The organism is Sediminibacillus terrae, from assembly GCF_009602435.1.
In the GTDB taxonomy this organism is placed as follows: Bacteria; Bacillota; Bacilli; order Bacillales; family Amphibacillaceae; genus Sediminibacillus; species Sediminibacillus terrae.
Window position 1 is genome coordinate 115,343 of the sequence record NZ_VZDQ01000011.1, and the last position, 56,915, is coordinate 172,257.

General features: G+C 43.8%; 59 protein-coding genes, 1 pseudogene and 2 riboswitches (2 of these 62 running past the window's edge). Of the genes and pseudogenes, 16 read left to right on the forward strand and 44 right to left on the reverse strand.

The window, feature by feature from the left end; all coding sequences use genetic code 11:
- The 4 genes from F6X55_RS03120 to F6X55_RS03135 all read right to left on the reverse strand — a co-directional run.
- Positions 1 to 638: the 5' end (the start) of a PTS fructose transporter subunit IIC gene (locus F6X55_RS03120; protein ID WP_026771496.1), read on the reverse strand. Its footprint begins 811 nt before the window's first position; only the first 638 of its 1,449 coding nucleotides appear in the window; it begins with the start codon at positions 636 to 638; the stop codon falls past the left edge of the window.
- Positions 631 to 1,569: a 1-phosphofructokinase gene (gene pfkB / locus F6X55_RS03125; protein ID WP_026570646.1), complete on the reverse strand. Its 939-nt coding sequence runs from the start codon at positions 1,567 to 1,569 to the stop codon at positions 631 to 633. Before pfkB ends, F6X55_RS03120 begins: the two co-directional genes overlap by 8 nt.
- A gap of 255 nt (positions 1,570 to 1,824) precedes the next feature.
- Positions 1,825 to 2,601, reverse strand: coding sequence for a MurR/RpiR family transcriptional regulator (locus tag F6X55_RS03130; protein WP_026570647.1), 777 nt, complete (start codon positions 2,599 to 2,601; stop codon positions 1,825 to 1,827).
- 271 nt (positions 2,602 to 2,872) lie between these two features.
- Positions 2,873 to 3,037, reverse strand: a complete 165-nt coding sequence (locus tag F6X55_RS03135; protein WP_153461910.1) for a hypothetical protein — start codon at positions 3,035 to 3,037, stop codon at positions 2,873 to 2,875.
- A 93-nt stretch (positions 3,038 to 3,130) separates the two neighbouring features.
- On the opposite strand from F6X55_RS03135, the gene F6X55_RS03140 reads away from it, so the two are divergent.
- Both F6X55_RS03140 and F6X55_RS03145 read left to right on the forward strand, forming a co-directional pair.
- Complete coding sequence (locus tag F6X55_RS03140) at positions 3,131 to 4,111, forward strand: LacI family DNA-binding transcriptional regulator (protein WP_153461911.1); 981 nt, start codon at positions 3,131 to 3,133, stop codon at positions 4,109 to 4,111.
- Positions 4,112 to 4,298: 187 nt separating this feature from the next.
- A complete protein-coding gene (locus tag F6X55_RS03145) occupies positions 4,299 to 4,508 on the forward strand; it encodes a hypothetical protein (RefSeq protein ID WP_153461913.1) in 210 nt (69 codons plus the stop codon).
- Positions 4,509 to 4,553: 45 nt separating this feature from the next.
- On the opposite strand, the gene F6X55_RS03150 is transcribed toward F6X55_RS03145, so the two are convergent.
- From F6X55_RS03150 to F6X55_RS03170, 5 genes are all read right to left on the reverse strand, one after another.
- Positions 4,554 to 4,643, reverse strand: coding sequence for a putative holin-like toxin (locus F6X55_RS03150; RefSeq protein ID WP_162832890.1), 90 nt, complete (start codon positions 4,641 to 4,643; stop codon positions 4,554 to 4,556).
- A 289-nt stretch (positions 4,644 to 4,932) separates the two neighbouring features.
- Entirely contained in the window at positions 4,933 to 5,022 is a 90-nt protein-coding gene (locus F6X55_RS03155; protein ID WP_235162471.1) for a putative holin-like toxin, read from the reverse strand.
- A gap of 164 nt (positions 5,023 to 5,186) precedes the next feature.
- On the reverse strand, positions 5,187 to 6,860 hold the full coding sequence (nagZ, locus tag F6X55_RS03160; RefSeq protein WP_237648587.1) for a beta-N-acetylhexosaminidase: 1,674 nt from the start codon (positions 6,858 to 6,860) through the stop codon (positions 5,187 to 5,189).
- A 378-nt stretch (positions 6,861 to 7,238) separates the two neighbouring features.
- The gene (locus F6X55_RS03165; RefSeq protein ID WP_026771499.1) at positions 7,239 to 8,564 is read right to left on the reverse strand and encodes a Na+/H+ antiporter NhaC family protein; all 1,326 of its coding nucleotides are present in this window, start codon (positions 8,562 to 8,564) and stop codon (positions 7,239 to 7,241) included.
- Positions 8,565 to 8,951: 387 nt separating this feature from the next.
- Positions 8,952 to 9,704, reverse strand: a complete 753-nt coding sequence (locus F6X55_RS03170; RefSeq protein WP_026570651.1) for an SDR family NAD(P)-dependent oxidoreductase — start codon at positions 9,702 to 9,704, stop codon at positions 8,952 to 8,954.
- Between the two features lie 80 nt (positions 9,705 to 9,784).
- Positions 9,785 to 9,881, reverse strand: a riboswitch (SAM riboswitch).
- Positions 9,882 to 10,034: 153 nt separating this feature from the next.
- Between F6X55_RS03170 and F6X55_RS03175 the strand changes: the two genes are divergently transcribed.
- Both F6X55_RS03175 and F6X55_RS03180 read left to right on the forward strand, forming a co-directional pair.
- Positions 10,035 to 11,450, forward strand: coding sequence for a Na+/H+ antiporter NhaC family protein (locus tag F6X55_RS03175; RefSeq protein WP_026570652.1), 1,416 nt, complete (start codon positions 10,035 to 10,037; stop codon positions 11,448 to 11,450).
- 166 nt (positions 11,451 to 11,616) lie between these two features.
- A complete protein-coding gene (locus F6X55_RS03180; protein ID WP_026570653.1) occupies positions 11,617 to 12,000 on the forward strand; it encodes an SET domain-containing protein in 384 nt (127 codons plus the stop codon).
- 7 nt (positions 12,001 to 12,007) lie between these two features.
- On the opposite strand, the gene F6X55_RS03185 is transcribed toward F6X55_RS03180, so the two are convergent.
- From F6X55_RS03185 to F6X55_RS03195, 3 genes are all read right to left on the reverse strand, one after another.
- On the reverse strand, positions 12,008 to 12,535 hold the full coding sequence (locus tag F6X55_RS03185) for a GrpB family protein (protein WP_026771501.1): 528 nt from the start codon (positions 12,533 to 12,535) through the stop codon (positions 12,008 to 12,010).
- Positions 12,536 to 12,574: 39 nt separating this feature from the next.
- Positions 12,575 to 12,769: a DUF2197 domain-containing protein gene (locus tag F6X55_RS20380; protein ID WP_026570655.1), complete on the reverse strand. Its 195-nt coding sequence runs from the start codon at positions 12,767 to 12,769 to the stop codon at positions 12,575 to 12,577.
- Between the two features lie 216 nt (positions 12,770 to 12,985).
- Positions 12,986 to 16,168 (reverse strand): DEAD/DEAH box helicase, encoded by a 3,183-nt coding sequence (locus F6X55_RS03195; RefSeq protein WP_153461917.1) that lies wholly within the window; start codon positions 16,166 to 16,168, stop codon positions 12,986 to 12,988.
- A 166-nt stretch (positions 16,169 to 16,334) separates the two neighbouring features.
- Here F6X55_RS03195 and F6X55_RS03200 point away from each other — a divergent pair, with 166 nt between their 5' ends.
- The 3 genes from F6X55_RS03200 (at position 16,335) to F6X55_RS03210 (ending at position 19,167) form a co-directional block, all read left to right on the forward strand.
- Complete coding sequence (locus F6X55_RS03200) at positions 16,335 to 17,891, forward strand: ABC-F family ATP-binding cassette domain-containing protein (protein ID WP_153461919.1); 1,557 nt, start codon at positions 16,335 to 16,337, stop codon at positions 17,889 to 17,891.
- Entirely contained in the window at positions 17,855 to 18,049 is a 195-nt protein-coding gene (locus F6X55_RS03205) for a hypothetical protein (RefSeq protein ID WP_026570658.1), read from the forward strand. Before F6X55_RS03200 ends, F6X55_RS03205 begins: the two co-directional genes overlap by 37 nt.
- A gap of 83 nt (positions 18,050 to 18,132) precedes the next feature.
- Complete coding sequence (locus F6X55_RS03210; RefSeq protein ID WP_153461921.1) at positions 18,133 to 19,167, forward strand: serine hydrolase domain-containing protein; 1,035 nt, start codon at positions 18,133 to 18,135, stop codon at positions 19,165 to 19,167.
- Positions 19,168 to 19,368: 201 nt separating this feature from the next.
- On the opposite strand, the gene F6X55_RS03215 is transcribed toward F6X55_RS03210, so the two are convergent.
- The 3 genes from F6X55_RS03215 to thiT form a co-directional block, all read right to left on the reverse strand.
- Positions 19,369 to 20,529, reverse strand: coding sequence for an endo-1,4-beta-xylanase (locus F6X55_RS03215; RefSeq protein WP_153461923.1), 1,161 nt, complete (start codon positions 20,527 to 20,529; stop codon positions 19,369 to 19,371).
- Positions 20,530 to 20,813: 284 nt separating this feature from the next.
- Entirely contained in the window at positions 20,814 to 22,028 is a 1,215-nt protein-coding gene (locus F6X55_RS03220) for an EAL domain-containing protein (protein ID WP_153461924.1), read from the reverse strand.
- A 41-nt stretch (positions 22,029 to 22,069) separates the two neighbouring features.
- Positions 22,070 to 22,678, reverse strand: a complete 609-nt coding sequence (gene thiT, locus F6X55_RS03225; protein ID WP_153462381.1) for an energy-coupled thiamine transporter ThiT — start codon at positions 22,676 to 22,678, stop codon at positions 22,070 to 22,072.
- Positions 22,679 to 22,748: 70 nt separating this feature from the next.
- Positions 22,749 to 22,849, reverse strand: a riboswitch (TPP riboswitch).
- A gap of 213 nt (positions 22,850 to 23,062) precedes the next feature.
- Here thiT and F6X55_RS03230 point away from each other — a divergent pair.
- Positions 23,063 to 23,791, forward strand: coding sequence for an ABC transporter ATP-binding protein (locus F6X55_RS03230; RefSeq protein ID WP_026570663.1), 729 nt, complete (start codon positions 23,063 to 23,065; stop codon positions 23,789 to 23,791).
- Positions 23,792 to 24,553, forward strand: a complete 762-nt coding sequence (locus tag F6X55_RS03235; RefSeq protein WP_026570664.1) for an ABC transporter permease — start codon at positions 23,792 to 23,794, stop codon at positions 24,551 to 24,553.
- Between the two features lie 224 nt (positions 24,554 to 24,777).
- On the opposite strand, the gene F6X55_RS03240 is transcribed toward F6X55_RS03235, so the two are convergent.
- The 4 genes from F6X55_RS03240 to F6X55_RS03255 all read right to left on the reverse strand — a co-directional run bounded on the left by F6X55_RS03240 (position 24,778) and on the right by F6X55_RS03255 (position 27,550).
- Entirely contained in the window at positions 24,778 to 25,542 is a 765-nt protein-coding gene (locus tag F6X55_RS03240) for a YkgJ family cysteine cluster protein (protein WP_153461926.1), read from the reverse strand.
- A gap of 170 nt (positions 25,543 to 25,712) precedes the next feature.
- Positions 25,713 to 26,021: a PTS sugar transporter subunit IIB gene (locus tag F6X55_RS03245; protein ID WP_026570666.1), complete on the reverse strand. Its 309-nt coding sequence runs from the start codon at positions 26,019 to 26,021 to the stop codon at positions 25,713 to 25,715.
- The gene (locus F6X55_RS03250; RefSeq protein ID WP_153461928.1) at positions 26,018 to 26,260 is read right to left on the reverse strand and encodes a hypothetical protein; all 243 of its coding nucleotides are present in this window, start codon (positions 26,258 to 26,260) and stop codon (positions 26,018 to 26,020) included. Before F6X55_RS03250 ends, F6X55_RS03245 begins: the two co-directional genes overlap by 4 nt.
- On the reverse strand, positions 26,261 to 27,550 hold the full coding sequence (locus F6X55_RS03255) for a PTS sugar transporter subunit IIC (RefSeq protein ID WP_026570667.1): 1,290 nt from the start codon (positions 27,548 to 27,550) through the stop codon (positions 26,261 to 26,263).
- A 366-nt stretch (positions 27,551 to 27,916) separates the two neighbouring features.
- Here F6X55_RS03255 and F6X55_RS03260 point away from each other — a divergent pair, with 366 nt between their 5' ends.
- Positions 27,917 to 28,645: a GntR family transcriptional regulator gene (locus F6X55_RS03260; protein ID WP_026570668.1), complete on the forward strand. Its 729-nt coding sequence runs from the start codon at positions 27,917 to 27,919 to the stop codon at positions 28,643 to 28,645.
- 21 nt (positions 28,646 to 28,666) lie between these two features.
- Positions 28,667 to 29,365 (forward strand): ChbG/HpnK family deacetylase, encoded by a 699-nt coding sequence (locus F6X55_RS03265; RefSeq protein WP_153461929.1) that lies wholly within the window; start codon positions 28,667 to 28,669, stop codon positions 29,363 to 29,365.
- A gap of 278 nt (positions 29,366 to 29,643) precedes the next feature.
- Here the strand turns inward: F6X55_RS03265 and F6X55_RS03270 are convergent, their stop codons facing one another.
- From F6X55_RS03270 to F6X55_RS03290, 5 genes are all read right to left on the reverse strand, one after another.
- Positions 29,644 to 30,354: an ABC transporter ATP-binding protein gene (locus F6X55_RS03270; RefSeq protein WP_026570670.1), complete on the reverse strand. Its 711-nt coding sequence runs from the start codon at positions 30,352 to 30,354 to the stop codon at positions 29,644 to 29,646.
- Positions 30,354 to 31,418: an ABC transporter permease gene (locus F6X55_RS03275; RefSeq protein WP_153461931.1), complete on the reverse strand. Its 1,065-nt coding sequence runs from the start codon at positions 31,416 to 31,418 to the stop codon at positions 30,354 to 30,356. Before F6X55_RS03275 ends, F6X55_RS03270 begins: the two co-directional genes overlap by 1 nt.
- 12 nt (positions 31,419 to 31,430) lie before the next feature.
- Positions 31,431 to 32,093, reverse strand: a complete 663-nt coding sequence (locus F6X55_RS03280; RefSeq protein ID WP_026570672.1) for a permease prefix domain 1-containing protein — start codon at positions 32,091 to 32,093, stop codon at positions 31,431 to 31,433.
- Positions 32,068 to 32,433 (reverse strand): PadR family transcriptional regulator, encoded by a 366-nt coding sequence (locus F6X55_RS03285; RefSeq protein ID WP_026570673.1) that lies wholly within the window; start codon positions 32,431 to 32,433, stop codon positions 32,068 to 32,070. The genes F6X55_RS03280 and F6X55_RS03285 overlap by 26 nt, the downstream gene beginning before the upstream one ends.
- A gap of 166 nt (positions 32,434 to 32,599) precedes the next feature.
- Entirely contained in the window at positions 32,600 to 33,247 is a 648-nt protein-coding gene (locus tag F6X55_RS03290; protein ID WP_153461933.1) for a ribonuclease H family protein, read from the reverse strand.
- Between the two features lie 316 nt (positions 33,248 to 33,563).
- On the opposite strand from F6X55_RS03290, the gene guaC reads away from it, so the two are divergent.
- A complete protein-coding gene (gene guaC / locus F6X55_RS03295) occupies positions 33,564 to 34,547 on the forward strand; it encodes a GMP reductase (protein ID WP_153461935.1) in 984 nt (327 codons plus the stop codon).
- Between the two features lie 41 nt (positions 34,548 to 34,588).
- On the opposite strand, the gene F6X55_RS03300 is transcribed toward guaC, so the two are convergent.
- Both F6X55_RS03300 and F6X55_RS03305 read right to left on the reverse strand, forming a co-directional pair.
- On the reverse strand, positions 34,589 to 35,758 hold the full coding sequence (locus F6X55_RS03300) for an amidohydrolase family protein (RefSeq protein WP_153461937.1): 1,170 nt from the start codon (positions 35,756 to 35,758) through the stop codon (positions 34,589 to 34,591).
- Positions 35,727 to 36,137 carry a hypothetical protein gene (locus tag F6X55_RS03305; protein WP_026570675.1) on the reverse strand — a complete coding sequence of 137 codons (411 nt, stop codon included), beginning with the start codon at positions 36,135 to 36,137 and terminating at the stop codon, positions 35,727 to 35,729. The genes F6X55_RS03300 and F6X55_RS03305 overlap by 32 nt, the downstream gene beginning before the upstream one ends.
- 272 nt (positions 36,138 to 36,409) lie before the next feature.
- Between F6X55_RS03305 and F6X55_RS03310 the strand changes: the two genes are divergently transcribed.
- On the forward strand, positions 36,410 to 37,303 hold the full coding sequence (locus F6X55_RS03310) for a fructose bisphosphate aldolase (protein ID WP_026570676.1): 894 nt from the start codon (positions 36,410 to 36,412) through the stop codon (positions 37,301 to 37,303).
- 30 nt (positions 37,304 to 37,333) lie between these two features.
- On the opposite strand, the gene F6X55_RS03315 is transcribed toward F6X55_RS03310, so the two are convergent.
- The 5 genes from F6X55_RS03315 to F6X55_RS03335 all read right to left on the reverse strand — a co-directional run bounded on the left by F6X55_RS03315 (position 37,334) and on the right by F6X55_RS03335 (position 42,635).
- The gene (locus F6X55_RS03315) at positions 37,334 to 37,840 is read right to left on the reverse strand and encodes a GNAT family N-acetyltransferase (protein ID WP_153461939.1); all 507 of its coding nucleotides are present in this window, start codon (positions 37,838 to 37,840) and stop codon (positions 37,334 to 37,336) included.
- A gap of 23 nt (positions 37,841 to 37,863) precedes the next feature.
- Complete coding sequence (locus F6X55_RS03320; RefSeq protein ID WP_153461941.1) at positions 37,864 to 38,097, reverse strand: hypothetical protein; 234 nt, start codon at positions 38,095 to 38,097, stop codon at positions 37,864 to 37,866.
- 787 nt (positions 38,098 to 38,884) lie between these two features.
- Positions 38,885 to 40,804 (reverse strand): threonine--tRNA ligase, encoded by a 1,920-nt coding sequence (thrS, locus tag F6X55_RS03325; protein WP_153461943.1) that lies wholly within the window; start codon positions 40,802 to 40,804, stop codon positions 38,885 to 38,887.
- Positions 40,805 to 41,483: 679 nt separating this feature from the next.
- Positions 41,484 to 42,140, reverse strand: a complete 657-nt coding sequence (locus F6X55_RS03330) for an alpha/beta family hydrolase (protein ID WP_153461945.1) — start codon at positions 42,138 to 42,140, stop codon at positions 41,484 to 41,486.
- A 315-nt stretch (positions 42,141 to 42,455) separates the two neighbouring features.
- Positions 42,456 to 42,635, reverse strand: coding sequence for a hypothetical protein (locus F6X55_RS03335; RefSeq protein WP_153461947.1), 180 nt, complete (start codon positions 42,633 to 42,635; stop codon positions 42,456 to 42,458).
- A gap of 141 nt (positions 42,636 to 42,776) precedes the next feature.
- Between F6X55_RS03335 and F6X55_RS03340 the strand changes: the two genes are divergently transcribed.
- On the forward strand, positions 42,777 to 43,073 hold the full coding sequence (locus tag F6X55_RS03340) for a hypothetical protein (protein ID WP_026570681.1): 297 nt from the start codon (positions 42,777 to 42,779) through the stop codon (positions 43,071 to 43,073).
- Between the two features lie 148 nt (positions 43,074 to 43,221).
- Here the strand turns inward: F6X55_RS03340 and F6X55_RS03345 are convergent, their stop codons facing one another.
- Entirely contained in the window at positions 43,222 to 44,301 is a 1,080-nt protein-coding gene (locus F6X55_RS03345) for a threonine aldolase family protein (protein WP_153461949.1), read from the reverse strand.
- A 24-nt stretch (positions 44,302 to 44,325) separates the two neighbouring features.
- Positions 44,326 to 45,522 carry a formate-dependent phosphoribosylglycinamide formyltransferase gene (gene purT / locus F6X55_RS03350; RefSeq protein ID WP_153461951.1) on the reverse strand — a complete coding sequence of 399 codons (1,197 nt, stop codon included), beginning with the start codon at positions 45,520 to 45,522 and terminating at the stop codon, positions 44,326 to 44,328.
- Between the two features lie 345 nt (positions 45,523 to 45,867).
- Between purT and F6X55_RS20015 the strand changes: the two genes are divergently transcribed.
- Entirely contained in the window at positions 45,868 to 46,008 is a 141-nt protein-coding gene (locus F6X55_RS20015) for a hypothetical protein (RefSeq protein ID WP_162832883.1), read from the forward strand.
- Between the two features lie 282 nt (positions 46,009 to 46,290).
- Here F6X55_RS20015 and F6X55_RS03355 read toward each other — a convergent pair whose 3' ends face one another.
- The 10 genes from F6X55_RS03355 to F6X55_RS03400 all read right to left on the reverse strand — a co-directional run bounded on the left by F6X55_RS03355 (position 46,291) and on the right by F6X55_RS03400 (position 55,116).
- Entirely contained in the window at positions 46,291 to 46,758 is a 468-nt protein-coding gene (locus F6X55_RS03355) for a DinB family protein (RefSeq protein WP_026570684.1), read from the reverse strand.
- A gap of 159 nt (positions 46,759 to 46,917) precedes the next feature.
- Positions 46,918 to 48,018, reverse strand: coding sequence for an ABC transporter permease (locus tag F6X55_RS03360; RefSeq protein WP_153461953.1), 1,101 nt, complete (start codon positions 48,016 to 48,018; stop codon positions 46,918 to 46,920).
- Position 48,019: 1 nt separating this feature from the next.
- Positions 48,020 to 49,300 carry an ABC transporter permease gene (locus tag F6X55_RS03365; RefSeq protein ID WP_026771516.1) on the reverse strand — a complete coding sequence of 427 codons (1,281 nt, stop codon included), beginning with the start codon at positions 49,298 to 49,300 and terminating at the stop codon, positions 48,020 to 48,022.
- Between the two features lie 11 nt (positions 49,301 to 49,311).
- Positions 49,312 to 50,244: an ABC transporter ATP-binding protein gene (locus tag F6X55_RS03370; protein WP_026570687.1), complete on the reverse strand. Its 933-nt coding sequence runs from the start codon at positions 50,242 to 50,244 to the stop codon at positions 49,312 to 49,314.
- A gap of 133 nt (positions 50,245 to 50,377) precedes the next feature.
- Positions 50,378 to 51,013, reverse strand: coding sequence for a response regulator transcription factor (locus tag F6X55_RS03375; protein ID WP_153461955.1), 636 nt, complete (start codon positions 51,011 to 51,013; stop codon positions 50,378 to 50,380).
- Complete coding sequence (locus tag F6X55_RS03380) at positions 50,991 to 52,160, reverse strand: sensor histidine kinase (protein ID WP_153461956.1); 1,170 nt, start codon at positions 52,158 to 52,160, stop codon at positions 50,991 to 50,993. The genes F6X55_RS03375 and F6X55_RS03380 overlap by 23 nt, the downstream gene beginning before the upstream one ends.
- A gap of 327 nt (positions 52,161 to 52,487) precedes the next feature.
- A complete protein-coding gene (locus F6X55_RS20385; RefSeq protein ID WP_419866459.1) occupies positions 52,488 to 52,769 on the reverse strand; it encodes a P-loop NTPase family protein in 282 nt (93 codons plus the stop codon).
- Between the two features lie 301 nt (positions 52,770 to 53,070).
- Positions 53,071 to 53,664, reverse strand: a complete 594-nt coding sequence (clpP, locus tag F6X55_RS03390) for an ATP-dependent Clp endopeptidase proteolytic subunit ClpP (protein ID WP_026771520.1) — start codon at positions 53,662 to 53,664, stop codon at positions 53,071 to 53,073.
- Positions 53,665 to 53,682: 18 nt separating this feature from the next.
- Positions 53,683 to 54,483 carry an RNA polymerase sigma factor gene (locus F6X55_RS03395; RefSeq protein WP_153461959.1) on the reverse strand — a complete coding sequence of 267 codons (801 nt, stop codon included), beginning with the start codon at positions 54,481 to 54,483 and terminating at the stop codon, positions 53,683 to 53,685.
- A gap of 195 nt (positions 54,484 to 54,678) precedes the next feature.
- Complete coding sequence (locus F6X55_RS03400; protein ID WP_026570696.1) at positions 54,679 to 55,116, reverse strand: VOC family protein; 438 nt, start codon at positions 55,114 to 55,116, stop codon at positions 54,679 to 54,681.
- Positions 55,117 to 55,344: 228 nt separating this feature from the next.
- Here F6X55_RS03400 and F6X55_RS03405 point away from each other — a divergent pair.
- Positions 55,345 to 55,862 (forward strand): annotated as a pseudogene (locus F6X55_RS03405) (DUF6141 family protein).
- Between the two features lie 191 nt (positions 55,863 to 56,053).
- Here the strand turns inward: F6X55_RS03405 and F6X55_RS03410 are convergent.
- On the reverse strand, positions 56,054 to 56,915 hold the 3' portion of the coding sequence (locus tag F6X55_RS03410; RefSeq protein WP_153461960.1) for a protein adenylyltransferase SelO. 602 nt of this gene lie beyond the right edge of the window; the window shows 862 of its 1,464 coding nt (coding positions 603–1,464); its start codon lies off the right edge, out of view — the gene reads right to left on this strand; its stop codon occupies positions 56,054 to 56,056.

Below are 56,915 nucleotides of genomic sequence, written 5' to 3' on the forward strand. Positions count from 1 at the left end.
ACGACTAAACCAGGGCGCTTTGCAATTGATTCCGCTATAAATGCAGCAAGAATCGGCACCATCAATTGAAAGGCTAGCCCCCCTGTACTGTTTAAAAAGGCAGCAATGGAGTTATATGATTCGTGTTCGGGATCTGCTGAATGAATTCCGAACAAAAACGACAATGCAATCAATACACCTCCCCCAACCACGAAAGGCAGCATATAGGAAACTCCATTCATTAAATCCTTATAAATCGAATGTAAAATGGCTCTTTTTCCACTTGAACGTTTTCCAGAATCCTCTTTAGATTGTTGTGGGAAATCTTTTTTCGCTTTGTAAACGGTTGCTTTTCCATCAATAATAGTCTGAATCAGTTGTTCTGGTTCGTGTATCCCTTTTGCTACGGGGACTTCTACAACTGGCTTGCCATGGAAACGACCAACATCGACATCTTTATCAGCAGCGATGATGACTCCATCGGCTTCCGCAATTTCCTGTTTTGTCAGCCCATTCTCTATACCGGACTGGCCATGTGTCTCTATTTTGATTTCCACTCCCAGTTTCTGGGCTGCTTGCTTTAACGCCTCCTCTGCCATAAAAGTGTGGGCTATTCCCGTTGGACAACCGGTTGCTGCAACAATTTTCACTTCAGCCATTGATAAATTCCTCCTTTATTTGATTGATTTTCACCTCATGGATATGTGTATCTATATCAGAAAGGCTGCAAAGACCTTTACTAAACGCTGTTGCAGAACCGCCCGCCGAAGCATATCGCAAAGCTTCCTCCAAAGAGGCACCCTGCTCCAGCTTTCCAATAAACAGAGCCAACAACGTGTCTCCCGAACAAGCTGTGTTGATCACTTTCCCTTTAGGAGCGGTCACTTTTAAAATCTGATGTGGAGAAACATAAATCGCTCCAGCTTCTCCCCGAGACACGAGTACTTGTCGGGCACCGTTTTCCAACATTTTTCTGGAGCAGTTGATGATAGTCGGTTCATCCATTTTTTCTTTGCTTAATCCAAAGAATGCCCCCAGTTCTTCATCGTTTGGTTTGATTAAATAAGGCTGGTAAGGCAAGCACCGGAGAACCTCTTTGGAACTTATATCCAAAACCAGCTTAAGATGGTTCCGCCGGCAAATACTTGCTATCTCTGAATAAAAATGATCATTCACCCCTCCGGGCAAACTTCCTGAAACAAAAAGCATGCTGTTTTCCGGAATCGAGGAAACTTTTCTCAACATTTCTCTTGTTCTCTCTTCAGCTATAGTAGGTCCTTTGTTGACAATCTTGTATTCTTCATCGGCATTGGCAAAAATATTGATTCTTGTGATCCCTTCTACTCTTACAAATTCAGTAGCAATCTGTAACTTATTCAGTTCGTTTTCTATGAAACTCCCTGAAAAGCCAGCGATAAATCCTAACGCAATACTGTCGATCCCCAACCTCTTTAACATAATCGAAATGTTTATCGCTTTCCCATTCGGCTGATAATCTTCTTCATAGGTACGATTAACCTTATTCGGCCGTAACTCATCCAATCCGACATACAGATCAATCGCCGGATTAGGTGTCAGGGTGTATATCATAGGAGCACCTTCTTTCATCAATTTCTTAACTACATTGTGGCACACTATTTCTTGTAAATGTTTTCGGTTTGTGTAAACGTTTTCTAAAACTGAAAAATATGCAGCGAGGAATGCTTTTGTAAATGATCAACAAAATTTTCAAGTGACTGGTCAAGCCACAGTTAACAACCCCATCGTCAGGTAAAAGGAGAGGACTTTAGGGGAGATGATAAGTTTTATACGTTCGTTGAAAAATATAAAAAACGCCCTGAATAATCAGAGCATTCTTATTGCGTAAGCATCAAGCAGTATTCTGGACAACACACTTAGCGGAAGCCTGGAACGTACTTCATAATCCGGAAAATAAGACTGACTTCCTTTGTAACCAATGAAGGCCATCTCTGACATCATTCCCAAGCTTGATTCCATCCTCGTTGTCAGTGTAATGGTCGTAATCTGGCGGATATTCAAATTCTTGCAGGCTTCTACCAATTCACTAGTTTCACCGTTTAACGAAACAAAAATAGCCAGCTCCCGCTCTCTTATCTCTCTGGATTTCAGGCGGATAATGTTGGGATCGTCATGCACTTCGCAGTTTTTCCCCATCAATTGTAGCTTGATAGTCATTTCATGGGCGATCATCTCCGAGAATCCTCGCGCAAAGATGTAAATTTTTTCTGCATCATGTATTTTTTGTACTGCATCCTCTATTTGGCCAATACTTTGTAATTGTATCGTTTTTACTACCTCTAATTCATTCTTTTTAATAGCGTGTTTTATTTTTGTATCGATGTTTTCCATTTCATCATTTTCATCTGGGATTTGCACTTTCTCTTTTAAACTGTATTTAAAAGAAGTGTATCCGTCATACCCTATCTTTTTCATCAGGCGGACAATCGTTGCTGTAGAAACACTCGCGTTTTCGCTCAATTTCACAATCGACATCGTAGAAATCTTTTCAAGATGGTTGTTTATGTATTCAAGCAAATATCTTTCTGATTCACTTAGCGTTTTAAATATATCGGCAGGTATGTCAAATAAAATATTGTTCATTTTCTTCATCCTTTCTATGTTGCTCACCGTGAATTTTTCTCATTATCTCATTTTTTTCATTACATTTGCACTAGTATTATGACAAGTCTGAATTATATTTGGCCGAAAAGCGCAAGCGTCTGTTCTAGGGATTACACGGTTGCAACAGAGAGGATGATTTAAGACTTCGAGGGGGAGATGCTGGAGAAGGATATTCCTGATGGAATCCCTCCTTTTCAATCTTTAAAAAACCATTTTGCCAAAGTGCAGCAAAATGGTTTCATCCTTCCTCTTATTCTTTGTTTTTCGTTTTATTATCACTCTCCATAAAAGTATCCGGCCAATCAAAAAATGTTTGAAAATCCATGAGAAAAGCATTTTTGTCTTTGACCACCAGTTTTGCTATGATAATTTCACACAAACATAAACACATCAAAACCAATAATCCACTTATCATCCTGCCATCACCCTTTCTTATGTTTAAACAAAAGGTAATGTATGAAACGCGTTTCAGGTCAAGATGAAATTTTCAGGAAAGGAAGACCCTAATATGGCCAACATTCGGGAAATTGCCAATCTTGCCGGTGTTTCGGTCTCGACTGTCTCACGCGTATTGAACAACCATCCCTATGTCAGGGAAGAAAAAAGGCAAGTCGTGCACCAGGCAATGGAAAAACTTGATTATCATCGGAATCTTACTGCTTTTCATTTATCGAAAGGGACAACCAACTTGCTGGGTGTCGTCCTCCCTTCCATTGAAATTCCCTATTTCAGTAACATTGTAGAAGGGATAGCGGAGGAAGGTTTGAAACACGACATGCAGCTTGTCCTGATTCAAACAAACTATCATGTCGACAAAGAATTGGAAGCTTTAGAGCTTCTTCGAGGAAATTTAATCGACGGGCTGATTTTCACTTCACGAGCCGCGTCTCTGAAAATTGTAAAAGAATATACATCCCATGGTCCCATCATTCTTTGTGAAGATTCCGATCAAACAGAGCTTCCTTCCGTCAGTATCCCTCATGAGAAGGCCTTCCAGGATGGTTTGGATTACCTGTTGGCAAGAGGACATACCGACATAGCCTACACGTTGGGGAGAAGACATGGGACTAACAGTCACAAGCGTATTAAAGCCTATCAAGCCACGATGGATAAAATCAATCAACCAGTAAGGGAGGAATGGATATTTGATAAATGTTTGTCCATCGAGGACGGTGCGCGTGTAATGGAGAGTTGGTGCCAGATGATAGAGAGACCGACTGCCTTTCTCGTGACCAATGATCAGGTGGCTGCCGGAATGGTCCTGACGGCACGAGAAAAGGGGATACGCATCCCCGAAGACCTTTCCATTCTGAGTTTTGACAATCAGCAAATCGCAAAAGCTCTGCATATTTCCACAATCGACATACCGATCAAGCAAATGGGGAAAAAAGCAGTCCAGTTTATTCAAAAAACAGAGAAAAAAAGCAAAGTTTCATTGCCTTTTCAATTAATCGGGCGTGCAACTGTTTCAAACATGTTTTCTGCGTAACGTACCAGCGTGTTTCCTTCCTGCTTTTCAGGGAACATTTCATTTTGCAAGTGCAGTGTTTAAATGGGAGGGATTGTGAAGCCTGACAAGTTTCATCGAGCTGGGTATAACGGGATGCAATATGGCGGCAAATTTGCAGCAGTGGAGAAGCATCTTATCGTTTATAAGGACTGAAGGAAAATAGCCCATGCGCAAAAAGATCTTAGTCATTCTAACCAAGCTTGATGCTGTGGAATGTGGTTACAAATTGTCAGGCGTTCTCCCTGACAATGAACAGCTTTTCAACCGGATGAAAATCGGGTATAATAAAAGTGGAAATGGAAAAAAACTAAACAGACCACAGCGGGCACTGTGGTCTGCAGATAAGCGGTTCCCCCAGAGGGATCGGCTATCATAGTGGTGATAGGCCTCTCCTAGTTACTTAACGGGCAAATAGGGAGGTCTATTTTTTATTGATCATCGAAACGATCAAACCGAGCAAGGCAATCAAGAAGGTACCAAAACCAATCAGCACCATGAAACTTTCATACATGCTCAACAGGCATCACCCCCTTTCACGGGGCTAGCCGACCCACCCTAAAAGAACATTATCTGTTTTCATTATAGCATAGACAGGCTGGCAGCCGAATAAACGCAAGGACCCATTTTTTATACAGGAAGGTTTGCTTCCTTTTCTAAACCGGTTTATTGGGGTATAATATGGATAGAAAACAGACCACAGCGAATGCCATGGTCTGGATAGATAAGCGGTTCCCCCAGAGGGATCGGCTATCATCAAGAGATAGGCCTCTCCTAGTCACTTGAAGGGCAAATAGGGAGGTCTATTTTTTATTGATCAGGTTTATGATCAAAGCGAGCAATGCAATCAAAAAAGAACCAAAGCCAATCAGGACCATGAATACTTGATACATGCTCACGGCATCACCCCCTTTCGCGGGGCTAGCCGACCCACCCTAAAAAGAACTTTATCTATATTTATTATATCATGTCGCATAGTTTCAACGAACGGACATCCGGATTATTTCTTGTCCTTTCTATGCCCAAGATAGAGTAGCTGCAAAGAAAGATTGAATAGTTACTGGCCATATTTATTTAACAACGTATCAATCGATTTGTTCAATGCCTCCACATCCACGTTTTCGACCGGTTCGTCCTTCAATTGATAGTGTTGCTTTAACCGGATAATTCTTTCTACACTGTCATTAATGCGTTTCTCTGTTATTTCCCCTTTTTCCACTGCTTTGGTCAACGCTTCGATGACACGGACCGCTTTCTGATAATCGTGCGCCACCAGAATGACGTCGCTCCCGGCTAGCACAGAATCGACAGAGGCTTCACCTATCTCGAAGTTATCGACTATAGCTTCCATTGTCATATCATCGGTCATGACAAGCCCATTGTAGTCGAACTGATCCCTAAGCAAATCTGTGATGACCTTTTTTGAAATGGATGCCGGATAACTCTTATCCAGCTGCGGAAGCAATATGTGAGCAATCATGACTGCTTCCGCCCCTTGATCGATTGCCCGACGAAAAGGAATCAGTTCAAGTTTTTCCAATTGCTCCGATGTTTTGTTCACTTTCGGCAGCTGATAGTGCGAGTCTACAGAAGTGTCCCCGTGCCCCGGAAAGTGCTTGATGACCGGAATAATCTGCTTCGATTGGATTCCTTTCATTGTTTGTATTCCAAGTTCACTGACAATTTCCGGGTTATCACCAAACGAACGGTCGCCAATCACCGGATTATCCGGATTGCTGTTGACATCCAAGACAGGCGCAAAATTCATATTAAATCCAAATTCAGTTAGCTCTTCACCCAATATTTCTCCTGCTCGATAGGAAAAATCAGGGTTATCCAATTCTCCAATCCACTCGTTGGCGGGGAGCTTCGAAATATTTCCCGGAAGTCGGGAAATTCTGCCCCCTTCCTGATCGACACTCAACAAAAGCGGCAATTTGTTTTGCTTGTTCGCCGCTTTCAGATTATTCAAGAACTTGCTTGTTTGTTTCGGGGATTCCAAGTTAGCGGCATAAAATATAAACCCGCCAATATGATAGTCATCGATCAAGCTTTGTTCCTGTTCTCCCATGCCTGTGCCCGAAATGCCGCCAATCACCATTTGGCCGATCTTCTCCGTGAGACTCATTTGCTCAACCAAGGTCGAAATGGAAGGATCGTCTACCTGCAATCTTCCTGTTTGTGCGATAAGGGATATATGATCCACCCTTGGGTTTTCAAGTGTCTCATCTGGTTTAGGCAGTACCCACTTAAGTTGAAAATCATCATTTACCTGGTAATGGAGGATCTCCTGGTTGTGGGTTTCATCCTCATAATAAGTGGTATCATCCGGATCACCGAGCACAGCGATGATATCCTCGTAGTGTAGCTGCTGTATGTTGTCGGAAAAGGAGCGTATGTCAAAGACAAAATCGCCCGCATAACCTAAAGTCACTTTTTCATCTTGATAATCTTCATAGATCCCGAGGTCTGTTTCCGTTGTATGACCAGCTTCTCCCCACTGGTCCACAACCGTTTGTCTTTCCGTAACACCAACGGTAAAAGACACATCCTGCAACTTACCTTCTTTTGCATGATCAAGAATTTCATCTATTTGTTTTTCTGCGTTTTGAGTGAAATCAGGAACCTCTTTTATTGGTGACCGTGGCGGCAGGAAAGAAACATGATCTCTGGCCGAGCCGACTACAGGATGCTTCTGAAAATAAAGCGCCGCGGCACCTGCCAATGCCAAAAGGAAGACAACGATGAATAACCTTTTAAATTATTTGTTCTTCATACCTCTCATCCTCCTTTTCCCTATATAGTATTTTGTTTTGCCACTTAGCTACACTTAACATTCTAATAGTATTTCTCAGGTTTTCCAAACGACGATTGGATATCCAATGCAGACAAGGTAACAGAACCAACGAAACCTGCAGCCAACGACGATTTTGAGCCAGCCGTACGGAACGTTTTCAACCCAACCTTATAGTCTAACCGGCCATCGCAAACGTCAACGAGCAAATAATCCAGTGATTGAAAAAACCGAACGAATTCAAATCACTTAAGATTTCGAATCATCGTTCGGTTTTTTCTACAAAAAGTATGGGATTTGCTGGATAACCAGCTATTACTGAACTTGTTGTTCTGTTACAGCTTCATTGGCTAAGTCATTGTCTTTCCGATACAAAATCAGGATGGCAATAATGCCACTGATCCCGATCAATATCGGATAAAAGACAAAGGGAACGATGGAAACAGGCGAAATGGAAGCCAATCCTGCCGCCGCCAGCATTTGGCCGCCGTATGGAATTATTCCTTGGAAGCAACAAGAGAATAAATCCAGAATACTTGCAGATCGCTTAGGCTCTATTCCGTATTTCGTGGAAATATCTTTTGCCAACGGACCGGACATTAAAATGGAAACCGTATTGTTACCGGTTGAAACATCGACTGCACTAACCAGACCCGCAATGCCGAACGCCGCTCCTCTTCTCGTTTTGATTTTGCTGACAATGAAATTAAGCAAAAACGTAATGCCACCATTATATTTGATGATCTCCACCATACCACTGATCAGGATAGCGATGATTGCCAGGTTTTCCATTCCGACTATCCCGTCCCCGATGACACCCAGCAATCCATAGAAGTCAAAGGAACCATTTGCCAGGCCGACTATCCCGGAAAAGATGATGCCGCCGACAAGGACGAGCAATACATTCACTCCCAGCAAGGCGATGACAAGAACAGCCAGGTATGGCAGAATCGTGATTAGTTGATAGTTTTGCTCCGGGCTGACAGCTGCTTCACCTACCGGGATAAACGCCAGGATCAAAGCAGTCACTAAAGCAGCCGGCAGGACGATAAAGAAATTCGACTTGAATTTGTCTTTCATGTTGGTCTCCTGTGTTCTCACTGCTGCAATCGTGGTATCCGATATCATCGATAAATTATCCCCAAACATGGCTCCGCCTATTACCGCTCCGACGGCCAAAGCTGTGTCGATTCCGGTTTGTTGCGCAACCCCGACCGCTATCGGCACGATGGCAACGGTTGTCCCTGTAGAGGTTCCCATTGATATAGAGATAAAACAACTTACCACGAACAATCCGACCATGAGCAAATTCGCCGGTAAAATCGAGGTCCCCAAACTGACTATAGAGTCCACTCCGCCTGTAGCTTCTGCAACGGAAGCGAAAGCGCCGGCCAATATAAATATAAGTGCCATCAAAATGATATTATGGTCGCCCCCACCCTTGCAAAACACTTCCACTTTTTTGGCAAAACTTTCTTTTCGGTTCATCGCCAGTGAAAACAAGCCGGCAATCAAAATCGCCACCACTACTGGCATACTGCTGAAATCCTTCGTAATCAATGCTGTGCCGAGGAATAATAAGACAAATACGAGAAATGGCAGCAATGCATAAGGATTTCCCTCTATTTTTTCTTTTTTCACTTTTCTCGTCCTCCCTTTTAAAACAACTATTTTTATGGACCGCTGCACCTTACCCACATGGATGAGCAGTGGATAGAAACTGCGACATAGGTAATTTTTCTTCCTTACTTCTTACATTGGTTGAGTGGGAGTTTAGCGCTGCGGAAATACCTTCCGCTTTCCGCGGGCGGCTGGTGAGCTTCCTCGAGCTGACGCTCTGCGGGAACAGCACGAGCTGAAGATCCACTTGGTAAAGCGGTTTTCTTAACCAAGTTAGCTGAAGCCGTGCCCGCGGAAAGCGAAGTATGCTACCGAAGCGGTGGTTGACACTTTTTTTAATAGGCAATGGAATTCCCCATTACAAATACTGCGCAGTATATATCTTTTTTCTTAGACAACATAGCGTTCTTAATTCATGGTCATTCCACCGGTTACATTTATACTTTCGCCTGTTATATAGTCTGCTGCTTTGGATGCCAGGAATAACACGGTATCTGCAACATCCTCCGGGCTACCTGTTCTTCCCAAAGGAACTTGGGAATGATCCTCTGCTTCGATGGCTGCAGCGTCCACGCCGCGCAGTTTTCCTCCCCAAACCCTTTCTGTCTGTTTCATCCCCGTTTCAATGATACCTGGGCAAACAGCATTCACCAGAATATTGTCAGCTGCCAGTTCCAAAGCCATAACTTTCGTCAATCCAAGAACGGCATGTTTAGATGCGACATAACTTCCCATGTATTTATATCCGTTTTTTCCTGCCTGGGATGAAATATTGATAATTTTGCCGCCTTTCCCTGCTTTTTTCATCTGTCTTGCAGCAAATTTACTGGCAAGGAATACCCCTTTTGCATTTACATCCATTACAGAATCCCAGTCTTCTTCTTGCATCTCTATAACTTCCGCCATTCTCGAAATGCCTGCATTATTCACAAGAATATCGATCACACCATAACGAGTAGCGATTGATTCGAAAAACTGCTCCACAGCTTTCTCTTCTGTGACGTCCAAAGCAAATTGATGCTTCCGAATGTTGTCAGGGTTACTTCCTTTATCCGCCACAATGACCGTTGCTCCTGCTTCCTCCAGTTTTTTGGCTATCTCTTTACCAATTCCTCTCGCGCCGCCGGTCACAACAGCGATTTTTCCATGCAAATGACTCATCCACTTTCCTCCCTCCGTGTTGCCGATCTTCTTCTTATCACACAAAAAAACCTTCCGAGAAAGATGGAAGGTTCTGCTAACTCTTATCTCTCAAGCATGCTGGATGTAGCACCTTTCTGCGAACAGAGGTTGCTGAAGTGTCATCGGGCCAGTTCCCTAAACTTCTCTTGATAAGATTATACAATTGTATTAAATATCATAATTGCTACTATTCCTAGTTGTCAAGTATGAATTAACCTTTTTAAAAACTACACAGCTCGAACATCTCAATCATAGGTATTGGTCATTTCATTATGGGAATCCTAAGACCCACATAAGGAGGAGATCCTATTGTCTGTCGAATGGCTTTCCATTGTACCGTTTATTATCGTCATCGGTTTTTCCATTTGGTTGAAAAGAATTTTGCCTGGCCTGGTTCTTGGTGTCCTGACAGGTTCTATCCTTTTAAAATCTGGATGGCTGAGCGGATCCGATCAAGCCGTCACTTATATGGTCGAAACTTTGTCAGACGAAACAAATATAAAAATCATCGGATTTTTATATTTGTTCGGTGGACTTGTCGGAATGATGACGATAGCTGGAGGAATCAAAGGGTTCTCAGAATGGGCAGGAGGAAAAATCCATTCTCAGCGGGGACTTCTGACTCTTATCTGGCTGACCCTGCCATTCACTTTTATGATGCCGATGTTCCGGATCATGATGATTGGTCCTGTCGTTAAGTCGTTGTTGGGTAAATGGAACATTTCCAGACAAAAGGTCGGATTTACCATGGATGTTTCTACTTCATCCGTTATTGTCCTCTTGCCTGTTGCAACCGCTTTTGTCGGTTTTATGGTATCCCTTGTCGAGAACGGAATTCATAAAAATGCCTTGGAATGGAGTGCTTATAGTGTGTTTCTGATGAGTATTCCCTTTAATTTTTTTGCCATTATCATGCTTATTTTCGGCCTTGCTCGTACGTTTTGGCCTTCCGAAGAAAATAAGAAAAAACAATACAAAGCGGAGGGTGATGAAGCACATCCTTTTCACCGTTCCAGCATAAATAAGGAATTATCATTGGTGAAAGCCCAGCCTTGGAATCTTATTATCCCGCTATTTCTGCTTTTAGGCTTGTCTCTCTTTTTACTTTGGCAAGATGGCCGCGCAAAAGGTGCAAAGTCGGTATTCGATGCCTTTACCCAAGCAGATGCAACGTTTGTCATGCTGCTGGCAGTATTTTTGACCTTGACGGTTACGTTCCTATTCTATGCCATCCGCAAATTGCCTTTACATGAATTGCTTTTTCATTTTATTGATGGCGGCAATCAAATGATGCAGGCAATCATTCTGCTTATCCTTGTTTGGGCATTATCACTGAATGCCGAAGACTTAGGTTTTTCCCAGTTCGTCAGTTCAACACTGGGCGGATTTCTACCTGCATTTACGGTTCCCGCTATTTTATTTGTTCTTGGATCGCTCGTCGGTTACTTTATCGGTTCTTCGTGGGGTACATGGGGGCTGTTTATGCCTTTAGGATTCTCCCTTGCCGCAGCTACCGATGCACCGATCGTAATGACGGTAGGCGCTGTTTTCGCCAGCGGTTCATTCGGAGCCATGACTTCCCCTCTTGGGGATACAACGATTACTACCGCTTCGATAATGGAACTGTCACTAGTTGAGTATGCCTATTATAAATTGAAATTTTGCGCTGTCGGAGCTGGAGCGGCCGCTCTGCTTTATCTTGCCGCCGGGTTATTCCTCACTTGAAGGAATCGAAAAAACAGGAGGAAATTCCCTTGCAGATTTATTGCCATTCACATGCTCCTTCCTCTCAAGAATAGGGGGTGTTTCGAAACCCAGCCGAAAAAAGGGTTGCATTACTTGCCGATTGGTGGCATTGTGGAGAGATAAATATTTTCTTGGGGGTACATGCATGATCGAAATAAGAACATCTAGCATAAGTGACGGGGAATTCAACCGGGGCGTCTTTGCCACACGTGATATTACCAAAGGTGAAATCATACACGAGGCGCCTGTCATTCCTTATCCGAACGACCAACATCAATATATCGAGCAGACAGTCCTGGACGATTATGTTTTTGAATATGGGAAAAATCACACGGCGGTTGTTCTCGGCTATGGCATGCTGTTCAACCATTCTTATCAACCAAATGCGGACTATGATATCAATTTTTCAAAGCATACCTTTGACTACTTTGCCCACAAAGATATTAAAGCCGGAGAAGAAATCCTGATCAATTATAATGGCGATGTGGATAATAAAGACCCACTTTGGTTTAATATGGACGACGAGTGAAAAGCAGTCAGCCCTTTGATTGATTTTTCCGGTACCATGCCAGCGCCATTTGCTCGATTTCCTGGACAACCTGATTTTTTCCATCCATGTAAGCTTCTATGTCGGATGGAAATTGTCCAGCCAGCTCCCGCTTTTTCCTCCCATAATTCCGGGCAGCTTCCGGATGGCTCCGTAAAAAGTCACGAAATGCAAGGTGCCGGATTACCCCGTAATCTCCTTGTGAAAAGATATGAACATGGTGGCTACGGGTGTCCCCGCCTTTCCGAAAGTATCTGCGTCCGGGTATGCCAAACTCTCCTTTCCCTTCATAACCGATGGCAGTCATCTGTTCGTTGTACTCGTCCACCTTTTCGATGCGGCGGACGACCGGCATGATATCAATAATCGGTTTTGCCGCAAGATTTGGAACAGAAGTACTCCCGATATGATGGACATCGATTAATTCGTCCCCGAATATTTCTTTTATTTGGGCTGCCTCATCCAAGAACAATCTCGGCCATTGATCATTATAAGCTACTACTTTGACTCTACGCATTTTTTTCCTCCCGGCTAATATGTTTCTTTCCCATTACGATTACCGAAAAAATTTATCATACTTATCTATTGAATCCGGGTGTAACCCGGTTGATTGCTGTGCTTCTTGCTGCAGCGAGCGATTACATTTTTTGCACACATATCGTGCTTGCGGGTTCCTTTTAAATTTTAAATACTGGGTATCTGAAAAATCGAGAAAGAAAAGCTTTTTACAAAAAAAGCATGTTACTTCCACCCAATCCCCCCTTCCTGTTACCTTCTATATTCATTACTTCGCCACTTGTTCAGTTTTTCCTGTCAACTTTTACTCAAGAGGGAACTTTGCGTTATCTCCTGCCCACGGAAAGCGAGGTACCCCGCCGGAGTTGAGTTTCTAGTTTATGAAAACTCGACAAAACCGAACGAAGTGGACTCGTTCGGTTTCTATTCAGTTACTGTGCTGGATAAATTGTTATTCATCCATATTTAATAAATCTTTGATATCTGTTTCTGTCAGCAATGCCGTATTCTTTTCTTGCGAATCCAGAATCTCACCGATCATTTCCCGTTTTTTATCTTGTAATTCATTCATTTTTTCTTCAATCGTCCCCCGGGCGACAAGTTTGATCACTTCCACATCTCGTTGCTGACCGATACGGTAAGCACGATCTGCTGCCTGTTCCTCGACAGCGGGATTCCACCAGCTGTCATAAAAGATTACGGTGTCGGCACCTGTCAAATTAAGCCCTGTTCCGCCCGCTTTCAACGATATCAAAAACAGGTCACGCTCCCCCTCATTGAACCTCTCACACGTTTCAACTCTTTCATTGCCCGGTGTATGACCGTCCAAATAAAAATACGTCCATCCCTGGGAAGTCAGCTCTCTTCCGATTATATCGAGCATTTTGGTAAACTGGGAAAACACCAACATTCTTCTTCCGGCGAGTTTTGCCTCTCTAATCAATTCAAGCAGCTGACGGAATTTTGCAGAACTTCCTTGATAGCCATCGACGAACAAACCAGGGTGACAGCAAATTTGCCTGAGTCTCGTCAACCCGGCCAGAATCCTTATTTTATTTTTATGAAACGTTTCTTTATCCAAATGTTTTAAGGTATCATGCTTGAGCTTGGCCAGATAAGCTGCATAAAGCTTTTTCTGTTCGGGAAGCAGCTCTAGCACTTCGATACTTTGCCTTTTTTGCGGAAGTTCCGAAAGTACGTCTTTCTTCATCCTGCGTAGGATGAAAGGTCTGGCACGTTTGGCGACTGCATCCTTGGACAGATGACTGAATGCGCGCAGTCCTTGAAAAAGACCGGGGAAAACAACGTGAAAAAGGGACCAAAGTTCTTCTTGCGCGTTTTCCATCGGGGTTCCTGTCAGTGCGAATCGATGGGTTGCCTGGACCCTTTTTGCTGCTCGCGCTGTTTGGGTGACAGGATTTTTGAACGCCTGTGCCTCGTCATAGAAGACTGTATGGAAAACAGTCTTTTCCACTTCTGTAATATCTCTTCTCAAAATAGGATAGGAGACGATCAGAATATCCATATCACTCACATGCTCCATCATTTTTTTCCGCCAGCGTTTTTCCCCCTCGAGAACCATAGCGCGCATACCGGGAGCAAACTTTTTCAATTCATGGAGCCAGTTGTGGGTAACGGAAGAAGGACAGACTATCAATGCCGGCTTTTGCATCTCCCTGTTCTGTCTTTTTTCAGATAAGAGGAAGGTGATGGCCTGCACCGTTTTTCCAAGACCCATATCATCGGCCAGAATACCGCCGAACCCATAAAAGGCCAATGTCTTCAACCATTGATAGCCCCGAATCTGATATTCTCGAAGGACCTTTTCCGAACCTGGCGGCAACTCAAATGCGTGCTCGTTTGGCTGGCTGATGCTTGTCAAAAAAGCCCGAAAGGAATCCTCTATCAATAGAACCGGATTATTGTCTACATGATCAAGCAGCTGAAGGCTCTTTTCAAAGGGGATTTTCAGTCCACTTTCCATATCACCTTCCCCATCCGGAACAGCACTCAAAAACCGTTTGATATCTTCAAATTCCTTTGTTTCCAAGGAAAGCAGCGAACCGTTCCTCAATCGGTGATACTTTCTTTTCTCTTCTAGATCATGCAACAGTTCTCGCACCTGATCGTCGGCGATTCCATCCAATTCAAATTTATACTCAAGCCAATTCATACGGTCTTTATGCAGCTTGACCCTGATTCTCGGGAATATATTTTCTTTTACCACTCGGACCCTGACAGCCGTTGTCGTATAAACACGGGCCAATTTCTGTAGCTTGGGCAAGGTATAAGTAAGAAAGTCATACTCCAACTCATCGTTATGCAGATAATAGCCGCTGTCTGTTTTAGTGAACAGACTGTCTTCCATTAACTGCAAAATTTTTTCCTCTTTTTCGTTATCCCGGACGATTAAAGAGTGCAATGCAAGCTCCTGTTCTTCCAATGGATTAATGACGATCTGTTCATAATGGAATTCCAGGCCTGCAAGCAGACGGCTGTTTACTCTATCCAAATAAAGCTTTGCGACAAGGGACTTCTTTGCAAGACTAAGATGTTCTCCTCCCGAAATGGTCACCCTGCCGATGTTTTTCAGTCCCGGAACAATTTTTTCCACAAAAAAGGAAAACTGTCCCCGTTCAATCGGAATCCGCTCTGTTTTAGATGGTTCCAACATCCGTTTTATTTCAGCGAGACGTTTCCAGTCGTGACGGCCCAGCTTCACCAGTTTCCCTTCCGACACGACAGATTGATAAGGTTCCACCAAGACAATTTCCTCTAAACCCTCGACATGCAGAAAACCAGTCTGATTGTTGGACTCGACTAATTCAAAGTGCAAAGGCAGCCTTTCCGTCGATACTTCAAAACGTGGATAACTTCGTCCCTTGTAATCAAGGCCTGCATGTTCGACGTTCATCAAAAGCGAGCAAAGCTTGTCCCATGCAGATGGCGGAATCGGTAAAAAATCCGTGCCACCGTTCTCGAAACCTTCCCGGTGATCCAGGCTGATAGCTGCCAAAAATTCTAGCACGGCGTACACTTCTGGCGCAAAACAATGAAAATGCAGATCAAACGTCCAAGCAGAGGACAGTATCACCGGTTTTCCTTCCTGAAATCGGAAGAGAAAGCTTTGAATATCTGTTACCCTATGGGAAGATACTTCCAAGCCTATGGCAAAGAAATCATCCGTTTCGGTTCCAGGAAAGTCAAACAGCTGACAAGTGAATCGGACATCCAGCAATTGTCGATTTTCAAAGTGTGTTTGTTGTTTGGCAGAACGCACTTCCGGCTGTTGGAAAAGGGAAACCAGGTTATCAGCCAGTTCGTTCCCTTCCATAGTCGATGCGTATACCGCCTGCTCGCTGTTTTCGATCTTCAGCAGGACAGCCGCTATATGCTGGCAGTCTTTGGGATAGCCTTCAAGGGAAGGGCAACTGCAAGTAGCTCGGATATTTCCCTGTTTATCTGTCTCAATCAATACATGGAAGTCTTCCTTGCCGATGACGGTTGCTTCCCATCTCCCTGGCCGGGCTTCAGTGAGTTCTACTTTCCTGTTGCGGAAGAATGATTCTCCACTTTTATAAGAAATCGTGCCACATCTATCTTTGATCTTTTTTTTGGTAAGATTTAGTTTCATGAGTGCCACTCCATTGTTTACAAGGGTGTACGTGAAATATACTGTTTCTCATTATACCATGACCGTCATTGTCGATGGCACTTCACCGTCTCGTCTCCCCCCTATCGCTTTTCTCCAATCCCCTTTATAATAAGAAAGACGATAACAACTAGAAAAGGTGTTTACAATGAGTATATTGACTGTAACTAACTTGAGCCATGGATTTGGAGACAGGGCGATTTTCGACGATGTCTCGTTTCGCCTGTTGCAAGGAGAGCATATCGGATTGATCGGCGCCAATGGCGAAGGAAAATCCACGTTCATGAATATTATCACCGGAAAATTGGAACCGGATGCCGGTACCGTCACCTGGTCAAAGCGTTCCAGGGTCGGCTACCTCGACCAGCATGCGGATTTAAAACAAGGGATGTCGATTCGCGACGTGTTGCGAACGGCTTTTCAATATTTATTCGACATGGAAGAAGAAATGAACGCACTGTATGCAAAGATGGGAGAAGCGGAACCGGAGGAACTTGAGATTATCTTGGAAGAAACCGGCCAGATTCAGGACGCTTTGACCAATAACGATTTTTATACAATCGATGCGAAAGTAGAAGAAATTGCAAACGGTTTGGGACTGAATGATTACGGTCTTGACAGGGACGTACACGATTTAAGCGGCGGTCAACGGACGAAAGTGCTGCTCGCCAAGCTGCTTCTGGAAAAACCGGACATCCTCCTGCTCGATGAACCGACCAACTATTTGGATGTGGAGCACATTGAATGGTTGAAAAATTACTTACTGGCATACGATCATGCTTTCATCCTTATTTCGCACGATATTCCGTTTTTAAATAGTGTCATCAATGTTATTTATCACATGGAAAATCAAGAAATCACCCGCTATCCGGGAGATTACGATGAATTTCTCCGTGTGTACGAGATGAAAAAGCAACAGCTGGAAGCAGCTTACAAGAAGCAGCAGAAGGAAATCGCCAATTTAAAAGATTTCGTTGCCCGCAATAAAGCAAATGCAGCTACAAGCAAAATGGCGATGTCACGGCAGAAGAAATTGGATAAAATGGATCTCATCGAACTGGATGCGGAAAAGCCGAAGCCTTCCTTTCAGTTTCAAACAGCAAGGACTCCAGGAAAGTATTTGTTTGAAACCAACGAATTGGTCATCGGTTATGACGAACCTTTGTCTCGTCCATTGAATCTTTCAATGGAGCGCGGGCAAAAAATCGCTTTGTATGGAGCGAACGGTATCGGCAAAACGACATTGTTACGCAGCATTCTTGGTGAAATCCCTGCTGTTTCCGGCTCTGTTCAATTGGGTGAGCACCTTCATATCGGTTACTTCGAACAAGAGTTGAAAAAGGAATCGGACACCACATGCATTGAAGAAATATGGAGCGAGTTCCCGCATTTTACCCAACAGGAAGTGCGGGCCGCTCTCGCTAAATGCGGACTTACCAGAAAGCATATGGAAAGCAAAGTACAAGTGCTCAGCGGCGGAGAAAAAGCAAAAGTCCGTCTTTGCAAATTGCTCAACAAGGAAACAAACCTTCTTGTTTTGGATGAACCGACCAATCACCTGGATCCGGATGCAAAAGCAGAATTGAAGCGTGCCCTTTCCGAATACAAAGGGAGTGTATTGTTGATTTCCCACGAGCCGGATTTCTATGAGGGGATCGTCACGGATAAATGGAATTGCGAAGATTGGACGACGAAAATGTTCTAACGAATGATAACAACGGACAAAAAGACAATCGCCAAAGCAAAAACCGAACGATGCTTCGAGGCTCGTTCGGTTTTTGTATTATCGATGTTAAAGAATGGGATGATCCGGCTTTGATTCCAGCTCTGTTGGACGTTTTTGATAAATGGTTCTATATTTAATCCTTAACAACTTTCATCACTCCATTTACGAACATATGTTCTTGTTATATAATAGAAAGAAATACAGATGGGGAGATGAAAAAATGGGTAAACAGTTAGCATCCTTGGTGGAGCAGTCCACTGTTCCTGGAATGAGTTTGGCGATTATCGAGAAGTATAACCTTCAATCAACGGAATGTTTCGGTATCGCAGAAGCTGGTACAAACCAGCACGTAAAACCTGAAACGTTATTCAGCGCTTGCTCCATCAGTAAGTTTGTTACAGCCATGCTTGTGATGAAACTCGCAGGAAGAGGAATCCTGGACTTGGATGAGGATGTAAATAGGAAACTAGTATCCTGGAAAGTACCCGAATCACCCCTGACAAAAACAAACAAAGTCACATTACGCAAATTGCTAAGCCATCAAGCAGGAATAAAGGATCCCGAAGAAAGCTTCGGTCCTCTTAACGAAGCTGAAGGCTTCCCCCTTATGGAAGATGTATTGATAGGCAAAACCGCTTACTGCCCCCAACCAGTACATATCAAAGAAAAACCAGGGGGTATTTTTCATTATTCAGATGCCGGCTATTGCATTATTCAGCTTTTGATAGAAGATATTACCGAAAAATCCTTTGAAACAATAATGAAAGAGGAATTGTTTGAACCGTTGCATATGAAAAACAGTACATATACATTAACAGAAAAAGAAAAGCTTTCCTCCGGTCACAATAAGGTTGGCCGGCTTGTTAATGAAAAATATACGGAGTATCCATTTCCTGCAGCAGCAGGTTTATGGACAACCCCTACTGATCTGAATTTTTTATTGAATGAATTCCTTCTTGCTACGGCCGGAAAAAGCTCCGTAGTACTCTCACATTCTCTTGCAGAAGAAATGTCCTCCCCCCAAGGGTGTGCTCCCTTTTCAGGTTTTGGGTTGTTTATGGACTGGATAGAGGGAGAAAAGGAGATCTCTTCTCTCGGTTGGGGAATTGGCTTTCAATCGATGCTTGTCGCTTATCCTTCCTTGGGAACCGGTGCGGTTATCATGACGAATGCAGACCTGGGTGTACACCAATTGAAAGGTATCATCGGCCAAGTGTACAAGCGACTGCTTCCTCCATTAACAAAACGATATTGAGGGTGTTGCTTTTTATAAGGTTGGTTATGCAATTATGTATGTAGGGTAGTTACCTGATCTGTTGTATTAACATTAGTGTGAAGACGGTCTCCTTTAAACCAAATGGAATCATAAGCTCCATTTATGGGAATCGGTTAAAAAAACAAAGGACTGCCGAAGTTCCAGGCAGTCCATACCGTTATGTGTTTCTTCACTACCTATTCAGTCCATTATGGACCAATAGGCAGGCTTCACATTATAATCCGGGTTAAATACGAACGGAGCATCTTTTCCTACCCCATCATTGTACTCTTCGGCCCTATCATCAAGCCAGGTGTGATCATCTGCAATTCCCCAAAAGGTGACGTTGCTGATTTTATCTTCCAGTCTCTCATACAAGGCAAATAAATCATCATAGCGCTGTGCCTGGTTTGTAAAGACACTGTCCGGAATGGCGTCGTATGTTGGATATGCTGGAACTGGTGGCCAACCGTAAATGCTGACATCGAGTTCGGTGATTTGGTTATCAAGCCCCAGATCTGCGAACATATTGATCGAATCTTCCATCTCCTGAAGGGATGGCCAACCAAGCTGGATATGGGATTGATGGCCCACGCCGTCTATCGGAACACCTTGTTCTAGCATGTCAACAACAAGATTGTATAAGTACGTTCGCTTCGGTTCTACTTCTGTATTGTAGTCATTGATATAAAGTTTTGCATCTTCGCCAGCGTATTTCCTGGTTGTTTCAAAGGCAGTCTTAATATAGTCGGTCCCCGTTATTTGATACCACGGGGATTCACGCAGTCCGCGATCATTAGAAGCATATTCATCGATTACTTCATTGACTACATCCCATGAATCTACATCATCTCTATATCGCTTCACAATAGTTTTTATATGTTTTTCCAACCGCTTCAATAGTAATTGCTTGTTTTTCTCCCGTTGCTTCGGGTCTGTTTCTTCCACCATCTTATTCCCCTGCTTATCGAGGAAAAACCATTCTGGTACCTGGCTGTGCCAGACGAGATTATGGAAACGGACTTCCATGTTATTTTCCCTGGCAAACTGTACAATCTTGTCTGCTTCTTCAAAATCATAACGCTTTTCTTCCGGATGAATGTTGACCGGTTTCATGACGTTTTCCGCAACAATGCTATTATAATGGTGTTTAAGTATTTCTCCCTGTGTTCCTTCCAACTGATAAGGCTCCACAGCGGCTCCAATGGCAAAAGAATCCTGATATCTTTCCTGGATAGATGGAACTTCTAAGGCACTAGCAGCACTTTCTGTTTGTTCCGCCACCACAGAACGAGCGCCAACAGGAACCAGCAAAGATAAGGCAAGGCCTGCAATTATAGGTTTTCGTAGGACTTGTAGCATCAATCATTTCCTCCTTTTTAAATAGTTACAAAACCCTCCTCATCCCTCCCATCTTATAAACTTAGAGAAGCAATACGATAAACTCCCTTCTCTAGTTTGTAAGCCCTTTCATTATAAACAGCTTAACTTTGTTTATCAATTAAACGAACTAACTTTTCAGGAAAATAAGTAAATGGAACTATATCTCTCCATTTACTCCGGCCTAATGACCACCCTTTTGCCCATCAAAAAAGCCCGGCATTTGCCAGGCTCATAGCTAATGTTGTGCGTGATGGCTGCCCCGATCAGATTAGCAGCGATTCGTTCTCAAATAAAAAAGCATAGCGGATATCAATAAACAAAAAATACTCATCTGTCAGCGGAAAGCTAAACGTTCGAATCATTTCTCTTGTTTCAATATCCGAATAGATTTCGGACAGTATCCCTCTACTCCACGTTTTCATCTGCATAGTATTTTCAAGGAAGTAAGGACGGAATGCCCAGTTCGACCCTATTTTGTCAGGTTCCATTTCCCAATGGCCGTCTCTTTTGCGAAAGTTGGAAGATACCTGGTGACCGTCACTATTGCAGATAAACATCCGGAAACTCTCTTCCTCAAAGTCACTCGTCAAGCCTTCGATAAAATGATCAGCATTTTTGATTCCTTCCCACTGTGCCTGGTTTTTTTTCACTTTTTTCTCCCAATTCAGCACGTGATACAGACGTTGTTCCACCAGTTGTTTTTCCCGTTGGATGTATTCGGATACCTTATCCGTTACATTCACCCCTAATACGGACTGATTGTCCATCGTAAAACCCGGTTTTGCCAAGTAATATCCCTGGTAAAAACGGCCACCATGCTTCCAGGCAAAATGCAGTTGAAAATTATCTTCTATGTTTTCAAACAATAAAGCCGCTCCGATCCGCCTGGCGAGCATGGATAATGAATGCATGATATCCTGAAAACCATCCGCGTTATGACGGCGGATGATATCCGTATCTATTTTTAATATGTGCGGTTCCAGCTGGCGGATCCGGTCAATGTTAGAGCTTTTCGCTCCAACGTGGTCGACTGCGATCTGGATGCCGAATGTTTTATAATAAAGCAGGAGATGATTTAAATTTTCAAACGCCTCATCGAAGTCATGCTCTGTAACTTCGATGACAATACGGTTCATCGCAAACCCTTTTGCCTCGAAATCGAGCAGCAGCTGCAACAGGTCTTCTCCGTCATTCACCATTAGCTGCTTGGCATTCCGATTTATAAACAAATAACCGTCAACTTCTGAGTCCAGCATTTCTGTTAAAGCGATTTGAAGCAGATGTTGATCGACTTCTACCTTAAACTCTTCCGGTACATCCGGATCGTGAAAAAAGGGGCCGAGACTTTCCCATTCTCCTTTGACCCTGAATCTTCCCAGCACTTCATAGCCTGCTACCGAATGACGGATCGCACTGACAATAGGCTGGTAGACAGGCTTTATACTCTGTAAATTGTCCAGGATGTCCAATGGATCCATGAGTTACCCCTACCTTCCGTAACCATTCTATTATTTATCTCTCAGGAAGCCTTTCGCGGAGGAGTGACAGTGGCGGCAGTCACTTTGGGCTTGATCAACGAAGGTGCACTGCTTACTACCAATACAGTCACTATAGAACACAATACAGCGGCACCAAGTGCTGTCACCCCGTTGGCAATAAAGGAAAACAAGACTGGGTTCATTCCCTCGGGCGCATATTCACCCCAAAATATGAAACCGGCGATGAAATGCCAAAAATAACGTGCGATACTGCCGACAAAAACAGCAGCAGTCACGAGACATAAAGCGGTTCTTTTCCTCCCCTTGCGAAATGCAGTCTGAACCGGTTGATAAAAAAGGCCTGCAAACCCAACGAATGCAAAAGCGACAAAGTATTCGATAAATCCTTGTAAAGGCGTCAGAAAAGAGCGTGCGGCATCCCCAAGCGCTACTTGCAATAATCCCCAAATAAGGCCGGCAAGAGCACTAACAACGAAGCCCCTTCTGAAAGCAAGCAGTAGAACCGGTACCATGGCGAACGAGATGGAAATCGATGGCGACAATCTGATTGAAGGCAGCAAGTCAAAAACAAATGCCAGTGCAGCGAAAAATGATGCTTCAATCAATGCAACCAAACCCAACTTTTTCAACATATAAAAAAACTCCCCTTTTCCAAACGAAACACCAAGGGAGAACATGTATGCAGACAGCCAGAATCCGATCCACCATCATCCACATCCCTGCGCTAGCATTAACTAACAGGTTCAAAGGGTCAGAACAGTTCCGTTCACTCTCAGCATATAGCTCCCCTTGTGGTTTCGCTTATGTAATTGTGTGTTGCGCTAATTTTATTATACCTGATTCTCCCTGAGGGTGGTAGAGTTTTGCGTAGATTCTTCATATAGACAGCATCGATTCGGTCAGCAAATCTTCAGGATATTTGTTAAAATTGATCTGGTACAAAGGGAAAATAGGAACCGTCTATATTGGGGAAACTGATTGTACTTGCAAACTAGAGAGAAGGAGAATCATTCATGCCAGTGACAGTCAAGGAGGCCGTTCGTCTAGAAAATGTAACTTACGCTGCCGATGGACAGGAAATATTAAAACAAGTAACCGGCTCTTTTCCTGAAGGAAAAATCACAACCTTGGTCGGGCCATCCGGTGCTGGTAAAACGAGTTTATTCCGGTTGATCAACGGCCTGCGTAAAACCAGTTCTGGAGATATTTATGTGGAGGACAAACATATTGAAAAATATCATCCTGTCGAGCTTCGCAGGAAAGTCGGAATTGCCTTGCAAAGCGCTACCATGATAAGTGGAAGTGTTTTCGATAACCTAACTCTTCCTCTCAAACTGCAGGGAGAAGAACTTCGCCGGGAGAAGGCATTAGAATTGTTGGACTTAGTCGGTCTGAAGCAGGACATCCTTCAACAGAACATCAAAGATTTATCTGGTGGTCAGCGGCAAAAGTTGTCAATTGCACGCACTCTAGTCAACCGGCCGGATATCTTACTTTTGGATGAAATCACCGCTTCGCTTGACCGAGTTTCCCAACAAGACATCGAAGAGCTGATTGTCAAAATAAATGAAAAGTATGGCACGACGATGATTTGGATCACCCACAACCTCCAGCAGGCGAAAAACCTCGGAGACTATACCTGGGTGATGATCGCTGGAGAGGTTGTAGAGACAGGGGAAAGCAGTCTGTTGAATGACCCATCCAATGAACAAGTCAGACGGTTTGTAAAGGGGGAGGATTAAATGAATTATCTTACTTTGTCCCTCGCTCTCATTTTCGTTCTCATTCCGCTTTTATTATCGAAAGCATTGAAACTGGAACTGGAAAAAGATACAATCATCGCTGCAGTCCGCTCGATTATCCAGCTTCTGGCAGTCGGGTATCTTTTGCAGTATGTATTCGATGCTGAAAATATGCTGTACATCCTGTTGATGGTCGTCCTGATGATAGCGGCAGCCACCCAAAATGCACGCAGGAAAGGCCGTTCGATCCAGGGGATCACATGGAAGCTGGTTCTTACCTTTGTAGTCGTGGAAGTCCTTACCCAAGGAATTCTGCTCGGGCTGTCGATTACTCCGCCCACTCCGCAATATATCATTCCAATCAGCGGAATGATCATCGGTAATTCCATGGTATTGTCGATCCTGTTTTTGAATCGATTTACTTCAGAGGTGGAAGACCACGAGGACGAAACAGAATTGATCCTCTCATTGGGGGGTACGCCTAAACAAGCGATCCATCGTCAACTGATCACTTCCATCAAAGCAAGTACCATACCGACCATAGAGAGCCAAAAAACCATCGGACTCGTCCAGCTCCCGGGAATGATGAGCGGCCAAATCATAGCAGGTGCAGACCCAGTTCAAGCCGTTCAATTTCAATTGTTAATTTTGTTCCTGATCCTGACAACAGCCGTGGTCACCAGCATCCTGCTCGGTTACATGTCCTATCCGACCTTATTCAACGAACGCATGCAGCTCGTCAAAAACAGAATGAAAGAATAAACATTCGGATGATTTGGGGGTCAGTCCCTACGAGCCATTCATTATTACCCAGTAACAGCGAGAGGGACTGACCCCCTCACCAAATTAAAGGGACAACCTATGGAATCGGGGTCAGACCTTCACAACCCTCGAGCCCCGTCCTGTCAACATTCAGCCCATTTAGTGATGCTGCAGTCCCCCATTTGGGGTCAGTCCCCAAAACGTTCAGATCGAGAGGAATTAGGTCATCGGGGACTGACCCCGGCATCGGCCCCATCATCGAATCTGTAGTCTTTAAGCCAGTTGAACAGGTAATCTTGGGCGTAGAGGTCGTCTGGATAATCAACGAAGGCTGTACCTTCTTCTTCATAAAGGTATTGCAGAAATTCGTTGAGTGCGCCCATATACTCGCCATATAAAAATTCAAAGCTCACGGTTTCTTTAGGCATGATGTTTTGCTGACAAACTTTTGGATCAGCAAAATTCACGTAAGTCCGGCAAGGAATCGGTCTGATTTCATACGCCATGCATTGATTGGTTTTTGTATCGAGCATCACGCATGGCAGTTGTTTTTCCCGGTAGGCTAGTTTGAATTCCTGGTCGGTTTCCGTTTCAATGGCTGACAGTTCTTCCAGCTGCTTGCTGTATTTTTGGAAATAAGAATCGATGTGAGCGTAAAGTTTCTTCCTGCGCTGTTCAGGAAATGAAGCTATCGTCTGCTTCATCAGTTTTGCTTCCATCTTGTTGACAATAATAGGATAATAGCAGCAAAACGCACATCCCATCCGACAAGAAGTCTCCATTTCCAGGTTGTTTTGTATCGTATCCATTTCTTCACTGACGACTTCCAGCAACTCGAGAAAACTCCCAATCAATTTGCCTTCCGTCGACATATGGCTTTCCGCCCATATCTCCACTACCCTATAAAATCTTTCTTCCTCGATTTGATATTTCTCATGTAATTTACCGCATCTATTTTGAATTTCCTCATAGCTTAGATATTTTTCCATGCATTTGTCTCCCTTATTGATCGTTGCTTTCTTATTGTTCACTTTTTCCGGGGAGAAGTAAATAGGAACTTGATATTTCTATTGCTCCGTACAACCATTCCACATCCATAAAAAAGCCAGGAACGCTCTTCAAGCTAAGCGTTCCCGGCCAATCCGCATACCCGGGCAATTTATGTTTCTTTGTATAGTCCAAGCGCCTGGTCGAGCACTTTTTCGCCTTGTATCATGCCATAAGCCATTTGATCGATTACAGCCACTTTTATTCCCTTCGGTTCCAACTGACTTTTTATTTTCTTCTCCAAATACCTTACCTGCGGCCCTATCAGCACCACATCGAGATTATCCAATTTACGCTTTAGCGCTGACTCGGAAACCGCTTCAATATTTGCTGTCAATCCCCTGTCTCCAGCCGCTTTTTTCATTTTGGAAACCAGCATCGACGTCGACATACCAGCCGAGCATACAAGAATGATATTCATCTTGCTTTTCCTCCCCCTTCCGTATAAATGCAATTACTACGCCTGCCAATTCTTACTGTCATCGATAAGCCAATATCCAAATCTCCCGCCTTCTGTCTGAAAGCGTTCGATAGCATCCAGGTAATACCGATGTTTTGAAATACAACTCTGCTAAAACAACGGACAAGACTGTCGACGGAAACCGTAAATCCTGGTGGTAAAATCGGCAAAAAAAACTGTAGTTGCTCCCGATCGCCCATCTATCTTGTCTCCATTCTTTGTTTCAACGCCCGGATACCGGCCACGACAAACGGAATATAAAGGATTACCGCCAAAGCCAGATTGAATATCTGGAGAGCAATCCCCCTCCAGCTTCCTCCTGTCACTAGATACCCACTCAAAATCGGAGGCGTCGTCCATGGGAGAATGGCGACAGTTTTAGGAACGATTCCGGTTGCCAGCGCGATATAGGATGTAACTGTGAGTATTACAGGAATGAGTATGAAGGGGAGCATCATAATTGGATTTAGTACGATCGGCAGTCCGAAGATGACGGGTTCATTTATATTGAAAAGCCCAGCCGGTGCCGATAGCTTTGCAACTTCCCGATATGGATGATTTTTCTCTTGACGGATGACGAAAAATATAGCAATCAGCAAAGCGATTGTCGTACCGGATCCACCCATGAACACAAAAGAATCGAGGAATGGTTTGGTCACGATATTCGGTACATCGAAAGCGGAAACGCCGCTTTGGTACAAGGAGAGATTTTTTTCGATGAGCGGCAGATAAACCGGCTCGATGACAGAACCGATAATATTGGTTCCATGTAAACCGAAGAACCATAACAAGTGATTCAAGAAAGATACAACCATTGCTGCCGGCAGCGTATTTCCAAGTCCTTGCAAAGGTTCTTGAATGATATTGAAAATCCATTCAAAAATGCTGATTTCCGCAAAGTGACTCATCAGAGCTTGAAACAAGCCTACGAGGATCAAAATGATGGATGCAGGGATCAGCGCGGTAAACGAACGGGCGACTCCATCAGGTACCCCTTCCGGCATTTTTATCGTCAGCCTGGATTGAAGCAGGTATCGAAATAATTCAGTAAGAACCAATGCTAGTATAATTGCGACAAACAACCCCTGTGCCCCCAACCAGGCAAAACTCAATCCCCAGTCCGGGGTTTCGGGAACAAGCATGATATAAGCAGCTGCAGTTATCAATCCTGAAGACAATCCGTCTATTTCATAAGACTTTGCCAGATTATAAGCAATGGAAAATGCGATCAACAAACCGAGAACTGCAAACGTGCCATTCCAAATACTCCCGCCCACCTTTTGCCAGTTTCCCTCACCGAAAATACCATTTAATATACCTGGCAAGTCGAAACTTCCGAAAGGCGGAAAATTGTTTATCAGGATCCCTATCGACCCAATGATAACGAGCGGCATGATGGCGACAAAACCATCCCGGATAGCAACTAGATGACGCTGAGCCCCTATCCTCCCGGCTACTTCAATAAACCTTTGCATGAGCGGATGATTCATTCCGATTACCCCCTAAATGAAATGATGGGAAGAGTGAATATATGCAGTTCCGTGGTTTAGGTTAGTCACCTTTTCATTTCTTCCCCTGTTTCTTTACAGCCAGTTAATTCACCGACTATACCCAATTAAACAACCTGGCAATTCCCATTCAGTTCAGTCCACGGCCAATAATTTCATCCATCACATTGATGATCATTCCTTTCACAGATCAGAAGTCGAATGTCATGACAAGTTCTTTTTAAAGATGTTTATGCGTCAGAGGCACAGAAAATGTATCATACAAATAATTCTCCGCCCATACAATATGGAGTAAGAGCCGGATTTGTCATAACAAACTACAGCCGCTTTTCAGATGGGAGTTATGCAATGAACAATAATCTATCATTACATGAATACATTAAAGAGGAATTGCTTACTAGCATTAAAACCGGCCACTACCAAATCGGCGAAAAGATTCCGACGGAAATGGAACTTTGCAACATATTTAACGTGAGCAGAACGACCGTGAGAACAGCCTTGAATCAATTGACACAAGAAGGATACCTGGCACGCCATCAAGGGCGGGGTACATATGTAGCAGATCTAAAGGTAAAGCAAACCCTTTCCCACACAATCAAACGGTATAGCGACCAGATAGCAATACAAGGAAAGAAGCCAAAAATCATGTTACTCGGCCTTCAGGTAATCCCGGCTGATCAGCAACTTTCCCACTCTTTATCCATATCCATCAACGATGCCGTGCAGCGAATAGAGAGAATCCGGCTGGCAGACCAAGAACCAATCCAATATGAAATTTCTTATATCCCTTGGCACATAGCACCCGGTCTTACGAAACAGCATGCCGAAACATCCCTCTATGCAGCCTTACAAGACGTCTTTCATATTCCGATTGGAAAAACGACTGAACAAGTAGAAATCACCTTTGCAAACGAGCGAATCTGCAGCCATTTACAGTGTGACACTGGATTGCCGCTCTTCTATATCGAGACAACAGCAGAAGATAAGCACGGAAACAAGATCGAATTTTCACACTCCTATTTTCGCGGAGACAAAACAAATTTCATCATCGAACGATTGTATGACCAAAATACTTAATAAAAGAAAGGAAACAGAAGGATGGAAGTTTTATTTAATGCAGATGACTTCGGTTTGACGAAAGGCGTCAATGACGGAATCATAGAAGCTTTTGTGAATGGAGTGGTAGGTTCCGCAACTTTAATGATGAATGGTCTTGCCGTGGAGGATGCTGTAGCAGCGGCAAAACATCATCCTCGTTTGAAGGTCGGAATCCACCTTGTTCTTACTTGGGGAAAAGCCCTGTGTCCTGACTTAAAGCAGATTGTCGACAAAGAAGGCACCTTTCTTCTGAGGAGTAACTTTCGTGAAACCACTGTTCCTGATTTGAAGGAAACCGAAAAAGAATGGCGGACGCAATTGGAGGCGTTTCTTTCTACAGGGTTGCCCCTTCATCATATCGACAGCCACCATCATATTCATGGCTGGGAACCACTGAAAGAGTTGACGCTGCGATTAGCTGAAGACTATCGGGTTCCTGTTCGATTTGCAGAATCGCTTCGCTGCCATCCCGATCACCTTTTGACCGATGTTCTGTGGACAGATTTTTATGGACAAGGGATAACCAGGCAGATATTCGATCACTTACCCAGGGTCCCAACCGGTAAAGTGGAAGTCATGACCCATCCGGCTTTTGTAGATACCGAGCTTCAAGCAAACAGTTCCTATAACGAACTACGCGATCTTGAAAGAGAAATCCTTTGTTCGCTGGAAATACCAGATTGGGTGACGCTCCTATAAGTGCGGCGAAAAGGACACTTCGTATTTCTCCATCGGCTCGATTTTCCGCTGATCTCTTTTTTAGTGGATACATTCCGTTTCTCAAACCTACGCCGAACTCAAATTTCCTCTTCCTTTTTATTCTTCTTTTTAGAACACGCACCATAAATAGCTTTGCTTAGTAGAATCAAACTATCTTATTCGTTATAATAAAAAAGAGAAGTGCGCCAACACTTCTCCCCGGTCCCTGTCTTCAAGGGACGAAATCAGACAACTTTTTCGGAAAGCTTCCTTCTGCTTCAACGCAAAGGGGGCTTTTCGTCATGAATCTTCCGCTTCTCATACATCATGCCATCTTCCAAATAGAGAATTCTATCACATAAATCCAGCATCCGTTCATCATGTGTGACCATAACCGCACTCTTTTGTCTGTTTTTTACTTCCTTCCTTAACATCTTTACTACCCTTCTTCCTTTTTCTGAATCAAGGCTGGCTGTTGGTTCATCGGCCAAGATACAATCAGGGTCATTCATAAATGCCCGGGCAATTGCAACCCGCTGTTTTTCCCCGCCGGATAGCTGGTCCACACGACTGTTTTCCCGATGGGTCAAACCCAAATCATTTATTAAGTGTGCGGCTTTTTCTCGCTGTTCCCGGTCTCTTTTTGAGACAATTTCAGCTACCAATAATAACTGCTCTTGTACCGTTAAATACGGAATCAAATGTGCAGTCTGAAAAATGAATCCTAGTTTGTCTTTACGAATTTTTTTCAATCGTCGAACACTGGCATTGGTCACTTCTTGTCCGCTGATCACTATCGATCCGCTGCTTGGTGTCAATAATGCTCCCATAATCGAAAGTAAGGTGCTTTTCCCAGAACCGGAAGGGCCGACAATTGCCACGAACTCTCCCCGTTTTATTTCCATTGAAACATTTTTCAATACTTCGACCGATCTATCACCATCCAAAAATACCTTTGATATATTCTCCAGTTTTACAATTCCATTCATCAATCAGCCCTCCCTATTGCTTCCAAAGGATCCGTCTTTGCAACTTGATGTACAGATACCAGCGAACCGGAAACATTTAGTGCTAAAAAAACAATGCCCGTGAAGCCAATCATATGCCAGGAGATCTCAAACGGCATTTCTTCAGGAAGTAACTTCGTCATTCCGGATACCCCAAGCAGACTGAGAACAAGACCAGAGATTGTTAGAAAAACGACCTGCAGCACCAAACCTTTTGCGATAAAAGCAGTGCTGGCTCCGATTGCCTTTAAAACTCCAAATTGGTTTCTTTTTTGAATCGTAATCACGTAGAAAAATACAGTTGACACAAATGCAGAGATAATAAACAAGAATGTGACCATCATCATCAGCGAGCCTTGTGTTTCAGAATAACCAGGCATCGATTCTACTGTCTTTTCTAATGTCAAAACATCCATCTTTGCCACGTCTGTTTCCTTTCCATAGTAAAGCAGCGCCTGATTTTTGTCCGGATTGCTGAATGGCTGCTTGTTCCAATCATTTAAACTCGTATAAACAACTGGCATATGACTGTAGGTGTGATTTTCAAGAAAGCCAGCAATCGTAAACTCCACACCTAAGTTTTCATCATGCAAGGTATCATGCAAGGCATACCCCTGCCGTTTTAATGATTTATCCACTACGACCTCTTCCCCAGTAATCTCTTCTATGGGCTTTCCCTCAATGACTGGCGGAAGAGATGGATGATCTGTCTCTAATGCAAAGTACACCACATCTGCAACAGCATTCCCCCCCTTAACTGTAGACATGGTAATCGTAAGTGGAGTGAATTGATCTTTTGCGACAGAGTCTTCCAATTCTTCCTGCGCATTTTTGCCAACTTCCGACTTTAAAATATTTCCATCGGCTTCCGAATTCATCACTACATAATCTGCGGGCAGATTTTTTAGCGAGGAACTGTCTGCAGTAGCCAATCCGCTTGCCAGGCCATTAATGAAAAAAAGCAGGAAGAGAATAGCTGTTAAAATAAAGCCGACCATTGCATACTTCAGCTTGGAAAATTTTAATTCTTTGAATGCTAAAAACATAACACTCCCCCCTTACCTTCCTTTTTTCCGATCTGTCCCTGTAAACAACAGCCCAAGCAACAAGCCAAACCCAGCCAGGAAAAACACCATGAAAGAACTGATTCCGATAAAAATTTCACCAGTCGCAAAACCGGAAGTAAATGCCGTAAACAAACTGAACAGAATCAATCCGACCGACAAACCATATAGCATGGCACGCACCTTGGTCATGGCGTACTTTTTGTTTGTTTCCCTAGTCAGGAGACTGTATGCGATAAGCGCTCCACCTAACACGATGAAAATAGCCGGTCCGGTAACAGCTTCCAATGGAAGCTTCATAAAATACAGCATAGCCATTGTCAACAGACCGAAAAGACCAATCAGTATGCCAGTGATTAATCCAACAGTGGAAACACGGGCGGTCATGGAAGAATAGACCTCTTTTCTCGTCTGATCCTGGCCGATCTGCCGCATATCCTCAACGAGGCCGCTCAAATCACCCATCGAACTAACAGCCTCCTTGAAGGCTTCCTCTTCATTCATGCCGGCTTTTTTATAATCGATGACCTTTTCCTTCAGGTTGATGGACAGCTCCTCTTTTAGTTCGTACAACTGTTGACTATCGCCAATTCCAGCAAACAAATTGTCTACATAGGATCGAATTTTTTGATTAAGATCCTGGTTCATTCTCTTCATTCTGAATTCCTCCCTCGATTAATCGGTTCAAAACATTCTTGGCAAAATGCCAATCCTGTTTGTTTTGTTTATAACGCTGCATACCTGTGTCTGTTATACGGTAGTATTTCCGGCGTCCTCCTTGCGTTTCGTCCCCCCAATAAGAAGCGATATACCCCTCCTTCTCCAATCGGCGAAAAGCAGTATAAAGCGTCGCTTCTTTCAATTCATACTGATTTCCACTGAGCGCGATAATCGTCTTGTAAATTTGATAGCCATAGCTATCCCCCTGCTGTAATACATTCAATATGATGGTGTCAGTGTGCCCTCTGATCAGGTCTGTCGAAATATTACTGGCCAATTTTTCATCACCTCCTGAAATACAATTTAAAACACATTACTTTGTCTGTCAAGGTAATTTATCACAAATAATAATGTATCGAAAATAAAATCAAAAAAATACTGAAACCGGAAGCTTTCTCACTTGCCAATTTCAGTATTTTTCTCCGTTTTTATGTTTTGTTTACTTATTTCGTACCTGTGATGGCAATCCCACGCAGCGCCTGTGTAGCGAGCTGGTCTGCCTCCTTATTCAACTTGCGGGAAACAAGCTGAAAGGAAGGATCGATGCCCAGTTCATCCAGCAGGGTTTCGATGCGATCTATCCACTTGGATAGCTCTTTTTCATAACATGGCCAATCCCCACTCAATTGATGTAAGACAACCTGCGAATCACCGATAAAAGTGACAGGAAGGTCATGCACCCCCATATACGCCAACTCTTGCAGCGCCAAATGAAAAGCGGCATATTCTGCTTCATTGTTCGTATCCAACTCTTCTACTTGTGCATTTTTTCTCAGACGAAGCGATTTTCCGTTTTGTTCATAATAAATAGCACATCCTAAACCCGAATGCTGCATATCCTGGTCAAAGCCGCCATCAAAATATACCGTGACATTATGTGGTTCTGTTTCTATTTCAGCAATAAATTTTTTTAATTCCTTTAACGTCCATTCCATATCGCGGCTATCGAGAAAATGGATTTGTTTTGCCCGTCCGGATTTTTCCAAATCCTCCGCTATCAGGATCGCTTTTCCCGGATTCATTTCTTCCGAATGGAATCTGGCCGTTGTTCCTTTTGGAGTCTGATATAGCATTTCAATACGGATATCCATACGTATCCCTCCTTTATCAGGACGATTTTCAGCTGGAGCTGGTGTTTAACAAGAGACTTATGTGCAAAAGTTTAATCCTCTGCTGAGCATTCTCCGCGTTATGATGTAGGCAAAGGTCCATTTTGTTTTTACAACCAGTGTACCCGGTCAGCCTGCATTATATCATTCATTCCGATTAAAATGATGTATATATATAATAGTTCTGTTTTAACCCTAATAAAACCTTTGACATCTGCTTAAAAATGATGTAAATTACCCTATGTACGAACATTAACATTAAACTTTATCATAATATTCGTGTTTAGAGGTGTATAACATGGAAAATGTATTTGATTACGAAGATATTCAATTGGTCCCTGCAAAGTGTATCGTAGACAGTCGTTCAGAATGCGACACAACCGTAACGCTTGGCGGCAACACATTCAAACTTCCGGTGGTTCCCGCCAACATGCAGACGATTATCGATGAAAAAATCGCATTATATTTAGCCGAAAATGGTTATTTCTATATCATGCACCGATTCGAACCAGAGAAACGTCTTGCTTTTATGAAGGATATGAAGGATCGTGGTTTGATCGCCTCCATCAGTGTGGGTGTTAAGGAAGAAGAGTACCATTTTGTCGAAGAACTGGCAAAAGCGCAGCTTACGCCGGAATACATCACCATCGATATAGCCCATGGCCATTCGAATGCTGTCATCGAAATGATCCAGCATATCAAAAAACATTTGCCTGCCAGCTTTGTCATCGCCGGCAATGTCGGGACTCCGGAAGCCGTAAGGGAATTGGAGAACGCTGGCGCCGACGCGACAAAAGTCGGTATCGGCCCTGGCAAAGTATGTATCACAAAAATCAAAACCGGTTTTGGAACCGGCGGCTGGCAACTGGCTGCACTGCGCTGGTGCGCCAAAGCCGCCAGTAAACCGATTATTGCCGACGGCGGAATCCGGACGCATGGCGATATCGCCAAATCAATCCGGTTCGGTGCCTCCATGGTCATGATTGGATCTCTGTTCGCGGGCCATGAAGAATCTCCGGGCGAGACAATCGAAACGGACGGCAAGCTTTTCAAAGAATATTTCGGTTCTGCTTCTGAGTTCCAAAAAGGAGAAAAGAAGAACGTCGAAGGGAAAAAGATGCTTGTCGAGCATAAAGGGTCTCTTTCCGATACGTTGAAAGAGATGGAACAAGATTTGCAATCCTCTATTTCATATGCGGGAGGCAACAAGCTCGACGCCATTCGCAATGTAGATTACGTGATTGTTAAAAATTCTATTTTCAACGGCGACAAAGTGTACTAACAAAAAGGTGAGCGGGAATTCTTTCCGGCTCACCTTTTTTATCACGGGCTTGACCTCTGGTCCTGCAAGGAAAAAATTAATTCATTGGCTTTGCGTTTATTGAGTCGATACGTTTTGCCTTCCAGCGATAATTCCGCCGCAAGTTCTCTGATGGTTTGTTTCTGCAATTCGGTCGCTGGCTGTTCTTCTATCAACCGCTCATAATTTTGAAAAGCAACCTTTGCCGCTGTTTCAGGGCTTAGTCGATCAATTAGTTCATACATTGCCCGGTATGCCTTTTCGATTCCGATCTCCACCCCTGAATCAGAACCGAGAAAAAATTGATCAGGATATTTTTCAATCAGCGGAACAAAATCCTCCAGCGAGTGACTGCTATTTGAATTATACTTGGTAAAACCAGCGAAAAAATCTATATATAGATTATCGAATTCAGCAAGCAGCCGCTCCAAGTTTTCCGGTGAATTAAAGACATTTGCGTGGGCGAAAATAAAGATCGTTTCCGGGTTTTTGCGAAGCGCTGTCTTTAAATAATTTATGTTAATACCTTCCGGGGGATCGATATGCAGCAAAATCGGTGTACGGTAAGATGCTAGTAATGGATAGATATCCGGGAGTATCCCCCAATATGGATGCTGCCCTTTCCATAATACATCGGCACTTGGAGAATAAGTCGATGCAGCATAAACTTCTCCAACTGCAAGGTATCCTTTTTCCAGATTTTCTTTTACCCTGTCCATTCCATTTTCCCCCTTTTCCAAAGGAAAACCAGAAAAAGATGGATATATTAAATCTGGATATTCCCTGTAATAACGCCAGGCAAGGCGATCTGTGCGGACAGCCGACGGTGCAGAAACATCCCCGAACAAGACCGTTTTATCGATACCATATTTTTCCCACACGTCTTTGCCGATCGTTACATGGCTCATATCGTGCGTTTCACTCCTGTGCAGATCATGTACACTATGGCTGTGCACATCTACAATCGGCAAGTCTTTGTAGACTTCATGCAGCGGCTTGTATCCCTTTTCCCTTCTCATTTCTGCTATAGCTTCCGGCATGGCGGTATCCGGCGTGTACTCCGTATCATTTAACATTACTACTTTGCTTTGTTGATTCATCACCGCAAACACGACACCTGCTAAAAATGCCAAATAAATGGACAAATATAGCAGGTACCACTTAGATCGGCCTTCCAATCCCTTTTTCTTCATACCACCTGATCATTCTCCATTCCCCATCTTTTTCTTTTTCCCATACTTCCAACGAGAGTGCGTTGACAAGTTTGCCGTCCGACTTGTGAGTGATGTGATATGATACAGCAGCTTGTTTGTCGGACTGCGGGACAATTTGCAGCCCCGAATAGATAAACGTGATCTTTTTCCCTTTATAGTAAGATGCAGCCTCTTTGTTCCCTTCCTTGATTTCTTCTCCTGTAAAAGTCCTTACTTCCCCAATCGCAGGCATATAGAGCTTTCCGGTAAAATGGTTTGAATAATTGTCATTCATTTCTTGATAACAGCCTCTAGAAAAGTCTTCGTGGAGCTCTCTCATCCGATAAACTTTGGCAGCGACTTCTTCTTCTATCCGCAACGTAACCCCCTCCTTGTAAGCATGCTATACAATACTACTTCTATATAGAAGAAAAGATTCCTTTTCCTATCTGCCAATCGGAGCTATCACTGTCTGAAAGGTATTTCCATGAATAAAGAAGTGGATTTCCCCCATTTTTCATTTCTTCGCCTTTTTCAAGTCCGTTTACTACAACTTATCTTTTATTTAAGCTAAACTAAAGGGTGGAAACTTCGTTCTGTTCTAGTACTGTTCAGAAGAAGTGAATGAAAATCGGTAAAGGAGTGGAAAAGATGCAAACAAATCAATTCGAGAAAATCAAAAACGGGAAAGGCTTTATCGCCGCCCTGGACCAAAGCGGCGGAAGTACTCCGAAGGCTTTGGCGGGTTACGGCGTTTCCGAAGATGCTTATTCAAACGAGGATGAAATGTTTGATCTCGTCCATGAAATGCGTACACGGATCATCACATCCCCTGCTTTCGACTCAGATCGCATTCTGGGAGCGATTCTGTTCGAACAGACAATGGACCGTGAGATCGAGGGTAAATATACCGCTGACTACCTTGCGGATGAAAAAGGCATCGTCCCGTTTCTGAAAGTCGATAAAGGACTGGCCGATGAATCAAACGGCGTTCAATTGATGAAACCTATCCACGACTTAGAGGAAACACTCAGACGTGCTAATGAACGGAATATTTTCGGTACAAAAATGCGCTCTGTCATCAAAGAGGCTAACCCAGAAGGCATCAAAGCTGTCGTTGAGCAGCAGTTCGAAATCGGCAAGCAAATCATCGAAGCCGGCTTGGTGCCGATCATAGAACCAGAAGTGGATATCCACAGCAATGACAAAGAAAAATCCGAACAAATTTTGAAAAACGAAATTCTCGACCACTTAAATAAACTGGACGAGCAAGACAATGTGATGCTGAAATTATCGATTCCAACGGTGGCAAACACGTACAAAGAATTAATCGACCATCCACGCGTTGTAAGAGTCGTCGCGCTTTCCGGCGGGTATTCCCGCGATGAAGCCAACGAGAAGCTGAAAGAAAATGACGGGCTGATTGCAAGCTTCTCCAGAGCACTGAGCGCTGATTTGAATGTCAACCAAAGCGAAGAAGAATTCAATGCAGCCCTTGGCGAAGCCGTGAATTCCATTTACGATGCATCGGTAAATAAAAAGTAAAGTTTTAGAGAAGAAAACCAGCAAGCTCTCTCATTGAGACTTGCTGGTTTCCTCATTTTCCCTGTGTTGGCTGTCAGGAGACCATGCCATGGAAACAAATTCATAACAGCCTCCATTGGTGTTTTGCATGAATGTACCTGTTTCCGCAAAGCCAGCCTTTGTGTATAGCTTGATCGCCCGTTTATTAAAGGCTGCCACGGATAACGTAATCGCTGATGGACGATAATTCAGGATGACGAATTGTAGACCAGACTGAAGAAAGCCCAGACCTTTTCCCTTACCCGTCCATTCCGGCTTCATCCCTAGTCCGATTTCCACCTTACCATGTTGCTTTGGATGAAAACAAAAGAATCCCATCAATTGACCATTCTTTTCAACAACATAGTAATCTTCTGCTCTTTGATCTGCATCTAAAAACTCTTCCAAATCTTCTTCATCCGCTTCCATATCATAAAAACGATATTCATCTGGGTAATGCCACTGATAAGCGATTTCTTCCGCCTGCTGCTGGGTCATTTTTTTCAACGAGTAATCCATACGGTAACTCTCCCTCCTGTATATTAATGGACAATCACTTCCTTTAGAGCGGTCAAACATGTAACAGAAGCCGTAACCAAAAAAATCACTCCGACCTTTTTCCGACTGTCCATCAGATTGTCTGTTCCCATCAACACCAAGAGTACGGTCAACACACCAAACAGCAAATAATCAGGTGGGTTGAACGACGGTACCAGAACGACCATACCGAAAAAAACAAAAGTGATGCTGCTCACGATCAACATTATTATCTGCAAAGTAATTAACGCTCCCTTTTAGATTATATCCCTACTTTTTTCTAAATTATGGCAAAATTTTAATAGAAAGACAAGCAGATCGGACAAAAGCATAGTAGCCAATGCAAAGCGGCCGGGACAAAAGCTTGGCACCAAACAAAAACCGAGCGAATTTGAACGATCAATCAAATTCGTTCGGTTTTTAAAGTTTGTGTTCCTTCGATAGACTTACGTGTCTGGGATTGCTACGGCAAGATACTACGTGTTCCACGGGCACGGCTTCAACTTCCTCAGAAAGCAAAAGACGCTTTCCTCCGGGATTTTCAGCTCGAGCTATTCCCGTTGGAGTCTCCGTATCTTGCCTCCGCTACGTTTTCGGGTCCCATTTTTTTATAATCAAAACAAAGTAAATAGAATCGTATTCTTCTGACTGTTAAGGTTTCTAAACAGAGACGAAGATGAAAACAGCACGGAAGGTATTTTATTTGGAAATTGAAGCTTGCGGACCAACACCATAAAAATAAAAAAGAAGTACTCCTCTTTCCATACGGTTTAGCTTTCAAGGCAACGGTATGAGAAGAAAACAGAAATCAGCCAGGAGTGGCGCCTCGCTCGTTTGCGAGTAATTTTACGTGAACGGAGGCAAGGTACGCAGTCTCCTGCGGAATGAGCTCGAGCTGAAGATCCACTTGGCAAAGCGGCATTCTTAACCAAGATACATTTGTCCCAGCCTCTTTACAGGTGGTCCTATTCTTTCCCGACCTTTTTATGTTTTCCTGTCCTCCCCACTCAAATAAATGGCATTTGCTTATAAACTCTCTCTCTTATCAACCTGTTCCTTCAATCGATTAATAAAGTCATCCAGTTTCAATTCTTCCGATTCCTTCTGACCATATTTCCTGACATTAATCGATTGATTGACTCTCTCCTTGTCACCGATGACTACTATATATGGTGTCTTTTTGACTTGTGCTTCCCTCATTTTGTAACCGACTTTTTCCTCTCGTAAATCTACTTCAACTCGTACCCCTTCTGTTTGTAAGCGATTTTGCACTTCTACTGCGTAATCCCCATGAACAGCACTGGATACAGGTATCAGTTTTACTTGTACAGGCGCAAACCATGCCGGAAACGCACCAGCAAAGTGTTCGATCAAAATTCCCAGGAAGCGATCAATCGACCCGAAAACGGCACGGTGGATGACAACAGGACGGACTTTCTGGTTTTCTTCATCCACATAAGCCAGGTCAAATAGTTCGGGCATTTGAAAGTCTAACTGTACCGTCGCGCATTGATGGCTTCTCTTTAGTGCATCCTTGATGTGGACATCGATTTTCGGCCCGTAAAATGCTCCATCTCCCTCATTTATTCGGTAGTCGTAATCCAGTTTTTCCAATACATCCTTTAAAGCCGCTTCCGCTTTATCCCAGAGTGCCTCTTCCCCCATGGAATCTTCCGGTCTTGTCGAAAGTTCGATGGAATAGTCAAATCCGAAGGCACGATATACTTCATCTATCATTTTCAATACAGAAGTAATTTCGTCCTCGATTTGCTCGGCTGTCACGAAAATATGGGCATCATCCTGGCAAAATGTACGAACCCTCAGCAATCCATTCAAAGCACCACTGAATTCGTGGCGGTGGACCTGGCCGAACTCAGCCATACGGATCGGCAGCTCCCGATAAGAGCGTAGCTTGTCTTTGAAAATCAACATATGCCCTGGACAATTCATCGGCTTCAAGGCAAATCGCTGGTCATCGACCTCGGAAAAATACATGTTGTCTTTATAATGGTTCCAGTGTCCGGATTGTTCCCATAACCGCTGATTCATCATGAACGGTGTACGTACTTCCTGATATCCATATCGATTTTGGATATCCCGCAAAAAGGATTCCAGTCGGTTGCGAATGAACTGTCCGTTCGGCAAATAAAAAGGCATTCCCGGCGCTTCCTCCGAAAACATGAACAAGTCCAGCTCACGGCCCAGCTTGCGATGATTCCGCTTTTCCGCTTCCCGCAAAAACGAAAAGTAGTCCTCTAGATCTGCATCAGAAGCGAAGGCCACGCCATAAATACGCTGCAGCATCTGGTTTTCACTGTTTCCGCGCCAATAGGCTCCTGAGACATGTGTCAGTTTGAATGCTTTAATATGGCGAGTCTCCGGAAGATGCGGCCCTCTGCATAAGTCGATAAATTCACCTTGTCGATACACCGAGATTGGTTCATTGTCCGGGATATCCTCCAACAGTTCAAGCTTTAACGGATCATCCGCAAACAATTGCTTTGCCTGATTTCTTGACACTTCTTCACGCTCGATTCGCAGATTTTCCGATACGATTTTTCTCATTTCCTTCTCGATTTGTTCCAGGTTATCTTGTGAAACCGGTTGGCTCAATTCCAAATCATAGTAAAATCCATTTTCAATGACCGGCCCTGTACCGAAATGAACATTTCCGTAAATACGCTGGACAGCCTGTGCCAATACATGCGCAACAGTATGACGCATCACCTTCAACCCCTCTTGTGACTGAACGTCAAGCAGCTCTATTTCGGCATCCTTGGAAATAATGCTTCGTAAATCTGTCAACGCGCCGTTCACTTTTCCGACAACCGATTTCTTTCGTAAAGACGGACTGATCGCCCCCGCTATTTCTTCAAGCGTTACACCTTGCCGGTACTTTTTCTCACTTCCATCCGGGAAGCGGACGATTATTTCGTTAGATTCCATTCCTATTCGCTCCTTTTTTCCATATAAGTAAAAAAACACGCCATCCCTAAAAATAAGGGACGAGCGTGTTTGATACCCGTGGTTCCACCCAGCTTTCCGTCAAGTAAATATGATACAAGACAGCTTCGTTACGGCTTTATCGCAGCGTCTGCGGTCCGGTTACTAAAACTTCCCCTGGACTGCTCGAAGGTGGTAAGCTTTTCTATCTGCACCGGGAAGCTCTCAGCCTTGACCTCCCTCTCTGTCGGCCGTTTTAGAAAAACTGTTGTCCTTTTCCTTGCATATTCCTCTATTTTTTTGCAAACAAAAAACACACCGCATCCCTATACGAAAGGGACGAGTGTGTGTCAGACCCGTGGTTCCACCCAGCTTCCCGTCACTCCTGAAAAAAGTGACGGCTCATTCCGCTTTATCGCCGCGGTTGCGGTATTGAATACTTGATTTCCTCAATACTGCTCGAAGGTGGTGCATTTTTCTCCTGCGTTGGGAAGATCCCAGCCTTGACTTCCCTCTCTGTAAACCGGTAAGAAAAACGCCTATCCTTTTCTTCGCACTGTTCATTGTTAAATTATTACTTACTATATAAAAATTAAACCGTTTCGTCAAGAAGCTATTTTACTTTAGATTCCAAAACCTTCCGCATATCGATTCAAGCACTGATAATCATTCACTTTTTCCATTATCCGTTCGTGAACATATCTATTTCCTTCATGATAACTTTCATGCATTCAATAGACTGGTAAATTCCGTCCTCATGCTCCAAAGAATGATCGGCACCTTTTAAAATCCGCGTCTTAAAATTTCTTTTGTCTGCGAGTTCGCTCATCCTTTCTTTTACAAAGTATTGATCCTTATTACCAGTGAGCAATAAACTCTCTTTCCGACTACTGCGCAAACAGTCATAAAGTGTATCTATTTGCAGCAGCGGGTTCAGCCAGATTACCTTTGTAATCTTCAGATTCTCCTTGCTTTTTTGAAACAAATGCGCAAGACCGCCGGTTCCGATAGACTTGGCCATCATAAAAATATTCGTGTTTTTATTTGCGGATACTACCTCTCCCAGTACTTTCTCTACATCATCACTTATGACTTCAAATTGTTCTTCCCGTTCCAGCTTAATAAAGGAACTATTGTCATGCTCATATTGAACATGTAAGACATCAAATCCTTTTTCCAAAAACAGGCCGGTAGCATAATAAAACAATGGCTGATCCGTTGTGTAACCTAATCCGGGAAGCATCACACACAGTTTACTATTGTCTGGTGTATTTCGAAAATACCTGTAAGGAACCGATTCCCCTTCCTTTTTTCGTGCTATTCCTTTTTCAATATGCATTTATATCCTCCTGACTGGGTTTCCTTTTGAATTGACATTGATATTTTCGATTGAGGGAGAACAAATTCCTGCATAATTCACAACAGTTAAACTGAAAAAAAACAACGGCGAGATTTCATTCCCACCGCTGTTTTCCCTGTCTAGGAAATTGTAATATTTCTTTTTATGGATAATTCTATGTGTGGTTGTATCATCCAGCTCCAGCGCCTACACCTCCGAGGTCTTAAGAAAAGCCTCTCTGTGACAAAAAACGTCACACCGAGGCTTTTCTTAAGCTTGCGGGAGTGAGCAAGGCGCTTGCGCTTTTGTTCCTGCTCACTTTCGTGTGCGATTCATACGGCCCATTTCGTTTTCTTTCTTCAGTGCCTTCACGTGAAAAGGGTTTGCCGATTCTTTAGCCGCATCGCTTTGCACACCGATTTCTTTTCCAATCGAATCGTTATAAACACCTTCCCGTTCACCATCAAAGTGTTCATCTTGTCCATCTGCCAGCATTTCTTTCACCTCCTATCCGATAGCATGCTTAAAATCCATTCAACCATCCTGTCGCTGGTGGACAAAAAGTGAAACTTTGTAGAGAAGAAAAACGTAAACAAAAGCAAAGCAATTTATATACATAACATAGGAGGAATTGCCATGGAATTTGATTTTTTCTGGCTGGCAATTGGAATAGCTGCAGCTGGTTACTTTATTGGAGAAGGGCTGAAAAATTTCAAAAATCCTGAAACAAAAGGATTGTTGGACACCTTTAGTGACGATGACGACCAACAACTATTGAAAGAAAGTGAAGTCCATTATTTCATGGGGATTACCAAGGAAGATGCAAAATCGTTAAAAGAGGATTTTCCCGATATCCCCCATATCATCATCAACCATAAAGTTTATTATCCGAAAGCCAAGCTGAAGGAATGGTTGAAAGATATAGGATCATAACGGAATGTTTTCACCTTAAAAACCTTATATAACAATATAAAGAAGCACTTTGATAACGATTCGATCTATTAAAGTGCTTCTTATGCAAATTGAAATTATTAGATTAACATGAGGCCACACTAGTGTTTCCTGTTTACTATTCCCCTGTCTATCTGAGTCTCTCCTTAAGCAAAGTTAGTGTTTTTTCCAAAGAAGTTTTTGGGATAGCATGATACCAATCGCCGATACTTACCTCAAAATAACAAGCCTGGTCATACTTTTCTTTGATGTAACTTGTGATGCCTACCCCGGTCTCCTCATAGACTGAAGCCAAGACAGGCTCGACAACCCCTTTCCCCTTCGCTATATAAACGTGGAACATATTCGATACCGGGACTTCTGGCAATGTTGAAATATACGGGCAACGATTAAGCTGCTCCGCCAACTGCACGGCATCCTGATAATATTGATCCATTTTGTCCTTGTGTTTTTCAAAGTAGTAATCGGCCGAAAGAATGTACGGATAAAGGCTGATTAGATCACCGCCATGCCGCCTTTTCCACACCTTGGACTTCTCTGTGAAAGATCTCTCACCAGCAAGAATAGCACCTGCCACACCGCCCAATCCTTTGTACATGGAGATATAGACACTGTCGAATAAAGCACCTATTTCTGCTGCAGACTTTCCGTAATAAGGCAGGATCTCCAAAAGTCGCGCGCCATCTAAATGGAGGCGGATGCCCTGCTTTCTGCAATAATCCGAAATTGCTTCCAAGGTTTCATAGGACGGAAGCCGGCCGCCGATTTCCCGCTGCGGCAGCTCCAGCAGCAGGCATGCGATCTCTTTATCCAACCCCGTGACATCCTCCAGCTCGATCACACGATTCTCGTCTGCCAATAATATTGTCTCGAGATGATGAAGCTCTTTCAGTCCGTCTTCTTCATGGATCTCCAGATGGGACAATGGATGGTAAGCGACCCGCTTCACCTGCTTTTCATCTGCCCATATTCTCAACGCTATTTGCTGGGCCATTGTGCCGCTCGGAAAAAACACTGCAGCCTCTTTTCCCAAGAATCCGGCCATTTTATGCTGAAAACCCTCGATAATTTCTCCGTTTCCATACAGGTCGCTCGCTCTTTCACCATCCACTTGATTCAAAGCCTGTTTAAGCACTTCTAGATTACGCGGTGTATGGCCCGATAACCGATACGACGTTTGGTTGAATGCTTCCGCCAACGTTGCTTTCATGCTTCCACCCCTTTCTTTATAGAGCTATTTATTTTCCACCGACTCCGTGTTCTTTATATTCAGCTTGGACGCCGCTTCTGCCACTTGCTGTTTTGCTGCTTCTACATCTTCTGCTTTATTAAGCACGACAGCCAACCTGCGTCCGATCGAGGCTGTAGGCTTCCCAAATAATCTTAACTGAGTACCAGGAGTCTGTAGTGCCTGTTCAGCACCTTCGAAGAGATAGGATTCCATATCGCTCGCCGATTTGACCGCTTGACTTGCACCAGGAGAAGTAAGTGTCACCTTATCTACCGGCAATCCCAGTATCGCCCGTACATGTAATGCAAATTCGGATAAATCCTGTGTTGCCATGGTTACCATCCCCGTATCGTGAGGCCGTGGAGAAACTTCGCTAAAGTAAACGCCTTGTCTGGTAAGAAACAATTCTACCCCGAAAACACCAAAACCTCCAAGATGATCTGTGATTTTTTTGGCGATGTCTTCTGCTTCCCGGATTTGCCCCTCGCTCATCGGATGGGGCTGCCAGGACTGTATATAATCCCCGTCCTGTTGCTTGTGACCAATTGGCGGACAAAATACTGTACCGGAGGAGGATCGGACGGTCATCAAGGTGATTTCTGAATCAAACGTAATGAATTCTTCCACGATTACCCTGGCGCTTTTGCCACGTCCGCTTTTCAGTGCCTCCTGCCAGGAAGCTTCGATTTCTTCCTCGGTACGGCAAACAGTCTGCCCCTTTCCTGAAGAACTCATCAAGGGCTTGATCACGCACGGTGTCCCGATTTTATGTACAGCTTGTTTCAATTCATCCAATGATTCGGCAAATGCATAACCTGCTGTCGGGAGCTTTAGCTGTTCACTTGCTAAGCGACGAATCCCTTCCCTGTCCATTGTCAGCTGTGTTGCATTAGCTGTCGGAGCTATACGATATCCTTCCTGTTCCAGTTCGACCAGTGTTTCTGTAGCAATCGCTTCAATTTCCGGGACGATCAAATCCGGTTTCTCGGTTTCAATCACTTCCCTTAGATGAATCCCATCGAGCATATCCATGATATAATGGCGATGGGCGACCTGCATGGCAGGCGCCGCTGGGTATCGGTCTATAGCAATGGTTTCCACTCCCAGACGCTGTGCTTCGATAATCACTTCTTTGCCTAGTTCCCCAGAACCTAGCAACACCATTTTTATGGCCTTTTCTTGACCCGTCACTCCAAACATGGAATCCCCCTTGCATCATTTACGAACATCATACCTTTTACGCCTTTTATAAACAACCATTCTCCTTTAAAAAACGAACTAATTATACTATTTAATGTTTAATGTACGTATTTTAATTAAAATATTCTTATACGGTATGTCATTCGGTTATCGCGGTTAGGTATCTGAGCATGCAGCAAACTGTGGTATCTGGTGTTGCAAATAGTCCTCTTCAATTACCTTGTTTCTCGCTTAAAGCAATTTCCGTTGCTTTGCCAGCATAAATGGTTCATTTTTTTCCTGTTAGAGAGAAACGAATGTTAAAATCAGTATCAGTATGATGAAATGATCAAGGGGGATTATAACTTGAATATCCTATTCGGATTCCTAGTATTCGCAGGCATTTTTGCTGTCTATGACGCTTTAAGAAAAGTAAATAACAATATCTTGGAACAAACAGAAGAGATAAAAAAATTACGCAAAGAAATGAAAGAAATGGATGACTAGAGTCCTCTTGCATCTTATCATTGGAAAACAAGCCCTAAGGACTTTCCGGTATCACGTACCCCCATCCTTATAGAGAACCTGGACAAAGAAGGCAACAAAAGCGAAAACCGAACGAGTTCTAATCGAATTCGCTCGGTTTTTGCTCTGGTTCCTATGATTCTTTTATTTGAGGCGAGGTTCCTATCTTTCCACGGGTAACAGTAAGGGGTTGCGTGCCCGTAGAAAACGAATTTCCTTTGCCGGAGTGGAGAGTTGCACTGTTGAACACAACCCATTCTATATTCAACCTTTGGTCGGTTGTTTCATAAAAAACGGAACTTCTTCCACTCCTGCCATTCGCGCGTAAGTAAAAAGCTGTCCTTTATGGTGAATTTCATGGTCTCTCGCATTGCCCAGCCAAACAGCCGCAGGTGCATCAAACCCGTTCATCTCTAACCGCTTATCCAAATGGTGATCCGAAATCGATTCAAAAAGCTTTAACGTAGTTTGCGTATAGTTATCCACTATATTCCGGACGTCCTGCAATGTCTCGAATTCCGGCTTGCTATCTGGAAAAGTGAACACACCTTCTTTGGTAGATTTGGTGAACATCTCCATGGAAGTCGCCAAATGAACAGCAAGTCCACCTAAAGTAAACGCCCCGTCCCAAGGCTTGAAATCAACATGCTTATCATCGATTTTTTCCAATAATTCCTGCAATACTTGCCGGTGACTGTACCAGCTATCCCTGATTTCTTCTACTTTGCTCATCAAAATGCCTCCTTGTTCTTTTCTTTGTATGATATTCTCCTTTCGCCTTCCACCTATGCCATGTACCCAGCAAAAGAGAAGGTGGAACGCTTTCCCTCTTATCATAACAAAGAAGGCAATCCTGTCTACTGGACTGCCCTCTCGTATGAAAGGTGATTCTCACGCTCTACGTTCCATCAAGTTTATTCCGATACCCATACAAAAAACCCCGATTACGATCAAAATCGCCAACGGCTGAGCCAAAGCAGACAACGACTGATCCAACGCCAAACCTTTTAATGCCTCCATGCCGTATGTCACCGGAACAATCTTCGACATTGCGAGCAGGATACTATTGCTGACCGCTTCGATCGGCCAATAGGCGCCGCCGATCATGGCCATACTAACCGTGACAATCGGTACAATGGCGTTAAGCTGCTCGAGATTATTCACCAATCCTAACAACAGCATCCCCAATGCCACCACTGCAAATGTGTAACAGGCTACAGTCAATAGCATCAGGCCGATATTTCCACCTATATAATAATCAAAACCATAACGGAAGATGGAAAAGATGATCACGATTTGCAAAAAGCCAATCATAAATGAATAAGCTAAATGACCGATGTACAAGTGAAACTTGCGAACAGGCGACAAAATCACCCGGTTCCAGGTACCGGTCCGTTTCTCCTCGGCCACTTTACTCAAACTGAAAATGATGGTGTAAATCGAAAAGAACAGCGTCATGCCAAACAAGAAATGATTGCGTTGGGAATATTCTCCAGAGGTCGACTCCCCTTCAGCTGTCGATGTGGTCAATCCAATCGGCGCTTCCTTCAAGGCTGCTTCCACCCCGTTGCGCAAATCCGTTTCCCCTGTGGCGCTTTCTGCCTCCTGCAGACGCAATTCTTCGGCATAGACCTGTTTGACATACTGATCGACAAGCACCTGGTTCGGATCATCTGCAGCAATCAGCATCCGGTAGTCATCAGGCATGGCCTTCATCGCGAAAGGAATATCGCCTAATGCCACCTGTTTTTCTGCTGTTTTCTGGTCCGTCTCTGTAAACCTATAGCTTTCCGATTGATTGAGTCTTTCCAGCAGGATATCCTGTTCCTTTCCATTCATCGACTGGTCGAAATAGACCGGGACTTCCACTTGATCGGAGGCTCCGAAGCCTCCAAGAAAAAACACAAAGAGAAAGGTCATTCCTGTCATGGAAAGCAGCAGCATCGGTTCACGGCGCAGTCGCTGCAGCTGTAAAAGAAAAATGGATTTCATATCAGGCCGCCCTCCTTTTCGAAAAAATAAGCAGACTGAGTCCGATAAGCAACACGGTCAAGAGCAGCAACCGTACAATCAAGGGAGTGATAAACGATGGGCCAAGACCTTGTGCCCACTGTAATGTTGTATTCAACATGATTCCATTCGGTGTCCAATTTCCGAGATTTGTAAACAATTCCGGCATGCCCGAGACAGGAAAAAAGCTTCCTCCAAGCATGGCCAATACAGAAACAATACCGCCAGAAAAAATTCCCGGAACAACATTGCTTTCCGCTTTCACCGTAATGGCCGTCAACAAAGCCCCCAATGCTCCGATACATAAAGAAAACACAGCACTGATCACCAGCATACCGAGCCAAAACCGCCAGGAATTATCGGCAAAAGCATGAAGCACAAACCTTCCCATGCTAAACAACAGAACAAGCTGCATAAACACTAAGACGGATGTGGAAATCGCCTTCCCGGATAAATAAAGGAGTGGATGTTTTCCAGACAAAAGAATCCTGGCAAAGACGTTTTGATAATTTTCCACATAAGCTTTGGAGGCAATCGTGGAAGCAACATACATAGCAAACATGACAGCCATTCCTATCGAGTAATATTCTATCGAGGTGATCGGCTCCTGCTCTGTCACCGTAATCGTTCCTCCCAAACCTTCCCCCGTTCCACCAGACGCCGGACCGGGCATTTCTTTCCCGTCAGCAGTTTTGGCAACGGCGGCTTCAAAATTGAATGTATGGACGAAACGATCAATCGTGTCATGAAAAATCCCTGCCATCAGAGCGGAATCCTTTCCTTCCACCACTTCAAGGTCCGCACCCTTCCCCTGCTCCAACAGCATGCTTTTCAGCGATAGATAGGTGAAATCCTCCGGTATCTTCAGCAGGGCGGTGACTTCCCCCTCACCTAGAGCTTGCTCCGCTTTGGTTTCGTTCATTTTTTCTACTTCCATTACCTGACCGAGTTCCTCGTCTTCCAGCAGGTTCGTCAACATGGCGGAAGGATCTGCAGATTCCGCTGCTTTCATGAGTTGATTTTTACCAGCATCAGGCATGGAAAGCTGGCTGACTTCTTCCGTGAATTGTTCCATTCCTGCCGATCGATCATTTTGGTCTACCACCGCGACCTTCATATCGAAAGAAGTAAAGCCACCGGCAAACATTCCGTTCAAAGCAAACCCCAAAATCACCGTCAATATAATCGGCATTAAAAGCAACACCAGCAGCTCCGTTCGATCCCGAAGCAGTACGACTACGTCCTTTTTTAAAAATGTCAGCATCCATACTCCCCCTAATCTCTCAACTTGCGCCCGGTTAGATGCAAGAATACATCCTCAAGTGTCGGAACTTGAACATTCAAACTGATGATTTGCGCCTGCTGCCGTTCCGCAGCCTGAAAAATACTCCCGAGCAGCCTGCTGTTTTTCGGCGTGATCAGCTTGATGCCTTTGTCTGTCTCGATGACCCGGAGTATTTCCTCCATGTCGTTCAACTCAGCTACCAGACCGGGATACGATCGATCGAGCTCCAACCATATCGTTTCTTCACTGGACAAAATGCCGGTGAGTTCCTGTTTGGTTCCAGAGGCGATCACCTTGCCGTGGTCCATGATGTAAATCCGATCGCAAAGCCTTTCGACCTCTTCCATATAATGACTTGTGTACAACACAGTCATTCCCTGCTCCTCGTTGAGCTTTTGAACCATTTCCAGAATGTAATTGCGTGACTGCGGATCGATTCCAACCGTCGGTTCATCCATGATGATGATCTCCGGTTCATGAAGGAGGGCAACCGCGATATTCACCCGTCTTTGCATCCCGCCGGAATAATGTTTGACCAGTTCATTCTTGCGCTCGGTCAGACCGACGATTTCCAATACATTTGCCATTCGCGATTCCAGTTCCTTGCCTCTCAACCCGTAAATCCTTCCGAAAAACCGCAGATTTTCCACAGCCGTTAATTCTTTATATAGCGCGATATCCTGCGGCACGACTCCCAAGTGCATGCGGATGACATTCGGATCTTTGACCACGCTCTTCCCATGCCATGTCACATCTCCTGCGCTCGGTTTAACGAGCGATGAAATCATCGATATCGCCGTCGATTTGCCAGCCCCATTCGGTCCAAGCAAGCCGACGGATTCCCCTTTATCTAAATATAAATTCACGTCGGATACCGCTACATTCTTTTTAAATGCTTTTTTCAAATTCGTTGTTTCCAGCACAGCGCTTTCCCCCTTCAACACCATTTTCCACCAGATTTGGTTTATGTCTTTTAAAGTATAAAAAAAAGAAGACAGCGTGCATACTGTCTTCCGTCACTAATCTAAATGACAAACCATGACCTGCGTCACATTTTTATACCAAGTCATTCCGTATTGCGTAAATAGCCAGCTGTGTCCTATCCCGTAGCCCGAGTTTATCCAACAGCTGGGAGGTGTGGTTTTTTACCGTTCCCACCGATAGAGCCAATTCTGCTGCAATTTCTTTGTTGCTTTTCCCTTCACCGATTTGTTTTAAAATGTCCAGTTCCCTGGGTGTTAAATGGTGTTCTCTTTGCACCTCTTTATTATTCGCAAACAGAAGGCGCGGCATCACTTTGGCCGCTACTTCGCCCTGTATCTGCAAACCGCCGGCGAGACAACTTTTCACCGAGTGGATCAGCGTTTCGGCATCCGCATCCTTGAGCATGTAGCCATGAGCTCCTAAACGCAGTGCCTGCAAGGCATACTCGTCATCGTTAAACGTGGTCAGGATCAAAATCTTCATACTTGGCCAGCGGCTGCGGATTTCCTTGGCCGCTTCGAGTCCGTCCATTTCGGGCATACGGATATCCAGGACTGCCAAATCGAATTGCTGTTTTTCACAGAGGGCGATCGCTTCCTTTCCGTTCTTCGCTTCCCCAGTCACCTGCAGGGTCTCCTCTGTTTCCATCATCATTTTAAGCCCCTGAGCGACCAGCGACTGATCCTCAGCCAATAGAATCCGAACCACTTGCGACACCCTCCTTTTTTTGCAGCGGAAACGCCCCCCGCACAATGAATAAGCGGTTATATGCCATGATTTCCAAACTTCCACCAGCCTGATGGACGCGTTCTTTCATGGCGGTCAACCCATACCCCTCTTCAAACCGATAACCAGACGGAATCGGATTGGTGACTTCAAACCGGAAGATGCGTTCACCTGCTGATTCAAATAGGATGGAAGCTTCTCTTTTCGGCCCGTGGCGCATCACATTGGTCAATGATTCCTGCACAGCCCGATATACTGCTGCAGCTTGTTCAGGCGCCAACCGTGCTGAAAAAGCGCGGTTTTTGACGGAAAACTGTATACGGATATAGCTTTCTGCCTCCAGCTTGCGTATCAGACGAATCATTGCCGGAATACCGCCAATCTCTTCCTCGTTCCATGCTTTGACGGCCCGGCGGGTTTCTTCCAGACTGTCCTGGGCCAATCCTTTTAACAGACCGATTCGTTCTTTTTCGGTTTCATCCGCTTCCATCCGTGCCACTTCCAGCTGCATCAATAAGTTGGTTAGCTTATGGCCGACACTGTCGTGAATTTCCCGGCCGATTAGCGTTCGTTCCTGTTGCCTGGCCAGCTTTTCATCCGAAACGGCTTTCCGCTTCAAGCCGCGGTATTCATGGAGCAAGGCGTCGTACCGCGCTCTAACTTCCTCTGCTTCCTGATGGGTACGATGAAAGAAGGAGAGTGCCAAGCCGAGCATACCCAGATAAAAGAACAAAAAAGAAAAGGAAAAATATTCCCCGTTTTCTTCAACTATTGGGAGAACGACACAAATTCCTATTACCGCCCCGGAAATAAGCGCATGACGGCCAGATAGACGATATGCAGCCTCTCCTGCCAAGTAAGCAAACAACAACAAGCTGAAATAATTAAGCGTATCTGTATGTAACGGCCAGAACACAGCCATGGTGACTAGACCGGAGCTGCTTAATAATATCGCCTGCACTGTTTCCCGCATGCGGAAGAGCGGAAGCAAAAAATACAAAGCAAAAAACAAAGCACTGCCCATCCATCGGGCGGGAGAAATCCCGACTACTCCCTGCGGTTGCAACAGAGCAACACCCCACAGCCCCGCCACTATTAAAAACCAAAGCCAAAATGAATAACGGTACATCGAATCCTCCAAAAAATAACTTTGTTAATACTATATCACCTATGAGGATGGTTGCGGGAGATTATTTAATTATTTCGGAAACAACCGTAAACGTTAATCGAAATATTTATTGATAGTATCTGTATTGTTAATCACTTCTATTTTTTCTTTATAGATGTCATAGTTATTGAAAAAAATTGACTTTCCCTACCTCCTCAAAATATCGGTTCCATTTAAACATCTTAAAGAATATTTTTAATGTCGGTTTGTACTATGACTTCTCTACTCGAAGTTTTTGTTTAAGAAATCGCTTAATTAATCGGTAAGTTCTTATTGTATATTTTGTGTCTAAAAAATTATTATATCTGCACTTTTGAAACAATTGCTTACCCAATTTTCATTATGCACCCCTTCAATGATCCAACTTTCTGATTGGATGATCCTGTTGAGATACGCTTCTCTTTCTTCTTCTGTTCTTCTTATGTCTCCGGACTTTTCCCTGATCCAAACAACGTTATCCAATTCATAGTATGGTATGTCTAACTTTAAAGATAGTTCTTTGGCTAACGTTGTTTTACCACTTCCAACGGAGCCGATAATATGTATCTTATTTGGGACATTTCTTTCCAAAAAAACCACCTAACCTAAATTAATTTATTTCTAAAAACATTCTATTTAAGGACATAATATTCCTTTTTGTTTAAAAAATTCTTTACACACTTGTTCATTAGAAACGGAAAAACTATTCCATAACATTACAGTTATTCTGGCATTGAGAATGGTCTTCTTTTCTTCTCGATGGCTCATTTAACAGTTTATTTCACTTTTTTATATCAATCTCTTCAAGTTACCGCCGACAAGCTTGCTCTAGGGCAAAAGCCGGAGCATTAAAAATGGCCGACCCAGTAATTGGATCGGCCATTTCCCGTTTTTACAGTGCATCCTTGGAATGAATGACGTGATCAATCATCCCGTATTCTTTCGCTTCTTCGGCGGTCATGAAATAGTCACGGTCAGAGTCTTTTTCAATTTTTTCGATTGGCTGTCCGGTTCTCTCGGAAATAATGTTGTTAATACGTTGCCGCATTTGCAAAATCCGGCGTGCGCTGATTTCCAGATCGCTTGCCTGACCTTTAGCGCCACCCAGCGGCTGATGGATCAGCACTTCACTGTTTGGCAAGGCCATCCTCTTCCCTTTCGTTCCTGCAACTAAAAGCATTGCACCAAACGATGCGGCCAACCCGGTGCAGATTGTCTGAATATCCGGCTTGATAAATTGCATCGTGTCATAAATTGCAAAACCTGCTGTAATCGAGCCGCCAGGACTGTTGATGTATAACGATATGTCTTTCTCCTGATCCTCCGCAGCAAGAAACAGTAACTGGGCCACTACACTGTTCGCTGTCTCATCTGTCACTTCTGAACCGAGAAAGATGATGCGATCTTTTAACAACCGTGAGTAAATATCATAGGATCGTTCTCCGCGATTTGTCTGTTCCACCACATAAGGTATGACATTGGACATTTCACATAACTCCTTTCGTTATGCCGCGAAGGAAACCTCCCCTGCTATCAAGGCCAATAGAGACCGCCACTCTTTTCGATAAAACGGAACAGCCAGCATCTCTCCATCTGGCAAAGACAGCGTAACAATTACATAGACAGTATTTCCCGTTGAAATCGGAACGACGGAAAAAGAAGCAGCTCGCGAACCGGAAAAACGCAAAGCCATCGTTAGTTCCTGTGTTTCCTTTTTAAAGAGCTCGATGACTTTTTGCGGATTCGCATGATGAATGGCTGTTATATAATCTGCTACGGTTTCTTCATCCGAGTCACTCTCTTGCCAATTTCTTCGCCGTTTCAAATTTGCTCTGCCCCGATGCAGCGCTGCTTTGATTGCTCCCTCGCTGGTTCCGATCAGTTCGGCTGCTTCCAAGGCTGTATAGCCAAACCCTTCTGTCAATAGGAGGGACACCCGCTGTTTGGGGGATAACTGACGCAACGCCGTTTCAATTGCTTCCAGAACGAAGTCGGAATTCGCAGCATTTTCCGCCGGCAGAATCGATAGCTCCCTGTTGTAGTCTTCATCCGGCTTTCGCTTGCGGTATTGGTCAATCCACGTGTTGGAAGCGATTCGATACAAGTATGCTTTGCTGATTGGTCTCGTTTCTTTCCTATGACTTTGATAGGCTTTTGCCAGCGTTTCCTGCATAAGGTCTTCACCGTCCCACTTCGAATTGGTCAGCGAAATACAATAGTTCTTCAATTGGGGCACATAGGCTTCGATAGCATTTGTGAAGGTTTCCTTCGTTTCGGCTGGAGTTTGGTTAACAAGCGGCCGCATTGCCAATCACTCCTTGAATTTAGTCTTTCACTTATTATAAACGAAAAGCGGAGTCGTAAAGATACGGGTGTTTGAAATTAAGCACAAAAAAATCAAGTATCACAATAGGTCTGAAGCCAGCGATCAAACACATTTTATCTACTACTGCTTATCCCATCTTCTAAATCAAACAGCATTGCTTTATACCCTTTTTAATTACCTGATTTTCTCCGCCAATTCTAAAATAATCCCCTCAGGCCCACGAATGTAGCATAACTTATAAGTGTCTTCGTAATTTTGTATCTCACCAAAAAGTTCCGTGCCTTTCTTTTTCAATTTAGCCACCACGCCTTCAATATCTTCTACAGCAAAAGCAATATGCCGGATACCCAAAGTATTTGCAAAAGATTGCTGTATACCTTTTTCATCTTCCGGTGTATGGAATTTGACCAGCTCCAAAGTTGCCTGTCCATCCGGCATCCCTAACATAACAACCGTCTCTCTGACGCCATTAAGTCCAATTATTCGCTCGACCCACTCACCTTCCACTTCTCCTTCTCCAAGCATTTCCAGGCCAAAATCGAGAAAAAATTCTTTAGCAGCAGAAAGATCGTTTACGATTACACCTACATGATCTATTCTACTTATTCGCATATTCCTACCCCCTTGTTTCTGTTATTGTTCCATATCTGTATTCTTGATACGTTTGTTTGTTATTCTATTCGCTAAAAAACAGAATTTATCCTTTCAACAAACTAGTCCATTTATTGAACACAAAGGTTAACCTGCCTGTCAGTTGAATAAGAAACGACATTCACATCGGCAACGTCTCCTGATATGTGCTTTAATAGAAACATATAGTAAATAAAAAGGAGTAGCTTTATGACAGAGAATAATAAAATGGAGTATCGAGAAGTCCAGCGACCACGCCAATTTGGTTATGGGGATTGATTTTACTGATTGTTGCTTTCATGTGGTATTGGTTCATTCAACAAATTATTTTTGGTTCTCCTATAGGTAATAACCCTGCACCGGATGTGATAACTGTTGTATTTTGGTTGATATTTGGTGTTACTATTCCAGTGTTGTTTGGATTACTAAAGCTTATAATAGAAGTTCGTAAAGATGGAATTTACGTTCGTTTTTTCCCGTTTCAGTTTCAATACAAGAAATACCTTTTCAGAGATCTACACGACTATGAAAGGATTACTTACAACTCACTAAAAAAATTTGGAGGTTGGGGAATCCGCATTAATACAAGGGGTGAAACAGCTTATAATATGAGTGGAAATAAAGGGATTGTTTTAAAGTTGAAAGATAACACAGTGATAATTGGTACTCAAAAACCGGAAGAATTGAAAAAAGCGTTGGATTCTGTAGTAAAACACAATGAAAATTAGTCCGCCACCAGTTGGTGTGAATGGTTATACTGAATCAAAAATGAGAGCCCGGCAACATAGCTAAAGTTGTCTCCAGCTTGGTGCTATAATTTACCCCCATACCTTCCAACTGGTTGCTTGTTGTCAGGCATCTCACAGGTGGTCGGGCAAGGTGTAGTCCCCCTTCGATACAGGGGACTACTTATATAACCTCACGTTCCACAATAAGTCTGAAATGGACGGTCGGATGGTTCTGGTAATTCAGTATAAGGCTCCTGTTTGTCGGTATAAGCATACGGCGAGGAAAGCACTTCAATAAGCCGCTCTGTCAAGGTAAAATCTCCTTTTTGAACTGCAGCTTCCAATGCTTCCTCGACAAGATGGTTGCGGGGAATCACATTGGGATTTGACCGCTTCATCAATTGATGAACTTCATCTTTTGATTTTTCCTGCCTGGACAGCCTTTCCTGCCAGCTTTGGAACCAGTCCGTAAATGCTTCCGTACCATGCATTGATGTCTTCTCCGGTATGTCTAACGTCAAAGCGCGGAAGGTATTGGTAAAGTCGGCATCAGTGTCCTCCATGATATCGAGCAAGTCTTGGATCAACACTTCATCGTGCTCCTCCTTGTCGAGAAGCCCTAGCTTTTTCCTCATTCCCGCAATCCAGTGATCATCATAGAAATCCTTGTATTCACCAAGAATCTCTTTCGCCTGATTGATCGCGTGCTCTTGCTTTTCATGAAGCAGCGGTAACAGAGTCTCGGCGAAGCGAGCCAGGTTCCATTGGCCGATTCCGGGCTGGTTTTGATATGCATACCGTCCTTGCACATCAATCGAACTAAACACAGTAGCCGGATCATACTTATCCATAAACGCACACGGACCATAATCAATCGTTTGACCGCTGATCGTCATGTTATCGGTATTCATCACGCCATGGATAAAGCCGACAAGCTGCCAGTCGGCGATCAATTCCGCCTGCCGCTTGACTACTTCCCGGAAAAAGGTCAGGTACTGGTCTGGATTGTCTTCGATATCCGGATAATGCCGGTTGATCGCATAATCCGCCAAT

What these genes read in the sequence shown, in the direction of transcription:
- F6X55_RS03315 (WP_153461939.1), bottom strand. Translation starts at nt 37,840, where the DNA reads ATGGATTACTCGTTGAAAAAAATGACCCAGCAGCAGGCGGAAGAAATC.
- F6X55_RS03335 (WP_153461947.1), bottom strand. Translation starts at nt 42,635, where the DNA reads ATGCTGGCAGATGGACAAGATGAACACTTTGATGGTGAACGGGAAGGT.
- F6X55_RS03195 (WP_153461917.1), bottom strand. Translation starts at nt 16,168, where the DNA reads ATGAAACTAAATCTTACCAAAAAAAAGATCAAAGATAGATGTGGCACG.
- F6X55_RS03250 (WP_153461928.1), bottom strand. Translation starts at nt 26,260, where the DNA reads ATGGGCGATCGGGAGCAACTACAGTTTTTTTTGCCGATTTTACCACCA.
- F6X55_RS03345 (WP_153461949.1), bottom strand. Translation starts at nt 44,301, where the DNA reads ATGAAAGCAACGTTGGCGGAAGCATTCAACCAAACGTCGTATCGGTTA.
- F6X55_RS03220 (WP_153461924.1), bottom strand. Translation starts at nt 22,028, where the DNA reads ATGGATCCATTGGACATCCTGGACAATTTACAGAGTATAAAGCCTGTC.
- F6X55_RS03395 (WP_153461959.1), bottom strand. Translation starts at nt 54,483, where the DNA reads ATGCGGCCGCTTGTTAACCAAACTCCAGCCGAAACGAAGGAAACCTTC.
- F6X55_RS03340 (WP_026570681.1), top strand. Translation starts at nt 42,777, where the DNA reads ATGGAATTTGATTTTTTCTGGCTGGCAATTGGAATAGCTGCAGCTGGT.
- clpP (WP_026771520.1), bottom strand. Translation starts at nt 53,664, where the DNA reads ATGTCCAATGTCATACCTTATGTGGTGGAACAGACAAATCGCGGAGAA.
- F6X55_RS03205 (WP_026570658.1), top strand. Translation starts at nt 17,855, where the DNA reads ATGGAATTGCGAAGATTGGACGACGAAAATGTTCTAACGAATGATAAC.
- F6X55_RS03355 (WP_026570684.1), bottom strand. Translation starts at nt 46,758, where the DNA reads ATGAGCAAAGTAGAAGAAATCAGGGATAGCTGGTACAGTCACCGGCAA.
- F6X55_RS03135 (WP_153461910.1), bottom strand. Translation starts at nt 3,037, where the DNA reads ATGATAAGTGGATTATTGGTTTTGATGTGTTTATGTTTGTGTGAAATT.
- F6X55_RS03365 (WP_026771516.1), bottom strand. Translation starts at nt 49,300, where the DNA reads ATGCTGACATTTTTAAAAAAGGACGTAGTCGTACTGCTTCGGGATCGA.
- F6X55_RS03400 (WP_026570696.1), bottom strand. Translation starts at nt 55,116, where the DNA reads ATGCGAATAAGTAGAATAGATCATGTAGGTGTAATCGTAAACGATCTT.
- F6X55_RS03265 (WP_153461929.1), top strand. Translation starts at nt 28,667, where the DNA reads ATGGAAGTTTTATTTAATGCAGATGACTTCGGTTTGACGAAAGGCGTC.
- F6X55_RS03140 (WP_153461911.1), top strand. Translation starts at nt 3,131, where the DNA reads ATGGCCAACATTCGGGAAATTGCCAATCTTGCCGGTGTTTCGGTCTCG.
- purT (WP_153461951.1), bottom strand. Translation starts at nt 45,522, where the DNA reads ATGTTTGGAGTGACGGGTCAAGAAAAGGCCATAAAAATGGTGTTGCTA.
- F6X55_RS03155 (WP_235162471.1), bottom strand. Translation starts at nt 5,022, where the DNA reads ATGTATCAAGTATTCATGGTCCTGATTGGCTTTGGTTCTTTTTTGATT.
- F6X55_RS03360 (WP_153461953.1), bottom strand. Translation starts at nt 48,018, where the DNA reads ATGAAATCCATTTTTCTTTTACAGCTGCAGCGACTGCGCCGTGAACCG.
- F6X55_RS03260 (WP_026570668.1), top strand. Translation starts at nt 27,917, where the DNA reads ATGAACAATAATCTATCATTACATGAATACATTAAAGAGGAATTGCTT.
- thrS (WP_153461943.1), bottom strand. Translation starts at nt 40,804, where the DNA reads ATGGAATCTAACGAAATAATCGTCCGCTTCCCGGATGGAAGTGAGAAA.
- F6X55_RS03330 (WP_153461945.1), bottom strand. Translation starts at nt 42,140, where the DNA reads ATGCATATTGAAAAAGGAATAGCACGAAAAAAGGAAGGGGAATCGGTT.
- F6X55_RS03380 (WP_153461956.1), bottom strand. Translation starts at nt 52,160, where the DNA reads ATGTACCGTTATTCATTTTGGCTTTGGTTTTTAATAGTGGCGGGGCTG.
- F6X55_RS03290 (WP_153461933.1), bottom strand. Translation starts at nt 33,247, where the DNA reads ATGGATATCCGTATTGAAATGCTATATCAGACTCCAAAAGGAACAACG.
- F6X55_RS03275 (WP_153461931.1), bottom strand. Translation starts at nt 31,418, where the DNA reads ATGTTTTTAGCATTCAAAGAATTAAAATTTTCCAAGCTGAAGTATGCA.
- F6X55_RS03280 (WP_026570672.1), bottom strand. Translation starts at nt 32,093, where the DNA reads ATGAAGAGAATGAACCAGGATCTTAATCAAAAAATTCGATCCTATGTA.
- F6X55_RS03130 (WP_026570647.1), bottom strand. Translation starts at nt 2,601, where the DNA reads ATGAACAATATTTTATTTGACATACCTGCCGATATATTTAAAACGCTA.
- F6X55_RS03145 (WP_153461913.1), top strand. Translation starts at nt 4,299, where the DNA reads ATGCGCAAAAAGATCTTAGTCATTCTAACCAAGCTTGATGCTGTGGAA.
- F6X55_RS03180 (WP_026570653.1), top strand. Translation starts at nt 11,617, where the DNA reads ATGATCGAAATAAGAACATCTAGCATAAGTGACGGGGAATTCAACCGG.
- F6X55_RS03310 (WP_026570676.1), top strand. Translation starts at nt 36,410, where the DNA reads ATGCAAACAAATCAATTCGAGAAAATCAAAAACGGGAAAGGCTTTATC.
- F6X55_RS03240 (WP_153461926.1), bottom strand. Translation starts at nt 25,542, where the DNA reads ATGGAAAAATATCTAAGCTATGAGGAAATTCAAAATAGATGCGGTAAA.
- guaC (WP_153461935.1), top strand. Translation starts at nt 33,564, where the DNA reads ATGGAAAATGTATTTGATTACGAAGATATTCAATTGGTCCCTGCAAAG.
- F6X55_RS03170 (WP_026570651.1), bottom strand. Translation starts at nt 9,704, where the DNA reads ATGAGTCATTTGCATGGAAAAATCGCTGTTGTGACCGGCGGCGCGAGA.
- F6X55_RS03230 (WP_026570663.1), top strand. Translation starts at nt 23,063, where the DNA reads ATGCCAGTGACAGTCAAGGAGGCCGTTCGTCTAGAAAATGTAACTTAC.
- F6X55_RS03200 (WP_153461919.1), top strand. Translation starts at nt 16,335, where the DNA reads ATGAGTATATTGACTGTAACTAACTTGAGCCATGGATTTGGAGACAGG.
- F6X55_RS03210 (WP_153461921.1), top strand. Translation starts at nt 18,133, where the DNA reads ATGGGTAAACAGTTAGCATCCTTGGTGGAGCAGTCCACTGTTCCTGGA.
- F6X55_RS03300 (WP_153461937.1), bottom strand. Translation starts at nt 35,758, where the DNA reads ATGAAGAAAAAGGGATTGGAAGGCCGATCTAAGTGGTACCTGCTATAT.
- F6X55_RS03270 (WP_026570670.1), bottom strand. Translation starts at nt 30,354, where the DNA reads ATGAATGGAATTGTAAAACTGGAGAATATATCAAAGGTATTTTTGGAT.
- F6X55_RS03255 (WP_026570667.1), bottom strand. Translation starts at nt 27,550, where the DNA reads ATGAATCATCCGCTCATGCAAAGGTTTATTGAAGTAGCCGGGAGGATA.
- pfkB (WP_026570646.1), bottom strand. Translation starts at nt 1,569, where the DNA reads ATGATATACACCCTGACACCTAATCCGGCGATTGATCTGTATGTCGGA.
- F6X55_RS03245 (WP_026570666.1), bottom strand. Translation starts at nt 26,021, where the DNA reads ATGAATATCATTCTTGTATGCTCGGCTGGTATGTCGACGTCGATGCTG.
- F6X55_RS03215 (WP_153461923.1), bottom strand. Translation starts at nt 20,529, where the DNA reads ATGCTACAAGTCCTACGAAAACCTATAATTGCAGGCCTTGCCTTATCT.
- F6X55_RS03235 (WP_026570664.1), top strand. Translation starts at nt 23,792, where the DNA reads ATGAATTATCTTACTTTGTCCCTCGCTCTCATTTTCGTTCTCATTCCG.
- F6X55_RS03150 (WP_162832890.1), bottom strand. Translation starts at nt 4,643, where the DNA reads ATGTATGAAAGTTTCATGGTGCTGATTGGTTTTGGTACCTTCTTGATT.
- F6X55_RS03185 (WP_026771501.1), bottom strand. Translation starts at nt 12,535, where the DNA reads ATGCGTAGAGTCAAAGTAGTAGCTTATAATGATCAATGGCCGAGATTG.